This window comes from Burkholderia sp. SIMBA_062, from assembly GCF_046534765.1.
Taxonomy (GTDB): domain Bacteria; phylum Pseudomonadota; class Gammaproteobacteria; order Burkholderiales; family Burkholderiaceae; genus Burkholderia; species Burkholderia ambifaria.
The window spans coordinates 1-57,671 of the sequence record NZ_JAWRYD010000038.1 but is presented as its reverse complement, the minus strand read 5'-3'; the positions used below and the strand labels follow the sequence as shown (position 1 = coordinate 57,671).

Annotated in this window: 46 protein-coding genes and 1 pseudogene (1 of these 47 running past the window's edge); 31 read left to right on the top strand and 16 right to left on the bottom strand. The window is 67.9% G+C overall.

From position 1 onward, the window contains the following. The 5 genes from SB786_RS30260 to SB786_RS30240 form a co-directional block, all read left to right on the top strand. On the top strand, nt 1–641 hold the 3' portion of the coding sequence (locus tag SB786_RS30260; RefSeq protein ID WP_059462786.1) for an enoyl-CoA hydratase/isomerase family protein. Its footprint begins 148 nt before the window's first position; the window shows 641 of its 789 coding nt (coding positions 149–789); its start codon lies off the left edge, out of view; its stop codon occupies nt 639–641. Then, the gene (locus SB786_RS30255) at nt 638–2,545 is read left to right on the top strand and encodes an AMP-dependent synthetase/ligase (RefSeq protein WP_410730664.1); all 1,908 of its coding nucleotides are present in this window, start codon (nt 638–640) and stop codon (nt 2,543–2,545) included. Before SB786_RS30260 ends, SB786_RS30255 begins: the two co-directional genes overlap by 4 nt. A gap of 122 nt (nt 2,546–2,667) precedes the next feature. Next, complete coding sequence (locus SB786_RS30250; RefSeq protein ID WP_410730663.1) at nt 2,668–3,216, top strand: flavin reductase; 549 nt, start codon at nt 2,668–2,670, stop codon at nt 3,214–3,216. Further along, nucleotides 3,209–3,457, top strand: a complete 249-nt coding sequence (locus SB786_RS30245) for a hypothetical protein (protein WP_410730662.1) — start codon at nt 3,209–3,211, stop codon at nt 3,455–3,457. Before SB786_RS30250 ends, SB786_RS30245 begins: the two co-directional genes overlap by 8 nt. Before the next feature lie 50 nt (nt 3,458–3,507). Continuing rightward, nucleotides 3,508–4,755, top strand: coding sequence for an AMP-binding protein (locus SB786_RS30240; protein ID WP_410730660.1), 1,248 nt, complete (start codon nt 3,508–3,510; stop codon nt 4,753–4,755). A 201-nt stretch (nt 4,756–4,956) separates the two neighbouring features. Here the strand turns inward: SB786_RS30240 and SB786_RS30235 are convergent, their stop codons facing one another. Continuing rightward, complete coding sequence (locus SB786_RS30235; protein WP_410730659.1) at nt 4,957–5,970, bottom strand: LacI family DNA-binding transcriptional regulator; 1,014 nt, start codon at nt 5,968–5,970, stop codon at nt 4,957–4,959. Between the two features lie 235 nt (nt 5,971–6,205). On the opposite strand from SB786_RS30235, the gene SB786_RS30230 reads away from it, so the two are divergent. From SB786_RS30230 to SB786_RS30205, 6 genes are all read left to right on the top strand, one after another. Beyond that, nucleotides 6,206–7,360, top strand: a complete 1,155-nt coding sequence (locus tag SB786_RS30230; protein WP_410730658.1) for an ABC transporter ATP-binding protein — start codon at nt 6,206–6,208, stop codon at nt 7,358–7,360. Nucleotides 7,361–7,423: 63 nt separating this feature from the next. After that, a complete protein-coding gene (locus SB786_RS30225; RefSeq protein WP_410730657.1) occupies nt 7,424–8,662 on the top strand; it encodes an ABC transporter substrate-binding protein in 1,239 nt (412 codons plus the stop codon). A 107-nt stretch (nt 8,663–8,769) separates the two neighbouring features. Continuing rightward, nucleotides 8,770–9,687: a carbohydrate ABC transporter permease gene (locus SB786_RS30220; protein ID WP_410730656.1), complete on the top strand. Its 918-nt coding sequence runs from the start codon at nt 8,770–8,772 to the stop codon at nt 9,685–9,687. Nucleotides 9,688–9,695: 8 nt separating this feature from the next. Beyond that, entirely contained in the window at nt 9,696–10,547 is an 852-nt protein-coding gene (locus tag SB786_RS30215) for a carbohydrate ABC transporter permease (RefSeq protein WP_410730655.1), read from the top strand. 38 nt (nt 10,548–10,585) lie between these two features. Continuing rightward, nucleotides 10,586–12,556 carry a beta-galactosidase gene (locus tag SB786_RS30210; protein ID WP_410730670.1) on the top strand — a complete coding sequence of 657 codons (1,971 nt, stop codon included), beginning with the start codon at nt 10,586–10,588 and terminating at the stop codon, nt 12,554–12,556. Nucleotides 12,557–12,560: 4 nt separating this feature from the next. Then, entirely contained in the window at nt 12,561–13,865 is a 1,305-nt protein-coding gene (locus tag SB786_RS30205) for a sugar efflux transporter (protein WP_410730654.1), read from the top strand. Nucleotides 13,866–13,908: 43 nt separating this feature from the next. Here SB786_RS30205 and SB786_RS30200 read toward each other — a convergent pair whose 3' ends face one another. From SB786_RS30200 to SB786_RS30190, 3 genes are all read right to left on the bottom strand, one after another. Further along, entirely contained in the window at nt 13,909–15,069 is a 1,161-nt protein-coding gene (locus SB786_RS30200; RefSeq protein WP_410730653.1) for an arabinogalactan endo-beta-1,4-galactanase, read from the bottom strand. A gap of 158 nt (nt 15,070–15,227) precedes the next feature. Next, entirely contained in the window at nt 15,228–16,316 is a 1,089-nt protein-coding gene (locus SB786_RS30195; RefSeq protein WP_410730652.1) for an aldose epimerase family protein, read from the bottom strand. 27 nt (nt 16,317–16,343) lie between these two features. Next, nucleotides 16,344–17,537: a XylR family transcriptional regulator gene (locus SB786_RS30190; protein ID WP_105832117.1), complete on the bottom strand. Its 1,194-nt coding sequence runs from the start codon at nt 17,535–17,537 to the stop codon at nt 16,344–16,346. Between the two features lie 265 nt (nt 17,538–17,802). Here SB786_RS30190 and xylA point away from each other — a divergent pair, with 265 nt between their 5' ends. From xylA to SB786_RS30165, 5 genes are all read left to right on the top strand, one after another. Continuing rightward, the gene (xylA, locus tag SB786_RS30185; RefSeq protein WP_410730651.1) at nt 17,803–19,125 is read left to right on the top strand and encodes a xylose isomerase; all 1,323 of its coding nucleotides are present in this window, start codon (nt 17,803–17,805) and stop codon (nt 19,123–19,125) included. A gap of 4 nt (nt 19,126–19,129) precedes the next feature. After that, the gene (gene xylB / locus SB786_RS30180) at nt 19,130–20,608 is read left to right on the top strand and encodes a xylulokinase (protein WP_410730650.1); all 1,479 of its coding nucleotides are present in this window, start codon (nt 19,130–19,132) and stop codon (nt 20,606–20,608) included. A 101-nt stretch (nt 20,609–20,709) separates the two neighbouring features. Beyond that, complete coding sequence (xylF, locus tag SB786_RS30175) at nt 20,710–21,738, top strand: D-xylose ABC transporter substrate-binding protein (RefSeq protein ID WP_410730649.1); 1,029 nt, start codon at nt 20,710–20,712, stop codon at nt 21,736–21,738. Between the two features lie 71 nt (nt 21,739–21,809). Continuing rightward, complete coding sequence (gene xylG, locus SB786_RS30170; protein WP_410730648.1) at nt 21,810–23,369, top strand: D-xylose ABC transporter ATP-binding protein; 1,560 nt, start codon at nt 21,810–21,812, stop codon at nt 23,367–23,369. Continuing rightward, on the top strand, nt 23,366–24,565 hold the full coding sequence (locus SB786_RS30165) for a sugar ABC transporter permease (protein ID WP_410730647.1): 1,200 nt from the start codon (nt 23,366–23,368) through the stop codon (nt 24,563–24,565). Before xylG ends, SB786_RS30165 begins: the two co-directional genes overlap by 4 nt. 18 nt (nt 24,566–24,583) lie before the next feature. On the opposite strand, the gene SB786_RS30160 is transcribed toward SB786_RS30165, so the two are convergent. Continuing rightward, the gene (locus SB786_RS30160) at nt 24,584–25,486 is read right to left on the bottom strand and encodes a LysR family transcriptional regulator (RefSeq protein WP_410730646.1); all 903 of its coding nucleotides are present in this window, start codon (nt 25,484–25,486) and stop codon (nt 24,584–24,586) included. Between the two features lie 99 nt (nt 25,487–25,585). On the opposite strand from SB786_RS30160, the gene SB786_RS30155 reads away from it, so the two are divergent. Continuing rightward, entirely contained in the window at nt 25,586–26,461 is an 876-nt protein-coding gene (locus SB786_RS30155; RefSeq protein WP_410730645.1) for an aldo/keto reductase family oxidoreductase, read from the top strand. A 43-nt stretch (nt 26,462–26,504) separates the two neighbouring features. On the opposite strand, the gene SB786_RS30150 is transcribed toward SB786_RS30155, so the two are convergent. Further along, entirely contained in the window at nt 26,505–26,903 is a 399-nt protein-coding gene (locus tag SB786_RS30150; RefSeq protein WP_410730644.1) for a cupin domain-containing protein, read from the bottom strand. Between the two features lie 122 nt (nt 26,904–27,025). On the opposite strand from SB786_RS30150, the pseudogene SB786_RS30145 reads away from it, so the two are divergent. Next, nucleotides 27,026–27,356, top strand: a pseudogene (locus SB786_RS30145) (LysR substrate-binding domain-containing protein); the annotation flags it as partial. A gap of 52 nt (nt 27,357–27,408) precedes the next feature. Here the strand turns inward: SB786_RS30145 and SB786_RS30140 are convergent. From SB786_RS30140 to SB786_RS30100, 9 genes are all read right to left on the bottom strand, one after another. Next, entirely contained in the window at nt 27,409–27,579 is a 171-nt protein-coding gene (locus SB786_RS30140) for a hypothetical protein (RefSeq protein WP_006749684.1), read from the bottom strand. After that, a complete protein-coding gene (locus SB786_RS30135; RefSeq protein ID WP_410730643.1) occupies nt 27,576–28,547 on the bottom strand; it encodes a DUF72 domain-containing protein in 972 nt (323 codons plus the stop codon). The genes SB786_RS30140 and SB786_RS30135 overlap by 4 nt, the downstream gene beginning before the upstream one ends. A gap of 163 nt (nt 28,548–28,710) precedes the next feature. Further along, nucleotides 28,711–30,669 (bottom strand): phosphatase PAP2 family protein, encoded by a 1,959-nt coding sequence (locus SB786_RS30130; protein WP_410730642.1) that lies wholly within the window; start codon nt 30,667–30,669, stop codon nt 28,711–28,713. A gap of 248 nt (nt 30,670–30,917) precedes the next feature. Beyond that, nucleotides 30,918–32,438, bottom strand: a complete 1,521-nt coding sequence (locus tag SB786_RS30125) for a diguanylate cyclase (RefSeq protein ID WP_410730641.1) — start codon at nt 32,436–32,438, stop codon at nt 30,918–30,920. A gap of 213 nt (nt 32,439–32,651) precedes the next feature. Then, complete coding sequence (locus SB786_RS30120; RefSeq protein ID WP_410730640.1) at nt 32,652–34,124, bottom strand: NAD-dependent succinate-semialdehyde dehydrogenase; 1,473 nt, start codon at nt 34,122–34,124, stop codon at nt 32,652–32,654. 110 nt (nt 34,125–34,234) lie between these two features. Beyond that, on the bottom strand, nt 34,235–34,726 hold the full coding sequence (locus SB786_RS30115) for an Lrp/AsnC family transcriptional regulator (RefSeq protein ID WP_006749694.1): 492 nt from the start codon (nt 34,724–34,726) through the stop codon (nt 34,235–34,237). Nucleotides 34,727–34,812: 86 nt separating this feature from the next. Beyond that, the gene (locus SB786_RS30110; protein WP_410730639.1) at nt 34,813–36,213 is read right to left on the bottom strand and encodes an aspartate aminotransferase family protein; all 1,401 of its coding nucleotides are present in this window, start codon (nt 36,211–36,213) and stop codon (nt 34,813–34,815) included. A gap of 161 nt (nt 36,214–36,374) precedes the next feature. After that, complete coding sequence (locus SB786_RS30105; protein WP_410730638.1) at nt 36,375–37,301, bottom strand: 2-hydroxyacid dehydrogenase; 927 nt, start codon at nt 37,299–37,301, stop codon at nt 36,375–36,377. A 12-nt stretch (nt 37,302–37,313) separates the two neighbouring features. Continuing rightward, nucleotides 37,314–38,174, bottom strand: coding sequence for a GNAT family N-acetyltransferase (locus SB786_RS30100; protein WP_410730637.1), 861 nt, complete (start codon nt 38,172–38,174; stop codon nt 37,314–37,316). 478 nt (nt 38,175–38,652) lie between these two features. Here SB786_RS30100 and SB786_RS30095 point away from each other — a divergent pair, with 478 nt between their 5' ends. The 13 genes from SB786_RS30095 to SB786_RS30035 all read left to right on the top strand — a co-directional run bounded on the left by SB786_RS30095 (nt 38,653) and on the right by SB786_RS30035 (nt 55,024). After that, the gene (locus SB786_RS30095; protein ID WP_410730636.1) at nt 38,653–39,321 is read left to right on the top strand and encodes a haloacid dehalogenase type II; all 669 of its coding nucleotides are present in this window, start codon (nt 38,653–38,655) and stop codon (nt 39,319–39,321) included. 803 nt (nt 39,322–40,124) lie between these two features. Further along, complete coding sequence (locus SB786_RS30090) at nt 40,125–41,711, top strand: ABC transporter substrate-binding protein (RefSeq protein WP_410730635.1); 1,587 nt, start codon at nt 40,125–40,127, stop codon at nt 41,709–41,711. 91 nt (nt 41,712–41,802) lie between these two features. Continuing rightward, the gene (locus SB786_RS30085) at nt 41,803–42,756 is read left to right on the top strand and encodes an ABC transporter permease (protein WP_410730634.1); all 954 of its coding nucleotides are present in this window, start codon (nt 41,803–41,805) and stop codon (nt 42,754–42,756) included. Between the two features lie 30 nt (nt 42,757–42,786). Continuing rightward, nucleotides 42,787–43,746, top strand: a complete 960-nt coding sequence (locus tag SB786_RS30080) for an ABC transporter permease (RefSeq protein WP_410730633.1) — start codon at nt 42,787–42,789, stop codon at nt 43,744–43,746. Further along, on the top strand, nt 43,746–45,611 hold the full coding sequence (locus SB786_RS30075; RefSeq protein WP_410730632.1) for an ABC transporter ATP-binding protein: 1,866 nt from the start codon (nt 43,746–43,748) through the stop codon (nt 45,609–45,611). The genes SB786_RS30080 and SB786_RS30075 overlap by 1 nt, the downstream gene beginning before the upstream one ends. 195 nt (nt 45,612–45,806) lie before the next feature. Next, nucleotides 45,807–47,084: an NAD(P)/FAD-dependent oxidoreductase gene (locus SB786_RS30070; RefSeq protein WP_410730631.1), complete on the top strand. Its 1,278-nt coding sequence runs from the start codon at nt 45,807–45,809 to the stop codon at nt 47,082–47,084. Between the two features lie 86 nt (nt 47,085–47,170). Continuing rightward, a complete protein-coding gene (locus tag SB786_RS30065; protein ID WP_410730630.1) occupies nt 47,171–47,671 on the top strand; it encodes a helix-turn-helix domain-containing protein in 501 nt (166 codons plus the stop codon). A 118-nt stretch (nt 47,672–47,789) separates the two neighbouring features. After that, entirely contained in the window at nt 47,790–48,524 is a 735-nt protein-coding gene (locus SB786_RS30060) for a cupin domain-containing protein (RefSeq protein ID WP_410730629.1), read from the top strand. 2 nt (nt 48,525–48,526) lie between these two features. Then, nucleotides 48,527–49,852 (top strand): NAD(P)/FAD-dependent oxidoreductase, encoded by a 1,326-nt coding sequence (locus SB786_RS30055; protein ID WP_410730628.1) that lies wholly within the window; start codon nt 48,527–48,529, stop codon nt 49,850–49,852. Nucleotides 49,853–49,989: 137 nt separating this feature from the next. Then, the gene (locus tag SB786_RS30050; protein ID WP_410730627.1) at nt 49,990–51,267 is read left to right on the top strand and encodes an NAD(P)/FAD-dependent oxidoreductase; all 1,278 of its coding nucleotides are present in this window, start codon (nt 49,990–49,992) and stop codon (nt 51,265–51,267) included. Beyond that, nucleotides 51,264–52,733: an aldehyde dehydrogenase family protein gene (locus SB786_RS30045; protein WP_410730626.1), complete on the top strand. Its 1,470-nt coding sequence runs from the start codon at nt 51,264–51,266 to the stop codon at nt 52,731–52,733. The genes SB786_RS30050 and SB786_RS30045 overlap by 4 nt, the downstream gene beginning before the upstream one ends. 31 nt (nt 52,734–52,764) lie before the next feature. Then, a complete protein-coding gene (locus SB786_RS30040) occupies nt 52,765–53,952 on the top strand; it encodes a M20 aminoacylase family protein (RefSeq protein ID WP_410730625.1) in 1,188 nt (395 codons plus the stop codon). 169 nt (nt 53,953–54,121) lie between these two features. Then, a complete protein-coding gene (locus SB786_RS30035; RefSeq protein WP_410730624.1) occupies nt 54,122–55,024 on the top strand; it encodes a GNAT family N-acetyltransferase in 903 nt (300 codons plus the stop codon). Between the two features lie 25 nt (nt 55,025–55,049). Here SB786_RS30035 and SB786_RS30030 read toward each other — a convergent pair whose 3' ends face one another. Beyond that, complete coding sequence (locus SB786_RS30030) at nt 55,050–57,269, bottom strand: LamG-like jellyroll fold domain-containing protein (protein ID WP_410730623.1); 2,220 nt, start codon at nt 57,267–57,269, stop codon at nt 55,050–55,052. Between the last annotated feature and the right edge of the window lie 402 nt (nt 57,270–57,671).

Genomic DNA, 57,671 nt, shown 5'->3' with positions numbered 1-57,671 from the left:
ACGACAAATCGGTCAAGGCGATCGTGTTGACCGGCGCCGGCCGCGGTTTCTGCTCGGGCGGCGACCAGAAGTCGATCGACAACGGCAATATCCCGTCGGCGACGCGTGGTGGCCGTCACCTCATAAGAAACATGCTGGAGGTCGAGGTGCCGATCGTGGCGGCGGTCAATGGCGTGGCCGTGGGCCTGGGCGCGACACTCGCGCTGTTCTGCGACATGATTTATGCGAGCCCGACCGCACGGTTCGCCGATACGCACGTCAATGCCGGTGTCGTCGCGGGCGACGGCGGTGCGGTGATCTGGCCGCTTCTGCTCGGGCCGGTCCGCGCGCGGCACTACCTGATGACGGGCGACTTCGTCAGCGCGGAGGAAGCGCTGACGATGGGGATGATCAACAAGATCGTCGAAAGCGACAAGCTGCTGGAGGCGGCGATCGATTACGCGGAACTGCTCGCGAGCGGCCCGCGCGACGCGATCGTCTGGACGAAATACTGCGTCAACAAGCTCGTCAAGCAGAACGCCCATCTGCTTCTCGACACGTCGATCGCTCTGGAGACGATCACGTTCAATTCCCCCGAGCGCCGCGAAGCGGTGGCTTCGTTTACCGAAAGGCGCAAGCGCTTTGGAGACAACTGGAAATGAGCGCGGCACCGTGGACTTCCGGCAATCAATTCGCGACCACCACCATTCCGGCCTTGCTGATCGAGCGCGTGAAGAAGGACGCTGACGCAGACGCGTTCTTTCAGAGGCGTGCCGGAGAGTGGGTACCCACCACCTGGAAAGGCTATGCGAACGCAGTCTGTTCCATATCCGCAGCCCTCGGCGCGGCCGGGGTCGCACGAGGCGATCGGATTGCCATCATGGGCGACGTATCCCGCGAGTGGCTGATTGCCGACATGGCGACGATCTGCTCGGGCGCGGTGACGGTAGGCGTCTATTTCACCGCGTCGGTCGAAGAGGTCCGCTACTACCTGGAGGATTCAGGGGCGACACTCGCTTTTGCCGGAAGTGCCGAACAGCTTCGGGTCATGAAAGCGGCCGATACGTCCAGCAGGCTCCTCAAGATCGTGGTGCTCGATCCGGACTGGAAGCGCTCGCCTGGCGAAACCGGCATGAATGTCGTTTCACTCGCCGAGTTCGCGTCGCATTTTTTTGGCGACGAAGTCGCTTATCTGCGTGAGCAGTCCGAGCTTGCGAGGCCGACGGACCTGGTGAGCCTGGGTTATACCTCCGGAACCACGGGGCCGCCCAAAGGCGCGATGCTAACGCATGTGTCGATGCTCGCGGGCGCGTTCACGTGGCCGACCTTCTGTCCGGCGATATTGTCCGAACCGCAGCGCATGGTGGTCCATCTGCCGCTTTCGCACACGGTCGCGCGCATTCAGGCGACGACGCTGCCATTGATCGCGAAGACGGTACCTTACTTCGTCGACGTGTCGGCCGATTTCGCGAAATGCATACAGGAAGTCAGACCGACGTCCTATATGGCGCCGCCGCGCTTCTATCAGAAGTTCGCGACCCAGATCATCAACCATGTAAACGGCAGCAGCGAAGCCGAGCAGAGAAACTACAAGCTCGCGCTTGGCATCGCGCGGGAAGTGCTGGCCGATCGGCTGGACGCAGGCACGGGCGACCCATTCAAGGAACAGCTCTACGCCACCTGCCGTGAGCGCGTTTTCAAGCCGTTGCTGGCCAGAATCGGCTTCGACGATTTGCGCTATCCGTATACGGCCTCCGCTCCGGTGCCGCCCGAGGTCGTCACACTGTTTCAGTTGTGGGGCGTCAACCTGAAAGAGAATTACGGGCAAACGGAGATGGTCGGCGGAAACCTCGCGCAGGTGACCGACTGGTCGAGGCCTGGCAACTCCGGCGTCCCGCTTGACGACCCCGCCTGGGAAACCCGCGTGTTGCCGGACGGCGAAATGATCGTTCGGGGGCCGGGGCTGTTCATCGGCTACTGGAACAAGGAAGCCGAAACGAAGGCCGCGTTGCGGGACGGCTGGCTGTATACCGGCGACATCGTCGACGTCGGCGCGGACGGTTCGTACAAGCTGATCGATCGAAAGAAGGAGCTTATCAATACGGCCGCCGGCAAATCGATCAGCCCGGTGCAGATCGAAAACGAACTTCGCCAGAGCCCGTACATTACCGAGGCACTGGTGATTGGCGAAGGGCGCAAGTATCTGACGGCGTTGATCGAAGTCGACGGCACGCTCACCATGGACTGGGTCAGGACGCGCGACCCTTCGGTCACGCAGTACGCCGATCTGGCCACCTCGCAGACCGTTATCGACCTGATCCGTGAAGAAGTGGAAAAGGCGAATGCGAGGTTGGCGCGGGCAGAGCAGATCAAGGCGTTCAGGATATTCCCCGAGGAACTCACACCGGAAAACGGCGTGATGACCGCCACGCGCAAGAAACGCCGCAAGGCATTGACGGCACGCTACGAGCACATTATTGCCGGCCTTTACGACGATGCCGAAGAACAGTTGATCAAAGAGCAGCTTGCCGGTTCAAGGCCAGCAGCTTCCGTTCACCAGCAATAGGAATCGCCGGCAGCGCAACTGGCCACGAGAACTCGTCGACGGTGCGGCGCGGGCGATGAACGGTGCAACGCCACGGGTGCTTCACCACGCATGCTTCATGCAAGTACCCGTGGCGCTCCGCCATGAAGCCGCACCCCCGTTCCATCCACCGAGAGAGGACCGCCGTGATAGCACTTTCCCCTGACCGCACGACCTTCCGCGAAGCCATGTCCCGTATCGGCGCCGCGGTGAATATCATCACCACCACGACACCTTCCGGCGATGTCGGCATGACGGTGTCCGCGGTGTGCTCCGTCACCGACGACCCTACTACGGTGCTCGTTTGCATAGGCCAGTCCAGTCGTCAATATGGCCACTTCAGCAAGTCGGGCATCATCTGTGTCAACGTTCTTTCCCATGAGCACGAGATGCTTGCACCGATCTTCGCGGGCAAGGGCGATGTCCAGATGACCGAGCGCTTCACGTACGGCGAGTGGATCCGTCTCGTCACGGGTGCGCCGGTGCTGGCCACAGCGGCCGCGAGTCTCGACTGCACGGTGGACCGAAGCATCGACATCGGCACACATACGGTCTTTTTCTGCGCCGTGCAGGCGGTACATCTCGGTTCCGCGTGTTCGGGCCTCGTCTATCACGGGCGCGCTTATCATCGGCTGCCGCAGCAGCATGCGTGACACGGCGCGGCTGTTCCCGATCGACCACAAGGCCGCAGCCCGCCTAGGTAACGAAGTGGGCAGGATTGAAGCTGGCCCGTTCGACGTGATCGTCCTGAACAGTGTCGTGCAACTCTTCTCGTCGCACCAGTACCTGAGATCGGTACTGGCATCGTGTGCCCGCCTGCTGGCGGACGGGGGAACGATTTTCATCGGTGACGTGATGGATGCACGCACCAAGGACAGAGTCCGTCGGGGCTGACGTTCGGCGAACCGAGGGGCGAGCACGGGACGGCGAAGTTCGAACTCACGATGATCCTTGAGCAGGACGAGACGGGTCGGGTGACGGGCGGAGGGATCGAATACAACACGGACCTGTACCGTGCGGAGACGATCGAGCGGCTATATGGGCACTGGAAGCGGATCCTGATGGGGATGGTGTCGTCCTCTGCGAAGCGGGTGGACGGGCTGCCGATGCTGAGCGAAGAGGAGCAGGCACGGTTCGATGCCTGGAACGATACGACGCGAGCGGTGGCGGTGAAATGCGCGCATCGTCGGATCGAGCGTCAGGCGGCGGAGCGGCCGGAGGCGACGGCGCTGGAGTCCGGCGGGCAGAGGCTGAGTTATGGGGAACTGAATGCGCGTGCGAATGCGCTGGCGTTGGAGCTGAAGGGTCGCGGGGTGGGACCTGAAGTGGCGGTCGGGGTGTGCCTGGAGAGGTCGCTGGAGTTGGTGGTGGCGCTGCTGGGGATCTGGAAGGCGGGCGGGGCGTATGTACCGCTGGATCCGCAATATCCGGACGATCGGCTGCACTACATGTTGAAGGACAGCGGGGCGCGACTGTTGCTGTCGGGGGAAGCGCAGCGTGAGCGGCTGTCAGGCATGGGGGTGGAGCAGTACGGGCCGCAAGCGTGGCCGGGGGCGAATGCGGCGCTGGCCGACGTGACGAGCGATGCGACGCCGGACAACCTGGCGTACGTGATCTACACGTCCGGGTCGACCGGCCGGCCGAAGGGCGTAGCGCTTGCGCATCGCGGGCTCGACAACCTCGTTTCCGCGCAAATCGATCACTTCGCGATTGACCGGACCAGCAAGGTCGGCCAGTTTGCGTCGCCTGCGTTCGATGCGGCGGTCTCCGAAATGGCGATCACGCTGTGTGCCGGCGCGACATTGGTATTGCCCCCGGCCGACGGCCGCGCAAATGTCGAACGGTTCGGCGAACTGATAGCCGCTGAACGGATCACCGTCGTGACGGTGACGCCATCGCTGCTGGCCACGCTCGCTGTAGTGCCTGCCAGTTTGAAAACGGTCGTGTCTGTCGGAGAGGTGCTGCCCGACCGGATCGCCGGTCAATATGCGGGCCGATGTCGTTTCCTGAACGCTTACGGTCCGACAGAAGCGACTGTCTGCGCGACCATCAGTGCACCGCTGTCGGCTGGAATGCGCGTGACGATCGGCAAGCCGATCCGGAGCACGCGAACCTATATTCTGGACGAGGCGCCGTCCGGGATTCCTACGGCACGAGTAACGGTCGGTTTCCAGCTCACGACACAGTTCTGACCACGCGTGATCGGCCGACTGCCCAGGTTCGAATGCCAGGCGTGTCGACGCTATTTCGGCCGCACCGTCGACATACCGCCGGGAGAAAGATCCTCAAAAGCTAGATCCGTCCGCATCCCTGCTTTCTCAGCCGATCTCGTCGAGAGAAGTGTTCCGATCGCCTGGCGCCAAGGATTCGCGCCCTGTCTCAGTGTCGACTCGTCAATCCCTCGCCACCCCCGTCGATTCCCGCACCACGAGTTCCGGCGCACCGATCGTATGCACGGCCGCGGCCGGCTCGATCCCGTCGATCATGTCGAGCGTCAGCGCGATCGCCCGCGCGGCGATCTGCGACGTCGGGAACCGCACCGTCGTCAGCGCGGGGCGGAACTGGTGCGCGAGCTGGATATCGGTCATGCCGACCACCGACAGATCGGCCGGCACGCGCAGGCCGAGATCGGCGGCCGCCTGCATCGCGCCGATCGCCATCAGGTCGTTGGTCGCGAACAACGCGGTGACCCGGGGCTGCGTGCGCAGCAGCGCGGCGGCCGCTTCATAGCCGCCTTCGATCGAATCGTGTGCCGACACGGTCGTCAGCGCCTCCGCCGGATGGCCGCGTGCCGCGAGTTCGTCGGCGAAACCGCGCAACCGCACCGACTGCGGGCCGCCCGAGCCCTTGCCGACGAGCGCGCCGAATGCGCGATGCCGCAATCCGGATAGATGCGCGGCCGCCAGCGCGCCCGCCGCAGCGAAATCGACGGTCACGCACGGCAGCGTGCGCGACGCATGCACGTGCTCCCACATGCACAGCACGATCGATGCGCCGTGACGCGCGATGTCGGCGAGTTCGGCTTCGGCGAGATCGGTGTTCATCACGATCGCGCCAGCCGCGAGCGTTCCCGCGATCCGCTCGAGGTAGTTGCGCGTGATCGCCGGATCGTCGTCGGTATTGGACACGAGCAGGTAGTGGCCGCGCTTGCGCGCCTCGCGCTCGGCAGCCAGCACGAACTCCGGATAGAACGGGTTCGTGATGTTCGACAGCATCAGCGCGAGCGTCGACGTGCGGCCTTCGGCGAGCGCCCGCGCGGTGAGATTCGGCCGATAGCCGAGTTCGCGGATCGCGGCCATCACGCGTTCGACGGTCGCAGGCTTCACCTTCTGGGGATTGCGCAACACGTTCGAGACGGTCGCCGCGGTGACGTTCGCGCGCCGCGCGACTTGCGCGAGCGTCACCATGCGCGACCTCCGGCCGGTCGGGCAACGCTACGCGACGGAAGTGAAGCGGGGGGGTGTCTGCTCATATTCTGGGAGTGCGTCCCACAAGTTGCACAGGGACAGGCGATACGCTAATTTCTCGACACAACAGATGAAGGAGACGACATGGTACGGCCAACCGCGCGAACTGCGCCACCGAAATTTAAGCGGTTAAATTTTTCGATCCGCAGCGCCTGACCGAGGAGAGGAGAGCGCGATGACCGCCATTTCATTGAAGGATGTCTCGAAGCGCTACGGCGACCATGCGCCGGTGCTGCGCGACGTGAACCTCGAGATCGCGTCGCACGAGTTCTGCGTGTTTCTCGGTCCGTCGGGCTGCGGCAAATCCACGTTGTTGCGGATGATCGCCGGGCTCGAGGACGTGACCGAAGGCGAGCTGCGGATCGGCGGCGCGCGCATGAACGACACGCCGCCTGCCGAGCGCGGTGTCGCGATGGTGTTCCAGAGCTATGCGCTGTTTCCGCACATGACGGTGTTCGAGAACATCGGTTTCGGGCTGCGCATCGCCGGCACGCCGAAGGACGAAATCCGTCGACGCGTGACCGAGGCCGCGCGCGTGTTGCAACTCGACGCACTGCTCGATCGCAAGCCGAAGGCGCTGTCGGGCGGGCAGCGGCAGCGCGTCGCGATCGGCCGTGCGATCGTGCGCGAGCCGCGCGTGTTCCTGTTCGACGAGCCGCTGTCGAATCTCGATGCGACGCTGCGAGGCCAGACGCGCGTCGAGATTGCCCGCCTGCACGCGCGCTTCACGCAATCGAGCTCTGTCTACGTGACGCACGACCAGATCGAGGCGATGACGCTGGCCGACCGGATCGTGCTGCTGCACGCGGGCGACGACGTCGCGCGCTTCGGCAGCATCGCGCAGGCCGGCGCGCCGCTGGAGCTGTATCACCGGCCGGCCAACCGCTTCGTCGCGGGCTTCATCGGCTCGCCGCGGATGAACTTCCTGCCGGCGGTGGTCGAGGCGGGCGATGCGCACGGCTGCCGGCTGCGCGTGGACGGCACCGGCGAAACACTGATGTTGCGCGATCGCCCGTTGCCGCGCCACGTCGGCAGCGGCGCGCGCGTGACGCTCGGGATTCGTCCCGAGCATCTGACGGTCGCGGGGCCCGGCGACGCCGACCTGCCGGCGATCGTGCGCGACGTCGCGCTCGTCGAGCAACTGGGCGAAGCCGCGTACGTGCATCTCGATCAGCCCGCCGGCGTGCCGCTGCTCGCGAAACTGCCGGGCCAGGCCGCGCTGCGGCGCGGCGAGCGTCATGCGTTCCGCGTGCCGCCATCGTGCTGCCACCTGTTCGACGAAGCCGGCGTCGCATTGCCGGCGATCCACGCCGAAGCGGCGTTCGCATAGCGGCGCGGCGCCGATCCGCCGCGCGCGACGCGGCACCCATCACACCAATACCAGGAGACAACGATGAGACTTCGTGCGAGCCGACTGCTGCTTGCCCTGACGACTGCCGCGGCGTTCGCCGCGGGGACGGCCGACGCGGGCACGCTGAAGGTGAACGTCGCCGCGCGCGGCAACCAGCGCGCGACGTGGCAAGCGGTGTTCGACCAGTTTCACAAGGCGAATCCGGACATCGACCTGAAGGTCAGCTACGTCGGCGAGGAGGCGTACAAGGTGCAGATGTCCGGCTGGCTCGCGACCGATCCGCCCGACGTGCTGAGCTGGAACAACGGCGAGCGGCTCGCGTATTTCGCGAAGCGCGGGCTGATCGAGGACCTGGGCGCGGACTGGCAGAAGAACGGCTGGAACGACACGTATGCGGCCGTGAAGCAGTCGTCGACCTACGGCGGCAAGCTCTACAGTTTGCCGCTCGGCTATGACGCGTATGGCCTCTTCTACCGCAAGGACCTGTTCGAGAAGGCGGGCATTCGCGGCGAACCGGCGGACTGGACGCAGTTTCTGGATGCGTGCCGCAAGCTGAAGGCGGCCGGCATCGCGCCGATCGCGGTGGCCGCGCGCGATGCGTGGACGCTCGCCGCGTGGTTCGATTACCTCGACCTGCGGATCAACGGCTATGCGTTCCACCAGAAGCTGATGGCGGGCGACGTCGCCTATACCGACCCGCGGGTGCGTGCCGTGTACGCGGCCTGGAAGAAACTGATCGACGACAAGTATTTCATCGACAACGCACTGTCCTACGACGTCGATTCGCTGAGCCCGCTGATCGTCAACGGGCAGGCCGCGATGACACTGATGGGCACCTGGTATTCGGCGGGCCTGCTGAGCGCGACGCGCAACCCGATCAGCTTCTTCCGCTTCCCGGTGATCGATGCGTCGGTGCCGCTTGCGGAGGACGGTCCGGTCAACGTGCTGATCGTGCCGGCGAAGGCGCACAACAAGACGGACGCGCGTCGCCTGCTCGCATTCATGGGGCAACCGGCGGTCAGCGGCGAGTTCGCGAAGGGGATGGGGCAACTGCCGTCGAACAACAAGGCGCCCGAGCCGCAGGACCCGATCTCGAAGATCGGCTTCCGCACGCTCGCGACGACGCCCGGCGGCATCGCGCAGTTCTACGACCGCGACATGACGAAGGAAATGGCGGACGAGGGGATGAAGGCGATGCAGCAGTTCCTGTCCGACCCGACGCAGCTCGATGCGATCCTGCAGCGCCTCGAGCAGACCCGCAAGCGCATCTACCGGAAGTAACGGGACACGCGGCCGGGCCGGTCGCGCCTGGCCGGTGCCGCGTCGTCACCGTCGCGTCCGTTTCCTCCGTTTCCTCCGTCACGCCCGTTTTGTCGAAGGTCATCTCAATGTCAACCAGCCTGTCCGAAAGCGCCGCGCGCCGCGAAGCCAGCCTCGAGCGGCATGCGCGCGCGTCGCTCGCGCGCCGGCGCAACCGCGCGGCGCTGCTGTTCGTGCTGCCGGGATTCGCGCTGTTCACCGTGTTCGTCTTGTATCCGATCGTCAGCAGCATCTGGCTGAGCTTCCATCACTGGGACGGGATGACGCCGATGACGTACGCGGGGCTCGACAATTATCGCGAGCTGCTGCAGTCCGATACGTTCTACGTCGCGCTGAAGAACAACGTGCTGTGGCTCGCGCTGTTCCTCGCCGCGCCGCCGCTCGGCCTCGCGCTCGCGCTGTACCTGAACCAGAACGTCTACGGGATCCGGCTCGTGAAGTCGCTGTTCTTCGCGCCGTTCGTGTTGCCGGGCGTCGTCGTCGGCCTGGTGTTCTCGTGGTTCTACGACCCGACGTTCGGGCTGCTGAAGCTGATCGTCGGACACGGAATCCCGGTGCTCGGCGATCCGCGCTATGCGACCTACGGCGTGATCGTCGCCGCGCTGTGGCCGCAGATTCCGTTCTGCATGATCCTGTACCTGACCGGGCTCACCGGCATCAACGGCGAGATCGTGGAAGCGGCGCGAATGGAAGGCGCGCGCGGCTTCACGCTGCTGTGGCACGTGATCCTGCCGCAGTTGCGGCCCGCGACCTTCATGGCGGTGGTGCTGACCGTGATCGGCGCGCTGCGCAGCTTCGACCTGATCTCGGTGATGACGGGCGGCGGCCCGTTCGACAGCTCGACCGTGCTCGCGTACTTCATGGTCGACCAGGCGATCAAGTACTACCGCGAAGGCTATTCGGCCGCGATCGCGGTCGTGCTGTTCGCGATCATGCTCGTCTATATCGTGTGGCAGCTGCGCAAGCTGGTGCGCGTCGAATCATAAGGACCACCATGTATCCGATGCCCATATCCCGCTGGGGACGCCCCGCCCGCTTGCTGTACCGGTTGTCGCTGCCGTGCGCGCTCGCGCTGTGGCTCGTGCCGCTGCTTGCGGTGCTCGTCACGTCGATCCGCTCGACCGACGAGATCATGGCCGGTCATTACTGGGACTGGCCGAAGCAGTTCGCGCTGGTCGAGAACTACGGCACGGCGCTCACGCAGACGCCGATGCTGCATTACTTCGCGAACAGCATCCTGATCACGGTGCCGTCGGTCGCCGCGTCGATCCTGCTCGCGTCGCTCGCCGGGCACGCGCTCGCGAACTACCGGTTCCGCGGCAATCTCGTGCTGCTCGGGCTGTTCGTCGCGGGCAATTTCGTGCCGATCCAGATCCTGATGATCCCGGTGCGGCAGATCATGCTCGCCGTCGGCCTGTACAACACCGTGTGGGCGCTGGTGTTGTTCCATACCGCGTTCCAGACCGGCTTCTGCACGCTGTTCCTGCGCAACTTCATCCGCGAGCTGCCGTTCGAGCTGATCGAGGCCGCGCGCGTCGAAGGCGCGTCGGAGTGGGCGATCTACTGGCGCGTCGTGCTGCCGCTCGTGCGGCCGGCGCTCGCGGCGCTCGCGATCCTCGTGTTCACGTTCGTGTGGAACGACTACTTCTGGGCGCTGTGCCTCACGCAAGGCGACGACGCGGCGCCGATCACCGTCGGCGTCGCCGCGCTCAAGGGGCAGTGGACGACCGCCTGGAACATCGTGTCGGCCGGCTCGGTGCTCGCCGCGCTGCCTTCGGTGCTGATGTTCTTCGCGATGCAGAAGCACTTCGTCGCGGGGCTCACGTTCGGCGCGACGAAAGGCTGATGGCTTCCCTCCTTCCACTCTCCAGCAAGGAATCCACGATGCACCTCGGCGTTTGCTATTACCCCGAACACTGGCCGCGCGAACAATGGGCGCGCGATGCGCGGCGCATGGCCGAACTGGGCCTGACCCGCGTGCGGATCGCCGAATTCGCGTGGAGCCGGATGGAGCCGGAGCCGGGCCGCTACGACTGGGCATGGCTCGACGAAGCGATCGACACGCTTGCCAGCCGGCAGTTGAAGGTCATACTCGGCACACCGACCGCCGCGCCGCCGAAATGGCTCGTCGATCGCCATCCGGAAATCCTGCCGGTCGGCGCGGACGGCGCCGTGTGGCAATTCGGTTCGCGTCGTCATTACGACATCGCGAGCCCCGTGTATCGCGAGCACTGCGTGCGTATCGCGGACGCGATGGCGCGACGCTACGGCGCGCATCCGGCCGTGATCGCCTGGCAGACCGACAACGAGCTCGGCTGTCACAACACGCTGCCGAGCTATACGCGTGCGGCGCTTGAAGGTTTTCGCGCGTGGCTCGCCGTGCGCTACGGCGACATCGGCGCGCTGAACCGCGCGTGGGGCAACGTGTTCTGGAGCATGGAATATCGCGGCTTCGACGAGATCGAGCTGCCGCGCCATACGCCGACCGACGCGAACCCCGCGCATCTGCTCGACTTTCGGCGCTATCAGTCGGACGAGGTCGCGCGGTTCCATGCGGCGCAGGTCGATGCGATCCGGCCGCACGCGCCGGGGCGCGACGTGCTGCACAACTTCATGGGATTTTTCACCGAGTTCGATCACTACGCGTTCGCCCGCGGTGGCCTCGATGTCGCCGCGTGGGACAGCTACCCGGTGCCGCGCACTGAAGTACTGCCGCTCGACGAAGCCGACAAGCGGCGCTGGGCGCGCACCGGCCACCCCGACGTGTCGGCGTTTTCGCACGACCTGTATCGCGGTGTCGGCAGCGGCCGGATGTGGGTGATGGAGCAACAGGCGGGGCCCGTCAACTGGGGGCCGCACAACCCGGTGCCGCACGCCGGCGCGGTGCGGGTGTGGACGTGGGAAGCGTTCGCGCATGGCGCGGAGCTCGTGTCGTATTTCCGCTGGCGGCAGTATCCGCATGCGCAGGAGCAGCTGCACTCGGGGCTCAACGCACCGGACGACCAACTGTCGCCGGGCGGCCGTGAAGTGGCGCGTGTCGCACGCGAGCTGGCCGCGCTGGATCCCGGGCTCGTCGCCGGCGCGCGCGAGCCGGCGCGCGTCGCGCTGCTGTTCGATTACACGGCCGACTGGATGATCCGGATCCAGCCGCACGGCGCCGGTTTCGACTATCAGCAGCACACGTTCGACTGGTATCGCGCGCTGCGCGAACTGGGGCTCGACGTCGATATCGTCGCGGCCGATGCCGACGTGTCGCGCTATGCGCTCGTCGTCGCGCCGACGCTGCCGGTCGTGCCGGATCGCGTCGTCGAGCAGGCCGCGCGCGGGAATGCGCACTGGCTGTTCGGGCCGCGCACGGGGTCCCGCACCGCCGACTTCGCGATCGTGCCGGGCCTCGCGCCAGGCAAGCTGCGCGACGTGCTGCCGGTGCGGATCGCGCAGGTCGAGTCGCTGCGGCCGTCGCTCGCGCCGCGCGTCGCGTTCGACGGTGTCGACGGCCACGCGCTGAAATGGCGCGATCACATCGACCTCGACGGGGACACCCGCATCGACGTGCTCGCGGCCTGCGACGACGGCGTGCCCGCGCTCGTGCGGCACGGCCAGGTGACGATGGCGACCGCCTGCTTCGATCGCGCGCTGTTGCGCGCGATCGTCGGCCGCTGCGCGCGCGACGCCGGACTGCCGGTGCGCGCGCTGCCTGACGGCGTGCGCTTGTGCCGGCGCGGGCGTGTCGTGTTCGGGTTCAACTACGGCGACACCCCTTGCACGCTGCCCGCGCCGGACGGTGCGCGCTTCGTGCTCGGCGGCCCCGAACTGGGCGCGGTCGACGTCGCCGCATGGGTCGAGCCGGACTGACGCGATGCGGTCGTTGCCGTCGCCGCGCTTGCATGTCGCGCGCCTCGCGCGGATCGCGCATTTCGTGCCGCTGTCCGCGGCGGCGCTGATGCTTGGCGTCGCGATGTCGTTTACCGCGCCGTACCTGTCGCTGTTCGGCGTGGAGGCGGCCGGGATGTCGCCGTTGCTGGCGGGCGTCTTCATGACGCTGATCGCGGCGAGCGGAGTGGTCGCGAGCACGTGGGCCGGGCGGTGGTCGGATCGTCGCGACCGCCACCGGCCGCTGCTCGTCGCATCGCTCGCCGCCGCCGCGCTCGGCTTCGCGCTGCTGTGCGTGCTGCGCGCGCACGTGCCGGTGATCGCGGCCGGCACGATCCTGCTTGGCGCGGGCGCCGTGTCGCTGTCGCAGATCTTTTCGTTTGCGCGCGCGGTGCTGCCGGTCGACGACGATGCGCAGCGCGAGCTCGCGTCGGCCGCGCTGCGCACGATGCTGTCGGTCGCATGGGTGTTCGGTCCCGCGCTCGGCGCGCTGATCCTCGCGCGGACGGGCTTTACCGGGCTCTTTCTCGCGGCGGCCGCGGGCTTCGTTGCGTGCGCGGCGATCGTCGCGCGGATTCCGGAGCCCGCGCGGCGGCCGGCAGCCGTTCACGTGCAAGCGGTCGGGAACGACGCAAACACGCCCGCCGATACGACTGCGATCATCGTCGCGCCGCGCGCGCGCGTGCTGCGGACCCTCGTCGCGCTCACGCTGATGGGGCTCGCGGCGAACGCGACGATGATCGTGCTGCCGCTGTACATCGTGCGCTGGCTCGGCGGCACGCCCACGAACGTGTCGGCCGCGCTGGGCCTCGCCGCGTTGCTCGAGATCCCGATGATGCTGTGGCTCGGCACCCGGTCGACGCGGCTCGACAAGGCACGCTGGCTCACCGCGTGCGCGGCCGTGCACGCCGCGTATTTCATCGGGCTCGCGGCGGTGACGCGGGTCGACATGATCCTGCCGCTGCAACTGCTGAGCGCGTGCGTGGTCGCGATCACGTCCTGCCTCGGGATGACGCGCGTGTGCGACCTGATGCCCACGCGCCCCGGCACCGCGACCGCGATGTTCTTCAGCACCGCGCGGGTCGGCTCGATCGCGTCGGGCGTGCTGTCGGGCGCGTGTGTCGACCTGTTCGGCTATCGCGCGACGTTCGCGGGGTGCTGCGGGCTCGCGCTCGTCGCGTTCGCGCTGCTCGCCCGGGATGGGCGGGATGCGCGCGGCGAGCGGGGCCGTGCGCGTGATGCAAGCGGCACGACGGCGCCTGCGCGGCGCCGCTTCGATGCACCGCACTGACGCGCGATGCGCCGGTGCGGTGATGCCGTGACGCCGGGACGGGTCAGCGCCGGCGGACCGCGTCGAGCGACGACAGCGCGTTGCCGTGGAAGTCGAACCACGTATTGTTGTCCCATTGATCGCCCGCGCCGACCTTCCAGCCGACGCCCGGCGTCGGGATCCATTCCGGCTCCCACCAGAACACGCCCTTGCCGCGATTGCCCGGCACGCCCTTCACGATATCGACGACCGCCCCGAGGAATTGCGACTGGCCCGCCGGTGACGGCGGGAACGCGGTCGAGCCCGTGTTCGTCATCGCGTTCGGTTCCGAGTCGCCGTCGCTGGTGGTCCACGGATACGCGGTCTCCACGACGATCAGCTCCTTGTCGTAGCGCACCGCGAGGTCGTTCGCGTTGTTGCGCAGGTCGTCGAGCGAGCCTTGCCACTGCGGGTAATACGACAGGCCGATCACGTCGAACGTCACGCCGCGCTGCGTCGCGCTGTCGAACCACCAGCGGCTTTTGGCGTTGTCGCCGCCGCTGTCGATGTGCAGCATCACCTTGATGCGCGGATCGACGGCCTTCACCGCATCGCGGCCCGTCTTCAGCAGCTGCGCGAGGTTGTCCCACTGGTCGTAGCGGCCGAGCGGCCACAGCATGCCGCCGGTGATCTCGTTGCCGATCTGCACCCACTCGGGCCGCACGCCGGCGCGCTGCAACTCGCGCAGCACGTCGGTCGTATAGGCCGACAGCAGCGCGCACGTATCGGCGAGATTCTTGCCGGCCCAGGCGTGCGGCGGATATTGCTTGCCGGGGTCGGCCCACCAGTCGCTGTAGTGGAAGTCGATCAGGATGCGCATCCCCAGCGCGGCCGCACGCTTCGCGAGCGCCACGACGTGTGCGGCATTGTTGTAGCCGGCCGCATCGCTCTGGTTGGCGGGGAAGAAGTCCGGATTGCCGGGATCGTTCCAGACCTTGATGCGGATCGAATCCACGCCATGCGCGTGCAGGATCTTCAGGCAGTCGCGCGGGTGCCCGCGGTCGAAGTATTGCGCGCCGTGCGCCTCGAGCTCCGGCAGCGTCGACACGTCCGCGCCCATCGCGAACGGGACGCCGCCCGCGGCGCGCGCAACGCCTTGCGCGACGGCCGGCAGCGTGCCGGCCAGGTCGACGCAGGCGAGCGCCGCGGTCGAGACACTCCAGCGCAACATCGATCGTCTGTTCATTGTCATCCTCCAGTGTTTGGCCCGGTCGATCGCTTGGCCGGATCGCGGGCATTGGCGGTTTAAGCGCTTAAATTTCGGCCTCGATACGAGGCCGGAATGAGCGTAGCGCAGCCCCCGATGCCTACGCAAAGAACGCGTGCGTTGCCTACTATCTGGCGCTACGTGCGCACGCCGACCCGATACCGCGTCGTCTGGCGATAGGTCGCACCCGGCTGAAGGATGGTTTCGTCGCGCAACGCGTGCATGTTGACCTGGTTCGGAAAGCACCCGGCTTCGACGCACAGCGCCGCATGCTGCACGCACGACACGCCGCCGCTTGCGCGCACGCCGTCGAGATAGTTGCCCGTATAGAGCTGCAGCCCGCGCTGATCCGTCGACACGGCGAGCTCCCGGCCGCTTTCCGGATCGTAGATCGCCGCGACGGGCCGCACGCCGCGCCCGGGGTCGCGCAGCACGTAGCAGTGGTCGAAGCCGCGCCCGCGGGCGAGCTGCGCATGCGGCCAGTCGAGGCGCGCGCCGATCGGCGCGCTCTGCCGGAAATCGAACGCGCTGCCCGTCACGTCGGCCGTGCCGGTCGGGATCAGCGCGTCGTCCACTTCGACGAACGCATCGGCGTCGATCTGCAGCAGATGCCCGCGCACGTCGCTGCCCGCGCGTCCGCTGAGGTTGAAGTAGCTGTGATTCGTCAGGTTCAACGGCGTGGGCGCATCGGTTACGCCCGTGTAGTCGATCGTCAGCGTGCCGTCGTCGTCGAGCGTGTAGCGCACCTGCACGCTCACGTTGCCGGGGAACCCGGCATCGCCTTCCGGCGAATCGAGCCGCAGCGTCAACCCGCCGTGGTCGTCGATCACGTCCCAGCGCGCGCGATGAAAGCCGCTCGCGCCGCCGTGCAGCAGGTTACCGTTCTCGTTGCGGTCGAGCGTGTAGTCGACGCCGTCGAGCGTGAAGCGCGCATCGGCGATCCGGTTCGCCCAGCGACCGACCGTCGCGCCGAGGTACGCGCCCGAGTCGACGTAGTCGGCCGGCGTGTCATGGGCCAGCACGATATCGGCGAAGCGCCCGGTACGGTCGGGGGCGAGCCACGACACGACGGTCGCGCCGAGATCGCTGACGACGACGCGCATCCCGTGCGCGTTGCGCAGCGTGAAGCGCCGCACCGGATCGCCGCCGGGCGGCGTGCCCCACGGCTCGGACGGAATGCGGCCGAGCTCGGCTGCCGGGCGGGAAGTGGCGGTATCGATAGGCATGAGTGGGTTCGCTCGTGGGCGGTGAATTCAGTGGGCGGGCGCGGTGCGTTCCTGGTATTCGCGCGGCGTGCAGCCGAGTTCGCGGCGGAACACCGCATACATGTATTGCAGCGACGTGAAGCCGCAGCGGATCGCGACTTCCGCGCTCGACGCATTGCGGGCCGCGAGCAGCGCCTGCGCGGCCTCGAGCTTGTGACGCAGGATTTCCTGGTGCACGGTGCGCTGCAGTTCGCGCCGGAAGTGCTCCTCGAGCAGCGAGCGCGACACCCCGACATAGTCGGCGACCTGTTCGGTCTTGATCCCCTGGCACGCGTACTGGCGGATGAAATGCCGTGCGCGCATCACGTGCGGGCTCGCGAGCGGTTGGTGGCGCGTCGATTCGAGCACGTTGATGCCGACCGGCGGCACGAGGATGCGCTGCCCGGGAAAACGCGCGCCGCGCAGCATCCGGTGCAGCAGGTGCGCGGCGGTGCGGCCCATTTCCTCGGTGCCCTGGATCACCGACGACAACGGAATGCGCGTCAGCGTGCGGGTGAGCGGATCGTTGTCGATGCCGATGATCGCGACCTGCTCCGGCACCGCGATGCCGGCGATCAGGCACGCCTGCAGCAGGTGCCGCGCGCGCGCATCGGTGACCGCGATCACGCCCACGGGTTTCGGCAGCGCATGCAGCCAGCCGATCAACTGCTCGATCGCGTGATCCCAGCCCGACGCGCTCGTCGACACGCCGCGGTAGATCGGCGCGTCGAGCCCGTCCGCGCGCGCGAGCCGGTCGAATGCGAGCTCGCGCTGCTGCGCCCAGCGATTCTCCTGGGCGGCCGGCAGGCTGTACATCGCGAAATGCGCGAGCCCCGCGCCGATCAGGTGCGTATAGGCGAGCGACACGAGCTTGGGGTTGTCGGTCGCAATATATGGGACGCCGTCCGGATACTGCGCCGGATCCTCGTATGACGAGCCGACCGCGACGATCGGCAGCGGCGAGCCGGCGAGCGCGTCGGCGACGGCCGGATCGTCGAAGTCCGCGATGATGCCGTCGCCGTCGAAGCGCTCGATGCCGGCGAGGCGGCAGCGGAAGTCGTCTTCGAGGAACAGGTCCCACACGACGCGCGTCGTGTGCAGGTACTGGCCGATGCCGCTGATGATCTCGCGGTCGTAGACCTTGTTCGCGTTGAACAGCAGCGCGATGCGGTGCGGTGTCTGGGCGGAAGGGGCGCGGTTCATCTGGTGTCGGGGCACGCGCGCCGGGCGCGTCGTGCCGTTGTCTCCGTGGCGCGCCCGGGGCGGCGGCGCGCGGTGTTCTGGTGTCCGGCGATTGTAGGACGGAACCCGCGTCGCGCGCAGCAGCTGGCAAGAAACGTTAAGCATGCTGCGCAATTTCGCAATTGCCGGCCGGCAGGCGCGCGGGCACGATCCAGTCAACCGAATTCGGCCGCGTGCGTCGCCGCGACGCGCGTTGCGCTGCAACAAGAGCCTGCACGGAGACACCATGTCGTATTTCGAACACATTCCCGCGATTCGTTACGAAGGTCCGCAGTCGGACAACCCGCTGGCCTACCACCATTACGACGCCGAGAAGCGCGTGCTCGGCAAGACGCTGGCCGAGCATCTGCGGATTGCCGTGTGCTACTGGCACACGTTCGTATGGCCGGGGCACGACATCTTCGGGCAGGCCGCATTCCAGCGGCCGTGGCAGCAGCCGGGCGACGTGCTCGAGCGGGCGCGGCTGAAGGCCGATGCGGCATTCGAATTCTTCACGAAGCTCGGTACGCCTTTCTACACGTTCCATGACACGGACGTCGCGCCGGAGGGCGACAGCCTGCGCGAGTACGCGGCCAATTTCGCGCGGATGGTCGACTATCTCGGCGAGCGCCAGCAGGCGAGCGGCGTGCGGCTGCTGTGGGGTACCGCGAACCTGTTCTCGCACCCGCGCTTCGCGGCGGGCGCGGCGACGAACCCGAACCCCGACGTGTTCGCGTGGGCCGCGGCCCAGGTGTGCCACGCACTCGACGCGACGCACCGGCTCGGCGGCGAGAACTACGTGCTGTGGGGCGGCCGCGAAGGGTACGAGACGCTGCTCAATACCGACCTGAAGCGCGAGCGCGAGCAGTTCGCGCGCTTCCTGTCGATGGTCGTCGAGCACAAGCACCGGATCGGCTTCACGGGCGCGCTGCTGATCGAGCCGAAGCCGCAGGAGCCGACCAAGCACCAGTACGACTACGACGTCGCGACCGTGCACGGCTTCCTCGTGCAGTACGGACTGCAAAACGAGATCCGCGTGAACATCGAGGCCAACCACGCGACGCTCGCCGGTCATTCGTTCCATCACGAGATCGCGAATGCGTTCGCGCTCGGCGTGTTCGGCAGCGTCGACGCGAACCGCGGCGACCCGCAGAACGGCTGGGACACCGACCAGTTTCCGAACAGCGTCGAGGAACTGACGCTCGCGTTCTACGAAATCCTGCGCCACGGCGGCTTCAGCACCGGCGGGATGAACTTCGACGCGAAGGTGCGCCGCCAGAGCGTCGATCCGGAAGACTTGTTCTACGGCCACGTCGGCGCGATCGACGTGCTCGCGCTGGCGCTCGAACGCGCGGCCGTGCTGGTCGAGAACGACCGGCTCGACGCGCTGCGCCGGCAGCGCTACGCGCAGTGGGACGACGCGTTCGGCCGCAAGATCCTGTCGGGCGGCTATACGTTGCAGTCGCTCGCGGACGACGCGCTCGCGCGCGGCGTGGACCCGCGGCATGCGAGCGGCGCGCAGGAGCGGCTCGAGAACATCGTGAACCAGGCGATCTACGGGCTGCGCTGACGCCATGTATATCGGACTCGATCTCGGCACGTCGGGCGTGAAGGCGGTGCTGCTCGACCGCGACGGTGCGGTGCGCGCGAGCGCGAGCCGGCCGCTGACGGTGAGCCGGCCGCGGCCGCGCTGGTCCGAACAGGCGCCGCGAGACTGGTGGGACGCGGCATGCGGCGCGCTCGCCGCGCTCGTCGACGAAGCACGCGCGGCCGGCATCGACCCGCACGACATCGCCGCGCTGGGGCTGACCGGGCAGATGCATGGCGCCACGCTGCTCGACGCGCACGGCGACGTGCTGCGCCCCGCGATTCTCTGGAACGACGGTCGCGCGGATGCGGAGTGCGCGGAACTCGAGCGGCTCGCGCCGGCGCTGCGCACCGTGGCCGGCAACGTCGCGATGCCCGGCTTCACCGCGCCGAAGCTGCTGTGGGTGCGCCGTCACGAGCCCGACGTGTTCGCGCGGATCGCGCACGTGCTCTTGCCGAAGGACTATCTGCGCTACCGGCTGACCGGTGCGTTCGCAACCGATCCGTCGGATGCCGCCGGCACGCTGTGGCTCGACGTCGCGAAGCGCGACTACGACGACGCGCTGCTTGCCGCGTGCGGATTGTCACGCGCGCAGATGCCGACCGTGTTCGAGGGCAACGGCGTGACCGGCACGCTGCTGCCAGCCGTTGCGCGCGCGCTCGGGTTGCGCGAGATCCCGGTGGTGGCCGGCGGCGGCGACAACGCGGCCGGCGCGGTGGGCGTCGGCATCGTGCGGCCCGGCGATGCGCTGCTGTCGCTCGGCACGTCGGGCGTCTATTTCGCGGTGTCGGACGGGTTTCGCGCGAACCCGGAATCGGCGGTGCACAGCTTCTGTCACGCGCTGCCCGATACGTGGCACCTGATGTCGGTGATGCTGAACGCGGCCGGCTGCCTCGACTTCAGCGCGCAGCTGGCCGGTTACGGCGGCGTCGCGGCGCTGCTCGACGATGCCGAGACGAACGCGCGCGCAAGCCGCCCGTGGTTCCTGCCGTACCTGAGCGGCGAGCGCACGCCGCACAACGACGTGAATGCGAAGGGCGTGTTCTACGGGCTCACGCCCGACACGCAGCGTGCGGATCTCGCGAACGCGACGCTCGAAGGTGTCGGCTTCGCGCTGCTCGACGGCATCGACGCGCTGCATGCGGCCGGGCTCGCGCCCGATAGCATCACGGTGATCGGCGGCGGCTCGCGCAGCGCGTACTGGACGCAGATGCTCGCCGACCTGAGCGGTCGCGCGCTGACGCTGCGCGCGGGCGGCGAAGTGGGGCCGGCGCTGGGCGCCGCGCGCCTGGCGCGTCTCGCGCTCGAACCGGATGCGCCGCTCGACGACGTGTGCCCGCAGCCGCCGATCGTCGCGGTGCGCGAGCCCGACCTCGCGCGGCATGCGTGGTATCGCGACGTGCGGCGTCCGACGTTTCGCGCGCTTTACCGCGCGCTCGAACCGGTGTTTGCAACGGGCGCATGACGTGTGCATGACGTGCGCGTTGCAGTGACTCGATGCGGGCGGCGCATTCCGGCGGCCGCCCGGCGTTCGTGAGGTTGTCCAATAACGAGAGGAGTGGAGACATGAAATCCGTGACGCGTCGTACCGTATTGAGCACGCTTGCCGGCGCCGCCGCGCTGGCGGTCCTTGCGCTGGGCGCACCGCCCGCGCACGCGAGCAAGGACAAGCCCGAGATCGGCTTCTGCATCGACGACCTGCGCGTCGAGCGCTGGTCGCGCGATCGCGATTATTTCGTCGCGGCCGCGACGCAGCTCGGCGCGAAGGTGTCGGTGCAGTCGGCCGATGCCAGCGAGGCGCGGCAGATTTCCCAGATCGAGAACCTGATCTCGCGCGGCGTCGACGTAATCGTGATCGTGCCGTTCAATTCGAAGACGCTCGGCAACGTCGTCGCCGAAGCGAGGAAGGCCGGTATCAAGGTCGTGTCGTACGACCGCCTGATCCTCGACGCGGATGTCGACGCGTACATCTCGTTCGACAACGAGAAGGTCGGCGAACTGCAGGCGCAGGGCGTGTTCGACGCGAAGCCGAAGGGCAACTACTTCCTGCTGGGCGGCGCGCCGACCGACAACAACGCGAAGATGCTGCGCGCGGGTCAGTTGAAGGTGCTGAAGCCGGCGATCGACCGCGGCGACATCAAGCTTGTCGGCCAGCAATGGGTGCCCGAGTGGAGCGCGTCGACCGCGCTGCGGATCGTCGAGGACGCGCTGACCGCGAACAACAACAAGATCGATGCGATCGTCGCGTCGAACGACGGCACCGCGGGCGGCGCGATCCAGGCGCTCGCCGCGCAGCATCTGGCCGGCAAGGTGCCGGTGTCCGGGCAGGATGCGGATCTCGCGGCGGTCAAGCGCGTGATCGCCGGCACGCAGACGATGACGGTCTACAAGCCGCTGAAGCTGATCGCGAGCGAAGCCGCGAAGCTCGCGGTCGATCTCGCGAAGGGCGCGAAGCCCGCGTTCAACGCCCAATACGACAACGGGAAGAAGAAGGTCGACACGGTGCTGCTGCAGCCGACGCTGCTGACGAAGCGCAACGTCGACGTCGTCGTCAAGGACGGCTTCTACACCCAGGCCCAGCTGGCGAGCCAGTAACGGCACGACGGCGGCGATGCACGCGGCCGGCCAGGCGGGCGGCCGCGTGCTCACTGCGAGGCGATGAACGTATGACCGAACCCTTGCTGACGATGCGCGGCATCGTCAAGGCATTCGACGGCGTGAAGGCGCTCGACGGAATCGACCTGACCGTGCGTCCGGGCGAGTGCGTCGGCCTGTGCGGCGAGAACGGCGCCGGCAAGTCGACGCTGATGAAGGTGCTGTCGGGCGTCTACCCGCACGGCACGTGGGACGGCGAGATCCGCTGGGAAGGCGCGCCGCTCGTCGCGTCCGGCGTGCGCGACACCGAGCGCGCGGGCATCGTGATCATTCATCAGGAGCTGATGCTCGTGCCCGAGCTGTCGGTTGCCGAGAACATCTTTCTCGGCAATGAGATCACGCTGCCCGGCGGGCGCATGCACTATGCGGAGATGGTGCGGCGTTCGGAAGCGCTGCTGCGCGAGCTGCGGATCGATGCGATCAACGTCGCGCAGCCGGTGATGAACTACGGCGGCGGCCACCAGCAGCTGATCGAAATCGCGAAGGCGCTGAACAAGCGCGCGAAGCTGCTGATCCTCGACGAGCCGTCGTCGTCGCTGAGCGCCGCCGAGACGCGCATCCTGCTCGACATCGTGCGCGACCTGAAGCGTCGCGGTGTCGCGTGCGTGTACATCTCGCACAAGCTCGACGAAGTCGACGCGGTATGCGACACCGTGACCGTGATCCGCGACGGCCGCCATGTCGCGACCGAGCCGATGTGCGGGCTGACCACCGACCGGATCATCGCGATGATGGTCGGCCGCGAGATCCGCAACCTGTATCCGCGCGAGCCGCACGAGATCGGCGACGTCGTGCTGGAGGCACGCAACGTGACCTGTCACGACGTCGCGAACCCGCGCCGCAAGCGCGTCGACGACGTATCGTTCGCCGTGCGGCGCGGCGAGATCCTCGGTGTTGCCGGGCTCGTCGGCGCGGGCCGCACCGAGCTGATGCAGGCGATCTTCGGCGCGTATCCGGGCGCGAGCTCGGCGAGCGTGCGGATGAACGGCCAGCCGCTCGCGATTCGCGCGCCGGCCGATGCGATCCGCGCGGGCATCGCGATGGTGCCGGAGGACCGCAAGCGTCACGGGATCGTGCCGCAGCTCGGCGTGGGCCACAACATCACGCTGTCGGTGCTGCGCCGTTTCGCGACGCGCGGACGGATCGACGCAGCCGCCGAGCTCGATGCGATCCGCACGGAGATGCAGCGGCTGTCGGTGCGCGCCGCGCATCCGTTCCTGCCGATCGCGAGCCTGTCCGGCGGCAACCAGCAGAAGGCGGTGCTCGCCAGGATGCTGCTGGCCGACCCGCAGGTGCTGATCCTCGATGAACCGACCCGGGGCGTCGACGTCGGCGCGAAGGCGGAGATCTACCGGCTGATCTTCGCGCTCGCGAAACGCGGCGTCGCGCTGATCGTCGTGTCGTCGGAGTTGCCGGAAGTGCTCGGGCTCGCCGATCGCGTGCTCGTGATTGGGGAAGGCGAATTGCGCGGCGATTTCGTGAACGACGGCCTCACGCAGGAACAGATCCTCGGCGCCGCGCTGACGCCCGCGCGGCATCCGGCCGAACCCATTGCAGCGAGTGCGCCATGAATACCGAACTGTCTTCCTCTTCCGCCGTGCCGCCGGACGCCGACGCGCGCCGCGCGCACGGCCATCCGTTGCGCCAGATCTTCGTGCGCTACAAGGTGCTCGCGCTGCTGTTCGCGGTCGCGGCGATCTGGGTGTTCTTTTCGGTGCTGACCGATGGTGCGTTCGTCACGCCGCGCAACGTGTCGAACCTGCTGCGGCAGATGTCGATCACCGGGATGCTCGCGTGCGGGATGGTGTTCGTGATCATCGCGGGCGAGATCGACCTGTCGGTCGGTTCGCTGCTCGGGCTGCTCGGCGGCGTCGCGGCGATCCTCGACGTCAATCGTCACTGGCCCGTCGCCGCGACGGTGCCGGCGGTGCTCGCGCTCGGCGTGCTGGTCGGGTTGTTCAACGGCTGGTGGTCGACCTACCGTCGCGTGCCGTCGTTCATCGTCGGGCTGGGCGGGATGCTCGCATTCCGCGGCATCCTGCTCGGCGTGACGGGCGGCTCGACGATCGCGCCGGTGTCCGACGGCTTCGTGTTCATCGGCCAGGGCTACCTGCCGCGCGTGGCGGGCGACGGGCTCGCGCTGCTGCTGTTCGCGCTCGTCGCGCTGCTGGTCGTCCGGCAGCGCGGCACGCGGCGCCGTTATCGGCTGGCGCTCGCGCCACTGTGGCAGGACGTCGCGAAGATCGTCGGCGCCGGGGCCGTGCTGTTCGCGTTCGTCGCGATGCTCGACCGCTACGGCGGCATCCCCGTGCCCGTGCTGCTGCTGCTCGCGCTGCTCGGCGCGTTCTCGTGGATCGCGACGCAGACCGTGTTCGGCCGACGCATCTATGCCGTGGGTTCGAACCTGGAGGCGACGCGATTGTCGGGCGTCGATACGGATCGCGTGAAGCTGGCGATCTTCGCGCTGATGGGGCTGATGTGCGCGTTCGCGGGGATCGTCAACACCGCGCGGCTCGCGGCCGGCTCGCCGTCGGCCGGCACGATGGGCGAACTGGATGCGATCGCCGCGTGCTTCATCGGCGGCACGTCGATGCGCGGCGGCTCGGGCACCGTCTATGGCGCGCTGATCGGTGCGCTCGTGATGGCGAGCCTCGACAACGGGATGTCGATGCTCGACGTCGACGCGTACTGGCAGATGATCGTCAAGGGCGCGGTGCTGGTGCTGGCGGTGTGGATCGACGTGGTGTCGCGCTCGAACCGGCGGTGAGGTGTCGTTCTATCCCTTCTATCCCGCGTCGGCCTTGATGAAGTCGATGAACGCGAGCAGCGGAGCCGGTACGAAACGTCGCCCCGGGTAGTAAAGATACGGCCCCGAGAACGGCCGCCACCACCCGTCGAGCACGGGCTCGAGCGCGCCGCTCGCGAAGTACGGGCGCAGCCAGTCTTCGTACAGATGCACGATGCCGAGCCCTGCACAGGCAGCGTCCACGACGAGATCGACAGCGCCGCCGATCTGCACGACGAGCGGCCCCGACGGCTCCACGCGCACCACTTCGCCGTTGCGCTCGTATTCCCACGCCGGCATCGCGCCGCTCGCGAAGCGGCCGCGCAGGCATGCGTGATCGAGGAGGTCGCGCGGATGGGCGGGGCGGCCGCGCCGCTCGAGATAGGCGGGCGCCGCGGCGGTCGCGAGGCGTTGCGACCGCGGGCCGATCGGCACGGCGATCATGTCCTGTTCGAGGCGCTCGTCGTAGCGAATGCCGGCGTCGCAGCCGGCCGCGAGGATATCGACGAAGCTTTCGTCGGCCACGACCTCGAGCCGTATCTCCGGATACGCGTCGAGAAAGCGCGGGACGATCGACGGCAGCACGAGCCGCGCCGCGCTCATCGGCACGTTGAGCTTCAGCGTGCCGACCGGCTTCTCGCGGAACGCGTTCACCACGTCGAGCGCGGCCTCCACCTCGCTCAGCGCCGGCGTGAGCCGTGCGAGCAGACGCGCGCCGGCTTCGGTCGGCGACACGCTGCGCGTCGTGCGGTGCAGCAGCCGCACACCCAGTTGCGCCTCCAGCCTGCGCACCGCTTCGCTGAGCCCCGACGCACTCGCGTCGGCCAGGCGCGCAGCCTCGCGAAAGCCCTTCGCGCGCGCCACCGCCACGAACGCGTTCAGATCGCCGAGATCGACTTGCATTGTTCGCCTTTTCGTACAGGTTGTGCGCATTATGACCGCTTATCGTGCAGCGCCGCGCGGCGTAACCTACGCTTCACTCGTTCATACAGGAGCACGATCATGTCCGCCATCGTTCAATCCGGCACGTTTTCCGTCGCGGGCCACCGCGTTCACCGCGTCGGCTATGGCGCGATGCAGCTGGCCGGGCCGGGCGTGTTCGGGCCGCCGAAGGATCGCGACGCGGCGCTCGCCGTGCTGCGCGAAGCCGTCGAATCGGGCGTCGACCATATCGACACCAGCGACTTCTACGGCCCGCATGTGACGAACCGGCTGATTCGCGACGCGTTGCATCCGTATCGCGACGATCTGCTGATCGTGACCAAGATCGGCGCGACGCGCGGCGACGACGGTTCATGGCTGCCGGCGTTTTCCGCCGACGCGCTGGCGGCCGCCGTGCACGACAACCTGCGCAACCTGCGTCTCGACGTGCTCGACGTCGTCAATCTGCGGATCATGTTCGACGTGCACGGCCCGGCCGAAGGCTCCATCGAGGCGCCGCTGTCGGCGCTGGCCGAACTGCAGCGGCAGGGCCTCGTGCGACACATCGGCCTGAGCAACGTCACGGCCGCGCAGATCGCCGAAGGCCGACGGATCTGCGACATCGCGTGCGTGCAGAATCATTACAACCTCGCGCATCGCGACGACGACGATCTGATCGATGCGCTCGGCCGCGACGGCATCGCGTACGTACCGTACTTTCCGCTCGGCGGCTTCAATCCGTTGCAGTCGTCGACGCTCGACGCGGTCGCCGCGCGGCTCGGCGCGACGCGGATGCAGACCGCGCTCGCGTGGCTGCTGCGCCGCGCGCCGAACATCCTGCTGATTCCGGGAACGTCGTCGGTCGCGCATCTGCGCGAGAATCTCGCGGCCGGCGCGCTGGTGTTGCCGGACGATGCCGCGCGCGAACTCGACGGGGTCGCGGCCGCTCGCGGTTGATGCCGGCGCGGGCGTCGTACATCGCATCGTCCGGCCGCTGAATTCAGCGAACCTCACCCAGCTGCTCGTCGATCGTGCGCGTCAACGGCGACTCGACATCGCCGGTGTGCTTCGTCTGCACGGGCTCGATCAGCACGATCCAGCATTCGTCGTCGGCGACGGGGTTATGCTGCGTGCCGCGCGGCACCACGTGCATCGAGCCGGCGGGCAGGTCGACGACGCGGCCGCCTTCATACTCGATCCTCAGATGCCCGCGCACGACGAAGAACAGCTCGTCTTCATGCGCATGGTCGTGCCACACGAGCTGACCGCGAACCTTCGCGACCTTCACATACTGATCGTTGACCTGCGCGACGATCTTGGGCGACCAGTATTCGGATACATCGGCGAAGGCAGCCTCGAGGTCGAACGATTCGGCGAACGCAACGGCGGGTAGGGTCATCTCGTCTCCAGATCCAGTGGTGGCATGCAGGATCGAAACCGGCACGTTGCCGATTCATCGATATGGGGGCCAAGCCGATTATATTGACGCCGCCGTTACGCCGCACGACGGCGCCGCGCCGCACCGCATGGGACGTCACGGGGCCCGGCCGCGACGTCACGCATCGCGATCGAGCCGGTGGCCCGGCTGTCGTCGTTGATCATGGTGCGCGATACGGTCCGGCTCGGGCTGGGCGCCGCTTGCCTGCCGGTGTCGCTCGTGAGCCGCGATCTCGCCGCCGGCACACTCGTGAGTTGGGGCGACGTGCCGGGGGCCGACATCGCGGTGTGGGCGCTGTATCCTTCCAGGCGATTATTGAGCGCGCGCGTGTCCGCGTTTCTCGATCACCTGAAGAGCGCGTTTCCGTCGGGCACACCGCACGAACTGGCCGCCTATATCGACGCGCAGCAGTGAAACCGCGCCGCGCGCGGTGTGGGGTTCGAGATACCGCGGCGACGCGCGTGCGCTACGTCCGGTCGCGGGTGCGTGCGCGTACCGCACCCGTGATCACCGCGATGCCGAACAGGATGACGGCGACGATCTCGATGATGTGCTGCGACACGTGCAGTGTCATCAATCCCCATGCCACGCCGCCGATGAAAATGATCCATCCGACCAGGTAGATAAGCAGAGTCATCGTTTTTCTCCTTGCGGTTCGGGTTCATCGCTCGGCTGCCGTCGCGCGGCGGCCGCTTTATCCGGCAGCGGTTCGTGCGCATGCAGGCCGAGGCGTTCCATCAGGCGTCGAGCGTCGAACGGTGCTTTCGTCTTCACGTCGTTGTCGAAATAGCAGTACACGTCGCGCCGCTGGGCGGGCGGCGGCGCCAGCTCCGGGGCCGCGAGGCGCGCATCGGCGGGCTGCGCGCCGCCGCGCCACGACGTGATCCTGCGCGCCCACCGATCGAGCGACGCATCGGAATACGCGCCGGAATACTTCGTTTCCGTGCCGTGCAGCCGCATGTAGACGAAGCGCGCGGTCAGATCCTCGAACTGCGGCCACGCCTCGGTGGAATCCGACACGACGAGCGCGGCCTTGTGGCGGCGCAGCAGCTTCACGAACGCCGGATCCACGAAGCTCGCGTGACGCACTTCGACAGCGTGACGCAATTTGCGCTTGCGGTCGATCTCCAGATACGGCGTCTTGACCCTGCGGTCGTGCTGTCGCGCGAGGGCGAGCGCGGCTTCCGTGTCGGGCGGCAGCAGGCTCAAAAAACGTTCCATATGTTCGGGGTCGAAACGCAGCGACGGCGGAAATTGCCACAGGATCGGCCCGAGCTTGTCATTCAGCGCGAGGAGCCCCTGCGCGAAGAAGTTCGCGCAAGCGGTCGTCGCCGTTTCGTCGCGAAAGCGCAACATGTGGGTCAGATAGCGCGAGCCTTTCACGCTGAACGTAAAACCCGGCGGCGTTTCGTCGTACCAGCGCCGCCAGCTGCCGAGCGCTTGCAGGCTGTAGTGCGTGCCGTTGATCTCGATCGTCTGCATCCGGCCGGCTGCGTATTGCAATTCTGCGGCCTGCTTCAGCCCTTTCGGATAGAAGGTGCCGCGCCATCCGTCGTAGCGCCAGCCTGAAATGCCGATGTGAATCTCGCCGGTGGTGCTGTTCACGTCGATGCCCGGAAGTCCGTGGATATCCGTGGCAAGTAGCAAGGCGCGTGCCGCGGCGCGGCACGCGTGCGCTCCGTCGCTTGCCGCGCCGCGCGGCGAACGCCGCTTTCGAGTCAACCATAAGGAGCACGATGAAAGCGACGTCGCACGCGCCGCGCGGCGATCACGACGCGGACAACCTCACCGACACGCCCGTCGCCGTATAAACCGGCGTCGCCTTGAAGCCGTCGACCGTCACCGTCGAGAACTTCGCCGCGCCCGCCGCGCCGTCGATCAGCGCGATCGTATCGCCGGCCTTCGGCGCATAGCCGTTCACGAACTTCACGTGCAGCGTGCCGCCCGCGACGGTCAATTGCCCGCCCACGCGCAGCCGCCCGCCGCCGTTGCCGTCGATGTCGAGTTCGAGCGTCGCGTTGTCGAGCTGCGTATAGCGCGTCGCGATCGTGACCGGCGCGCTCGCCGCGATCCGGACGCTGCCACCGGCGCCGACGTACACGTCGCCGTTGCCGAACGCCGACGCGGATGCCGCGGCGAGCGTGCCGCCGCCGACCTGCGTGCCGCCCGCATAGCGGTTGTTGCCCGCCAGGGTCAGCGTGCCGGTGCCTTGCAGCGTCAGCTTGCCGGCGCCGCCGATGTCGTTGCGCCACTGGTCGGCCGCGTTGAGTCCGCCCTGCGACGCGTCCATCGACACGATCACGTTGCCGTTGAACGCGCCGTAGCCGTCGGCCGCGGCGAACAGGTTCAGGCGGCCCCAGCCTTCCGCATCGTCCATCACCGGGTAGCCGGACGGCAGTTCGGTCGTCTTCAGCACGACGCGCCGCTGGTCGGCGCTCAGGTACGGGAAGCGCGTCTGCAGCAGGATCTCCGCGCCCTTCGGCACGACGGGCGGTGCGTCGGTCGACTCGATCGCGCCGAAGCCGAACGTCAGGCGGCGCGCGAAGGCCGTCTTGTTCGCCGTGTAATCGGCGAACCGGTCGTTGGCCGTCGTGCCCGAGTGCGCGAAGGCGGCGAACGTCGTGCCGGTCGTCCCCGTGAGCTGCTGCAGCGTCTGGTGGGCCTGCGCATACGCGGCCTGCGCATCGCTCGCATACGCGCTCAGGTTCGCCGCGCTGACGGCCAGCGCGAGCATGCGGCCGCCGATCACGTCGAGCGGCGAGTGCATGCCGGCGAGGATCCGGTTCTCGCCCAGTTCGAGGCCGCGGCTGACCATCTCCTGGAAGCGCTCCGGCACGAGCCAGGCCATCGTCATCGCATCGCGGAACGCTTCGGCCGAGTGGCCGCTGATGAAACCGCCGTCGGTTGCGGGCGTCGTGCTTTCCGCCGGGACGAGCGTCGGCGCGACGACGACGCTCGAACTCCAGCGATACGGCCGCGCGTACTTGTAGAAGCGTTTCGCGGGTTCGGTCGACGCGTTGTTGCCCATTTCGTTGAGCAGGTCGACGACCTTGCCGAAGCTCGCGTTCGTGCTGCTGCCGACGCCGACGTTGTTGCCGGCGTCGTTGTACAGCACCGTCGTCGCGTCGGCGGGCACGCTGGTGATGCTGGTGATCTGCTGCGCGGCCGTGCGCCACGCGCTGGTGAGCGGGCCCATGCCGTCGGTCACGCTGTAACCCTTGCCGCGCCGGTCGTCGAAGTAGGCGGCGTCGGCCTGCTGCTGCGTGCGCGCGGTCGTTGCGTTGACCACATACTGGACATTGGCCGCGAGCACCGTGTCGTTCAGGCTCGTGCCGCATGGCGTGCCGCTGCCGGGCAGGCCCGAGCAGGTCGACGGCGAGATCGCCGGAAACGCGCCGTTGGCCGGCGCGCTCACGCCCGCATCGACCAGCATCGTCGACGGCTGCCACAGGTCGAGGAAGCGGCTCACCACGCGCACGGCGGCGTTGGTCGACAGCGTGGCATAGCGCGCGTCGCCGCGCTGGTTGCTCGCGATGTTGTCGACGAAGGCCGGCACGCTCGGCACAGGGGCGCTGTCGACGAAGCCCGGATCCGCCGGCGGCGCCGGAACGGCCGCGATGGTCGGGTTCGTCGACGCGACGTCGTCACCGCCGCCGCAGGCGACCAGGACGAACGCACTCGACAGCGCTGCGACGTGCAGCGGGAAACGGCTCCGTGATACCAACATGCAAGACTCCATCCTGAGGGTCGAAGATGGCGGATTGTCGGGGGCGATCGTGACGTGGCGGTTAAGGATTTGTTGCGCGGCGCGGTCGATGCGCGCGAATTCTCACTATCTGGTGAATTCGTGCTGCTGAACATGCCGGACGGATCGATCCGGTCGTCGGCGAAGGCCGATATTGGACGGCGACGCGCAAGCCGCGCATGCGTGCGGCCGCGCGTGCAATTCGAAACAGGAGAGCGGAACCGCGGCGCTCACGCCGGTCGGGTGAGCGATTCCACGTCGGCGACGCACACGCGGTTTCTGCCCTGGCGCTTGGCCGCATAGAGGGCGAGGTCGGCCTGATGCGTGAGCGCATGCACGGACGGCGGCCGCGCGCGATGGCCGGTCGCGCAGCCGATGCTGACCGTGAAGGCCGGCATCGTCGCGTCGAACCCGTCGAGCCGGTTGCGCTCCACGGCGCCGCGAATCGCTTCGGCGACCTGCTGCGCACCGTGCTCGTCCGTGTCCGGCAACACCGCGACGAATTCCTCGCCGCCGTAACGCGCGGCGAGATCGCCGCGCCGTCGCGTATGCGCGCGGATGCATTCGGCAAGAAAGCGCAGCGCGGTGTCGCCTTGCGCATGGCCGTAGCGGTCGTTGTACTGCTTGAAGTGATCGGCGTCGATGAACAGCACCGACAGGCTGCCGTCGCTGCCGCGCTGCAGCCGTTCCCACTCGTCGGCGAGCGCGGCATCGAGTGCGCGACGGTTGTGCAGGCCCGTCAGCGGATCGGTGCGCGTGAGGTCCGTGAGCAGCGTCTGCTTGCGCAGGTTGTCGCGCAGCGCGAAGGCGAGCAGCCACACCACCGCGCAGAACAGCGCGCCGATGACGCACGCCGACACGCCCGCCGTCCATGTCAGGCGCGTGATGCCGGCCAGCACGTCGTGCTCGGCCGGCGCGACCACGGCAATCAGCGGCGTGCCGGGTACCCGCTGGTACGTATACAGCCGCACCGTCCCGTCGATGCTCGAGCGCGCGGAATAGAAGCCCGATTCCTGGCTCACCATCCGCTCGAACGACTTCGACCGGCGCACGCGCACCATCTGGTGATCGCTCAACGGCGGATTACGCGCGAGGATCGTGCCGTCCGCGCGCAGGATCGCGCTGACGCCGTGCGGTCCGACGTTCAATCGCGACAGCAGCTGATCGAAGTAGGCGAGATCGACGGCGACCACCGCGATCCCGTTGAACGCATGATCGGGCCGTTCGATGCGTCGCGACAGCGCGATCGATTCGGTGCCGCTGCGCGAACGCGCGCGGTACGCCTTGGACACGTAGAGGCCGACGTTGTCCGAATCGCGATGGACCTTGAAGTAGTCGCGATCGCTGAAGTCCCAGTTGTGGGTCGGGCCGCAACAACCGTCGATCAGCCGCCCGTAGCGGTCCGTCACGCCCATGCCGGTCACGTATTGCGCGGCCGTGCGTTCGAACAGCACGTCGTGACGCAAGCCGGCCTTCAGGCGCACGATGGCCGGGTTGCCGAGATCGGCGGCGAGCGACACGAGCGCGTTGTTGGACGTTTCGACGGTGCGCGCGATCTCGCTGACGAGGACGGCCGCGACATTGCGCGACGTCTCGTGCGCATGTTCGACGACTTCGCGTCGCGCGGCCCACAGCGTCACCGCGCTGATACCGAGCGCCGCGATCGACATCAGCGTGCCCAGCACCCCGACGATCAGGTGGTGGCGGCCGGCCCAGTCGGCAATTTTCTCGATCGAAGGGGATGCAGGCATGGCTCGCGCTCGTACGGGAAGCGGGCTGCGACGGCAGCGGCGCTGGTCAAATCCGGGTTAACGGCACGTGTGCCCGGAAATCGAGGCCGGCATGCGAGGCGATGACGGCGAGGCGATGACTGCGCGGCGGGCGCAAACGTGTGCGAGCGGCGCGCCGCGCAACGACTGCGCGACGATTGCATAACCGCCGCCGATGACGGCGGCGCCGCGGCTTCAGTCGAGCCCGCCCTGGCACAGGTACTTGATCGACAGGTAATCGTCGAGGCCGTAGCGCGAGCCTTCGCGGCCGTAGCCCGATTCCTTCACGCCGCCGAACGGCGCGGCCTCGCTCGCGAGCGCGCCTTCGTTGATGCCGACGATGCCCGTTTCGAGCCGTGCCGACACGCGCGCGATGCGGCGCACGTCCTGCGTATAGAAATACGCGGCGAGCCCGAACGGCGTGTCGTTCGCGGCGTCGACGGCTTCGTCTTCCGTGTCGAACCGAAACAGCGCGGCGATCGGCCCGAAGGTTTCCTCGCAGGTCAGCTGCATGTCGGCGGTGGCGTCGCCGAGCACCGTCGGCGCGTAATAGTTCGGCCCGAGTTCAGGCAGGCGCTTGCCGCCCGTGAGCACGCGCGCGCCGCGCTCGATCGCGTCGCCGACGTGGCGCGCGATCTTGTCGACCGCGCGCGCGTTGATCATCGGGCCGATCTGCGCGGCCGGGTCGGTCGCGGGCGCGACCTTCAGCGCGGCGACACGGGCGGTGAGTTTGGCGGCGAACGCATCGTAGACGCCGGCCTGCACGTACACGCGGTTCGGCGACACGCAGGTTTGCCCGCCGTTGCGGAACTTGGCGGCCATCAGCCCGTCGACCGCCGCGTCGAGCTCGGCATCGTCGAACACGATGAACGGCGCATTGCCGCCCAGCTCCAGCGACAGCTTCTTCAGCGTCGCCGCTGATTCGCGTGCGAGCAGCTTGCCGACGGGCGTCGATCCGGTGAACGTGATCTTGCGCACGCGGCCGTCGGCGAGCCAGTCGGCCACCGCGTCGATGCCGCGTTCACGCGATGCGGCGATCATGTTCAGCACGCCGGGCGGCACGCCGGCTTCCTGCGCGAGGAAGGCGAGCGCGAGCGCGGTGAGCGGCGTGTCTTCGGCCGGCTTCGCGACGACCGTGCAGCCGGCCGCGAGCGCGGGCGCGATCTTGCGCGCGATCATCGCGAGCGGGAAATTCCACGGCGTGATCGCGGCGACGATGCCGATCGGCTCCTTGAGCGCACTCAGCCGCTTGCCGCGCTGCTGCTGCGGAATCAGGTCGCCGTAGGTGCGCGTCGCTTCCTCGGCGAACCACTGCACGTACGATGCGCCGTACGCGACTTCGCCGCGCGCTTCGGCGAGCGGCTTGCCTTGTTCGCACGACATCAGCTTCGCGAGATCGTCGGTATGCGCGACGATCGCCGCGTGCCATGCACGCAGGATCGCGGCGCGGTCGCGAGCGGGCGTCGCACGCCAGGCGGGCAGCGCGCGTGCTGCCGCGTCGGTCGCGGCGCGTGCGTCGGCGGCGTCGCTGTCGGGGGCGTGGGCAACGGTGTCGAGCGTGGCCGGATCGGTGACGTCGAAGCGACGGCCGTCGCGCGCGTCGCGCCACGCGCCGTCGATCAGGTTGGCGGTGCGAACGAGTTCGGGTCGGGAGAGCGTAAGCGGCATGACAGGTCCTTGGATGAAGCGATTCGGCGACGACGGCTGCGGCGCGGGCGCGCGACTATCCGACGCGGACAGCGAACTGCCACGCTCATGGGTGCCGCACGCTGCGGTAGTCAGTGACGTTCGCCGAACAGCGATTCGAGCGGATAGTGCCGTTTGACGAACGGCGACTTGATGATCACGTAGCTGAAATACTTCTCGATGCCGATGTTCTGCTCGAGCAGCCCTTCGACGATCGTCTGGTAATGGCTCACGCTGCGCGTGATGAACTTCAGCAGATAGTCGTAGCCGCCGCTCGCGAGATGGCACTCGACGATCTCGTCGACGTTGCGGATCGCCGCGACGAAGCGGTCGAAGTCCTCGCGGCGGTGGTCGGCCAGCGTGACCTCGGTAAACACGACCTGCACGTCGCCGAGTTTCTCGAGCTGGATGTGCGCGCCGTAGCCGCCGATGTAGCCCGCCTTCTCGAGCCGCTTCACGCGGATCAGGCATGGGCTGGGCGACAGCCCGACCGCATCGGCCAGTTCGACGTTGGTCATGCGGCCGCGCTTCTGCAACTGGGAGAGGATGCGCAGGTCGATGCGATCCAGCTTGCTGTCCGTCATGTTCACGTGAGAGCGGAAAAATGGAATGTCCGGTTACTTTAGAGTCGAACGATGGCCGCCACAAGCCCGGCTTTCCCTCGGCTGGCTCAGGCCGGCTGCGCGTGCGCGGCGTCGAGCGCACGCTGCACGCCCGCGTCGGCCAGCACGTCGTCGAGCGTCTTGCGCACGCGTTCGAACAGCAGGTCGAACTCGCCCGCGGTGAAGCTCAGTGCCGGCGCGAAACCGAGCACGCCGTCGCCGAATGCGCGAAACACCACGCCGTTCGCGTAGGCGGCCGCCGCGATCCGGTCGGGCACGTTCAGCGCCGCGTCGAAGCGCGTCTTGCGCGCCTTGTCGGACACCAGTTCGAGCGCGCCGAGCAGGCCGATCGAGCGCGCGTCGCCGATGAGCGGATGCGCGCGCAGCGCGTCGAGCCCCGCCGCGAAGCGCGGCGCCATCGCCTGGCCGTTCGCGAGCAGCCCGCCTTCGTGATAGAGCTTGAGCACCTCGAGGCCGATCGCCGCGCTCACCGGGTGCGCGGAATACGTATGCCCATGACCGACCACGGCCGACTCCGCACCGCTGCCCGCGATGCCTTCGTAGATTTCGTCGGACATCAGCACCGCGCCCATCGGCGCATAGCCGGCGGTCAAGCCCTTCGCGACGGTCATCAGGTCCGGATCGACCTGCTCGCCCTCGCACGCGAACAGCGGGCCCGTGCGGCCGAAGCCGGTGATCACCTCGTCGGCGACGAACAGGATGCCGAGGCGCCGGCATGCGTCGCGCATCGCCTTCAGCCAGCCGGGCGGCGGCACGATCACGCCGCCCGAGCCCTGCACGGGCTCGCAGAAGAATGCGGCGACGTTGTCCGCGCCGAGCTCCGCGACCTTCGCTTCGAGCGCGGCGACCGACGCGGCGATCAGCGCCTGCGGATCGTCGCCGAGCGGGTGGCGATACGGGTAGGGCGACGGAATATGGTGCTGGTCCGCGCGCGGCACGTCGAAATGGCGGTGGAACACGGGCAGCGCGGTGAGCCCCGCGCCGATCGACGACGAACCGTGATAGCCGCGCTCGAGCGCGATCATCTGCTTCTTCGACGGGCGGCCGGTCGCGTTGAAATAGTGCGTGATGAAGCGCAACGCGGAATCGACCGCATCCGAGCCGCCGAGCGTGAAGTACACGCGGTTCAGCGACGGCGGCGCGAGCGCCGCGAGCCGTTCGGCGAGCTCGATCGCGGGCTGCGAGCCGAAATGGAAATAACCGGTCGCGTAGGGCAGCTTCTTCATCTGCTCGGCGGCGGCCTTCACGATGCTGTCGCGGCCGTAGCCGACGTTCACGCACCACAGGCCCGAGAACGCATCGAGCAGCGTATGGCCGTCGCCGTCGCGCAGGAACACGCCGTCGGCGGATTCGAGCACGGTGACGCCACGCGCCTCGTGCGCGCGATAGTTGACGACGGGGTGGATCAGGTGTTGACGATCGGCTTCGATCAGCGCGGCTTGGTTCATGGCAGGGCGGGACTCTCGTCGGGTGTCAGCGGTGAGTCCATGCTACCGGGCGAGAAATCCGCACGCGTCTTCAATTTGTCGCCCGAAACGTATGGTCGCGGCGTTTGCACGGGGCGCTTCGGCATTTTCTGCTGCGCGCCCCGCCGGGCCGGGCGAACGCGTCAGTAGCCGCGCGCGCGATCGACGATGCCGATCATCGGCTGTCCTGCCCGATGGCGCGCGAGGTTCTCGAGCACCGCGTCGACCGCGGTGTCGGGCCGCGTCGCGCTCGCGATGTGCGGCGTGATGCGAATGCGCGGATGCGTCCAGAACGGGTGGCCGGCAGGCAGCGGTTCCGGCTCCGTCACGTCGAGGATCGCGCTGTCGAGCCGGCCGCTGTCGAGTGCGGCGAGCAGCGCGGCCGCATCGAGCTGCGGGCCGCGCCCGACCTGCACGAGCGATGCGCCGGCCGGCAGCGCATCGAACACGCGTGCGCCGAGCAGCCCGCGCGTGCTGTCGGTGAGCGGCAACAGGCAGATCAGGATGTCGGTGCGGGCCAGGAACGTGTCGAGCGCCGCGTCGCCCGCGTAGCAGTCGATGCCGTCGAGCGTGCGCGGCGTGCGGCTCCAGCCGGCGCACGGGAAACCGAAGCGCCGCAGCGTGTCGAGCACGGCCTGGCCGAGCGTGCCGAGCCCGAGCACGCCGACGCGCCGCGACGCGGCCGCGCGCACCGGCTTCTCGCACCATGCCTGGACGCGCTGTTGCGCCGCATAGTCGAACAGGTCGCGGTGGATCGTCAGCACCGCCTGCGTCACGTATTCGACCATCCCTTCGACGATGCCGGGCTCGATCATCCGCACGACCGGGATGTGTGCCGGCACGCGCGACAGGTCGAACTGATCGATGCCGGCGCCGACCGAGAACACGACCTCGAGGTTGGGCAGCAGCGCGACCGGGTCGTCCGGCGGTTGCCATGCGGCGAGGTAGCGCACGTCGTGCGGATCGCCGAGATCCGGCCAGATCCGGAACGTGAGGTCGGGCGCGCGTTGCGCGAAGCGCTGTGCCCATTGCGCGCCGCGCACCGGGTCGGCCTTGTACAGGAAGCTCATCGTGCGTGCCGCTCAGCCGAGCGCCTGATTGACGATCGCGAACGCGCGCAGCGCCGGATCGCGCGCGGGCGCCGCACCGCGCGCCATCGCGACGACGGTATCGACACGCGGCAGGCCGAGCCCCTGCAGCCAGTCGGACAGCCCGCTGTCGCCCGGCACGTCGAGGCGCACGAACATGCCTTCGTGCAGCGCGAGCCAGTGGCTGATCAGCGCCTGCGCGCGCAGCGCGTCCGGCGCGACCACCGGGCCGATCGCGTGGCCGCGGCCGAAGCGCCGAAACAGCGCGAAGCCGAGCAGTTCGCCGTCGCGATCGAGCGCGATCCCGTTCGCGACGTCGAGCAGCGCATCGATCACCGCGCCGCGCGCGTAGCCGGCCGCGCGCGATGCGAGCGCCGCGAGGCGCGGCCCGTCGTTCGTGCCGAGCGGGCGCAGGCGCTCGCCCGGCGGCAGCGAGATCAGCGGCGGCTGGAACGCAGCGCCCTGGTGCTGGTCGATCGTGGCGATCGCCTCGAAGCCGAACTTCATATAGAGCGGTTCGCCGGACGGCGTCGCATGCAGGAATATCGTGCGCGCGCCGAGACTCTCGACGACGCGCGCGAGCAGTTCGCGGCCGATGCCGCGGCCCTGGCGCTCGGGCGACACGATCACCATGCCGAGCGACGCATGCGCGTCGTCGAAGCGCCAGCCGAGCGCGGTGCCGACGACGCCGGATGCGTCCTCGGCGACGAAGCCGCCGCCGAGCTGGAGCGCGAAGCGCCAGTCGTCGAGGCGGTGCGGCCACTTGACCGCTTCCGACAGGCGGTGCGCGGCGGGCAGGTCGGTGTCGACGAACGGGCGATAGGTAAGCGTGCGGGAAGGATTGAGGTCGGCCACGCCGGACTCCGGAGGGGTAGAAATGACCTATCGACTCTGCCAGCGACCCAGGGGCGCGGATAGGACGATTCGCCTGTTTTCCGGCGGCGGCGGGCGGTCGCGCGAGATCGATGCAAACCGGCTCGATCGGCCCGGGCGAACGCACGCGTCGTGCCGGCCGCGCTCGTCATTCCGACAGCTTGTGCTGCATGAACGCCGGTACGATGGGAGCACGGTGGCGCGGCGGCGGTTGCCGCGCCGCACCGCGTGGCGGCCGTGCCGGGCATGCGCGTGGCGGTGTCGCGAGCCCGTCGGCCGGCCGGCACGCACCGCCCGGGAGCGCACCGCAGATCGTGCCGTGCAGGGCGCGCAACACGCGGCGATCGTGCGTTTCGGACGGCATCGAACGACGTGCGACGGACTTTTTGCCCTGATTCAATTTCATACAACCCAGCCCGTCCCCGGCCCTGCCGGGGCTTCACACCGACAGGACGTCACCATGATCCAATTTGAACCGAAGTTCATCACGTTCGACTGCTATGGCACGCTGACCCGTTTCCGGATGGCCGAGATGGCGCGCGAAGTTTACGGGGACCGGCTCTCGCCGGTCGTGCTCGAGGAATTCGTACGTGCATTCGCCGCCTACCGGCTCGACGAGGTGCTCGGCGCGTGGAAGCCGTATCGCGACGTCGTCGTCAACGCGATCCGGCGCACGTGCGAGCGGACCGGCGTGAAGTTCGACGAAGCCGAGGCCGAGCGCTTCTATCTGGCGGTCCCGACCTGGGGCCCGCACCCGGACGTGCCGGCCGGCCTGTCGCGGCTCGCCAGCAAGTACAAGCTCGTGATCCTGTCGAACGCGATGGACGACCAGATCATGAGCAACGTCGACAAGCTCGGCGCGCCGTTCCACGCCGTGTTCACCGCGCAGCAGGCGCAGTCGTACAAGCCGCGGATGCAGGGCTTCGAATACATGTTCGGCAAGCTCGGCTGCAAGCCCGAGGACGTGCTGCACGTGTCGTCGAGCCTGCGCTACGACCTGATGACGGCCGAGGATCTCGGCATCAAGCACAAGGCGTTCGTGAACCGCGGTCACGAGCCCGGCACGCCGTTCTACAACTACTACGAAGTGTCGGACATCGGCCAGCTCGCGACGCAGCTCGGGCTGTAAGCGACGCCCGTGCCGACGCGGGCCGCGTGCCGCGCGCGCGGCCGTCGGGATGCACGAAGGGGGCGGGCGCGACGTCCGCTGCCCCGTTACGCGTCCGATCGGCGCACGAATCGCGGGTAATTACCGATCCGCGGCCGTTGTGCGACGCGGTGGTCGACGGAACGTACGATCAACGGCCGCATCGACAGCGAGGCATGCCGCGCCGGAATGGCCCGGGCGTATTTCGCGCTTGTCGAACATGCTGTCGCTGTCGCGTCCTCGCTGGCCGAACAGGCGACGGCCAAGCCACGCCATATCCGCGTTCCGGCTGGCTGCCCGTCGGCTGCGGGCCGTGTGCCGGCACCCGCCGGCAGGCACATCACTTCGCCTCCCTGACGCCACGCCGGCATGTGCCCGGCGTGCGCGGCACCACGAACCGCATCTCGGCAGCCAATCACGGCCAGCGCGCTCGCCACGTGTTCGCGCCCCGCGGCGGGTCATCCGGCCGTATCCCGTTCGCTCGTCAAAGCCGCTTCGACGCCGCTGCAATCTTCTGAACTTTCACGCGTCGCGTGTCGGCGCAGCGCGGCATCAAGCAAACCGCTGCACGTTGCACGCACGCAGCAAATCATGCTGCGCGGGCGGCCCAAAACGGTCGAATCGTGTGGTGCAGCCGCCCCGAATCGCGACAACCCGCATTTTGGCGGTGCTTAAATGAACTCAATGCGCATGACGTTGCGCTCGCCACCAGCAGGCGGGCGCGGCGGGTTTATCGAACCAGGCTGGACCCCACGACCCACTTTACACAGTCAGGAGCAGTTCTGATGAGCGACGATTTCGACAACGGCGGCGAGAAGGGCGGCTTCACGCGCCGCGACATGATGCGGGTCATGGCGGCGAGCGGCATGATGGCCGCCGGCGGCGGCGGACTGCTGCTCGGCACGCAGCCGGCGTTCGCCGCACCGGCGCCCAAGCGCGGCGGCAAGATCCGCGTCGCGAACGAATCCAGTTCGACGGCCGACACGCTCGACCCGGCCAAGGGCTCGACGGGCGCCGACTACATCCGGTTCTTCATGTTCTACAGCGGCCTCACGCAGCTCGACGCGAGCCTCACGCCGCAGATGAACCTCGCCGAGTCGCTGCAGACCACCGACGCGAAGACGTGGGTCATCAAGCTGCGCAAGGGCGTCACGTTCCATGACGGCAAACCGGTCGCGCCGGCCGACGTGGTGTATTCGCTGCTGCGCCACAAGAACCCGAGCACCGCATCGAAGGTCAAGACGATCGCCGACCAGTTCACCGATGCGAAGGCGACCGGCCCGGACGAAGTCACGCTCACGCTCGCCAGCGCGAACGCGGACCTGCCGGTGATCCTCGCGACGCCGCAGCTCGTGATCTGCAAGGACGGCACGACCGACTTCGCGACCGCCATCGGCTGCGGCCCGTACAAGCTGAAGTCGTTCAAGCCGGGTGTGTCGACCGTCGGCGTGCGCAACGACAGCTACTTCAAGCCCGGGATGCCGTATCTCGACGAGATCGAGCTGATCGGCATCAGCGACAGCGCGGCGCGCCTGAACGCGCTGCTGTCGGGCGACGTGCACCTGATCAACGCGATCGATCCGCGCTCGACGCAGCGGGTCGCGTCCACGCCGGGCTATGCGCTGAAGGAAACCAAGTCGGGCTTGTATACCGACCTGATCATGCGCAGCGACAACCCGATCACCGCGAACCCCGATTTCGTCGAAGGCATGAAGTACCTGTTCGATCGCGAGCAGATCCGCTCGGCGGTGTTCCGCGGCTACGCGGTCGTCGGCAACGACCAGCCGATCCCGCCGGGACATCGCTACTTCAACGCGTCGCTGCCGCAGCGTCCGCACGATCCGGAGAAGGCGAAGTTCCTGTTCCGCAAGGCGGGTGCGCTGGGCGTCACGCTGCCGCCGGTCTATGCGACGTCGGATGCGAACGGCTCGATCGAGATGGCCGTGCTGATGCAGCAGGCCGGCCAGAAGATCGGGCTGAACCTGCAGGTGAACCGCGTGTCGCCCGACGGCTACTGGTCGAATCACTGGATGAAGCATCCGCTGGGCTTCGGCAACATCAACCCGCGTTCGAGCGCCGACGTGCTGTTCACGCAGTTCTTCAAGTCGGATGCGCCGTGGAACGAGTCGGGCTGGAAGAACCCGAAGTTCGACCAGTTGCTGCTCGCCGCGCGCTCGGAGACCGACGATGCGAAGCGCAAGCAGATGTACGGCGAGATGCAGGCGCTCGTCGCGCAGCAGTGCCGAATCGGCATTCCGGCGTTCATCAGCTTCCTCGACGGCTACGACAAGCGGCTCGCGGGCCTCGGTTCGATCCCGACCGGCCCGATGATGGGCGGCATGTTCGCCGAGCACGTGTGGTGGAACGCCTGACGCGGCCGCTTGCCGCCGCCGCTTGCCGCCGCGTGCGACCGACGCGAATCACCGCGTCGGCCGCCCGCGGCTTTTCCGGGAGTGCGACTCCATGAATCGAATCCTGCTCGGGCTGATCGGCCGGCGCATCGCGGTCACCGCGCTGACGCTGCTGATCGTGTCCGCGATCATCTTCACGATCACGAACCTGCTGCCGGGCGATGCCGCGCAGGCGGCGCTCGGCCAGTCCGCGACGCCGGAGACGGTCGCCGCGCTGCGCCAGCAGTTCGGGCTCGACATGCCGGCCCACGTGCGCTACCTGCACTGGCTCGGCGGATTGGCGCACGGCGATTTCGGCCGTTCGCTGTCGGGTGACATGCCGGTGTCGGCGATGATCGACACACGCCTGCCGAAGTCGCTCGCGCTCGCGGCGATCACGACCGCGGTGTCGGTGCCGATCGCGCTGCTGCTCGGCATCCTCGCGGCCGTCAAGCGCGAGTCGATGGTCGACCGCGTGATCAGCCTCGGCACGCTGTCGCTCGTCGCGACGCCGGAATTCCTGATCGCGACGGTCGCCGTGCTCGTGCTGGCCGTGAAGCTGCACTGGCTGTCCGCGCTGTCGTACAGCGGCCCGATCGAAAGCCTGCACGATTTCCTGCGTGCGTATGCGATGCCGGTTCTGACGCTGTGCGCGGTCGTGATCGCGCAGATGGCGCGGATGACGCGCGCCGCGGTGATCGAGCAACTGAGCGCGTCGTACGTCGAGATGGCGGTGCTCAAGGGCGCGAGCCCCGCGCGCGTCGTGCTGCGCCATGCGCTGCCGAATGCGATCGGGCCGATCGCCAATGCGATCGCGTTGAGCCTGTCGTATCTGCTCGGCGGCGTGATCGTCGTCGAGACGATCTTCAATTATCCGGGCCTCGCGAGCCTGATGGTCGATGCCGTCGGCAACCGCGATTTCCCGCTGGTCCAGGCGTGCACGCTGATCTTCTGCGTCGCCTACCTGACGCTCGTGCTGTTTGCCGACCTCTGCTCGATCGTGTCGAACCCGAGACTGCGGACCTGAGCGTCCCGTCCTCCTTCCGAGATGCCGACCATGCACCCGACCGAACCCGTTCAACGCAGTAGCGCGCTGCCGCCGTCCGACGAACCGCGCCCACCGTGGGGCGGCGCGCCGCCGCCCGCGGCGCCCGCCCCCGAACAGCCGCGCAAGCGTCGCGCCGCGCGCATGCGGCTGACGGCCGGCGGCCGCGTCGGCCTGTCGATGGTCGCGCTGATGCTGTTCATCGCCGCGTTCGCGCCGCTGCTCGCGCCGCACGACCTCGGCGCGATCGTGACGCCCGACGTGTTCGCGCCGTTCAGCGCGAAGCTGCCGTGCGGCTCGGACTTCCTTGGCCGCGACATGCTGAGCCGGATCCTGTACGGCACGCGGCTGACCGTGCTGCTCGCGCTCGCGGCGGTGCTGCTCGCGGCGGTGACCGGCACGACGCTCGGGCTCCTCGCGACCGTGTCGGGCCGCGCGGTCGACGAAACGATGAGCCGGCTGCTCGACGCGCTCACGTCGATCCCGTCGAAGATGTTCGCGCTGATGTTGGTCGCCGCGTTCGGCTCGTCGCTGCCGCTCCTGGTGCTGACCGCCGCGGTGAGTTACATGCCGGGCTCGTACCGGATCGCGCGCGCGCTGGCGGTCAACATCAGCACGCTCGAATTCGTGCAGGTCGCGCGCGCTCGCGGCGAGAGCGCGCTGTACATCGCCTGCTTCGAGATGCTGCCGAACATGATTCACCCGATGCTCGCCGATACCGGGCTGCGCTTCACGTTCGTCGTGCTGCTGCTGAGCGGCCTGAGCTTTCTCGGGCTCGGCGTGCAGCCGCCGTATGCGGACCTCGGCTCGCTCGTGCGCGAGAACATCGCCAGCCTCGGCGACGGCTCGGCCGTCGCGATCATGCCCGCGGTCGCGATCGCGATCCTGACGGTGGGCGTCAACCTGTTGATCGACGGCCTGCCGCATCGCGGCCGCCGCAAGGGCGCGGCCGCGGCCGCGGGAGAACACTGATGCGAGATGAATCGACTCCGCTCGTGGAGGTGCGCGGGCTGCGCGTGGTCGGCGGCCGTCCGGGCGGCGTGGAAACGACGATCGTCCACGACGTCGACTTCGACGTCGGGCGCGGCGAGGTGCTCGCGCTGATCGGCGAGTCGGGTTCCGGCAAGACGACGATCGCGCTGTCGCTGATGGGCCATGCACGCGCCGGCTGCCGGATCGCCGGCGGCTCGGTGAAGCTCGGCGGCACGGACGTATGCACGCTGTCCGCGCAGGCGCTGACCGCATTGCGCGGCCGCAAGGTCGCGTATATCGCGCAGAGCGCGGCCGCCGCGTTCAACCCGTCGCGCACGATTCTCGACCAGGTGATCGAGAGCGCGCTGATCCACAGGACGATGACGAAGCGCGATGCGCAGGCGAAGGCGGTCGAGCTGTTCCGCGCGCTCGCGCTGCCCGAGCCGGAGACGATCGGCAAGCGCTATCCGCACCAGGTGTCGGGCGGGCAGCTGCAGCGGCTGATGGCCGCGATGGCGCTGATCACCGATCCGGAACTGGTGATCCTCGACGAGCCGACGACGGCGCTCGACGTGACCACGCAGATCGACGTGCTGCAGGCGTTCAAGAACGTGATCCGGCGCTACGGGATGAGTGCGGTGTACGTATCGCACGATCTGGCGGTGGTCGCGCAGATGGCCGACCGGATCGTCGTGTTGAGCGACGGCCAGATCCGCGAAGCGGGCGAGACCGAACAGATCCTGCACGCGCCGGCGCACCCGTATACGCAAAGCCTGATCGCGGCCGTCACGCCAGGCGCGGTCGAACGCGATGCGAAATTCGCGCAGGCCGAGCCCGCACCGCTGCTCGACGTGCGCGGCGCGATCGCCGGCTACGGCGGCCGGACCGCGAAAGGCTGGCCCGCGAAGGTGATCCTGCACGAAGTGGACCTGCGCATCGGGCGCGGGCAGACGGTCGGCGTGATCGGCGAATCGGGTTCCGGCAAGACGACGCTCGCGAAGGTGATCGCGGGCCTTGTGCCGGCGACGGCCGGGCAGATCCTGCTCGACGGCGAGCCGCTCGCGCTCGACATCGGCAAGCGCTCCAAGGAGCAGCACCGCCGCGTGCAGATCGTGTTCCAGAACGCCGATACCGCGCTGAACCCGGTGCATACCGTCGAGCGCACGCTGGCGCGGCCGCTCGCGTTTTATCACGGGATCAAGGGCGCGCGGGCGCGGCAGCGCGTCGCGGAACTGCTCGACCTCGTGCGGCTGCCGCAGGCGGTGGCCGCGCGGCGCACCGGAGAGCTGTCCGGCGGGCAGAAGCAGCGCGTGAATCTCGCGCGCGCGCTCGCGGCCGAGCCCGACCTGATCCTGTGCGACGAAGTCACGTCGGCGCTCGACACCGTGGTCGGCGCCGCGATCATGGACCTGCTGCGCGACCTGCAGGCGAAGCTCGGTGTGTCGTACGTGTTCATCACGCACGATATCGCGAAGGTGCGCGCGATCAGCGACGACATCGTCGTGCTGTACGCGGGCCGTCGTGTCGAAACCGGCAGTCGCGATGCGCTGTGCGCGCCGCCTTACCACCCGTATTCGCATCTGCTGGTGTCGTCCGCGCCGGAGCTGCGCGCGGGCTGGCTCGACGATGCGGCGGAGCGTTGCCACCGGCCGCTGGTGCCGATCGGCGAGCGCGAGAACGAGGCCGAGCTGTGTCCGTTCCTGTCGCGCTGCGCGATGCGCGTGGACGGCGTGTGCAACCAGACGGCGCCCACGCTGCGCACGCTCGGGAACGGCGCGAAGGTGTTGTGTCATCGCAGCGAGGAGGATCTCGCGCGCTTCCAGGCGGAGCCGATTCCCGCTGGTGTCACGCCGGTGAAGCTGTAGTGCGTGGCGCGCGAACCGTTCATCGCGCGGTGCGGTGAACGGCCCGCCGCATAGTCTGCCGCGGCGGTCGCGCAAAACGGCAATTTGTACGCGTGCCGCGCGCGAATACGCGGCAACTGCGGTTTTTGACGGTGATTAAATGATTCTCATTGAACGGTCGCCGATCGTCATTGCCGGCATGCAAAGAAGGATCCGATGAAACTGGAATCGTACTGGCTGGATACCCGCCCCGCGTTTCGCGCCGGCAGCGAAGGCCCCGTCGAGGGACGCGCGGACGTCGTCGTGATCGGCGGCGGTTTCACCGGCTTGTCGGCGGCGCTCGCGCTCGCGCAGCGCGGCGTGTCGGTGGTCGTGCTCGAAGCCGCGCAGGTCGCGGGCGAAGCGTCCGGCCGCAACGGCGGCCAGTGCAATACCGGCGTCGCGCAGGACTATGCGTCGCTCGCCGCGCGCATCGGTGTCGAGCCCGCGAAGCGGTTCTATCGCGCGTACGAAAGCGCGGTGAAGAGCGTCGAGACGATCGTCGCCGAACAGGCGATCGACTGCGATTTCCGGCGTGCGGGCAAGCTGAAGCTCGCCGCGAAGCCGCAACATTTCGCAGGGCTCGCCAGGACGTTCGACGCGTTGCGGCACGATGTCGATCCGGACATCGAATTGATCGAGCCGGCGCGGATCCGCGATGAAGTCGGTTCCGACGGTTTTTACGGCGGCCTGTTGCAGCGCAACGGCGCGCAGATGCACATGGGCAAGTTCGGCGTCGGGCTCGCGCATGCAGCGGTGCGAGCCGGCGCGCGCATCTACGAGCACGCGGCCGTCACGCAGCTCGAGCGGCTCGACGGCGAGCGCCACACGATCACCAGCACGCGCGGCACGATCGTTGCCGACCGCGTGCTGGTCGCGACCGGCGCATCGCAGCTCGGGCCGTTCGCATGGTTCCGGCGGCGCATCGCGCCGGTCGGCAGCTTCATCGTCGTCACCGAGCCGTTGCCCGACGCGCAGTTGAACCGGCTGTTCCCGCATCGTCGCGCGTATGTGACGTCGCGCCAGATCGGCAACTACTTCCGCGTGACGCCCGACAACCGGCTGCTGTTCGGCGGCCGCGCGCGCTTCGCGATGTCGAGCCCGCGCTCGGACGCGAAAAGCGGCGACATCCTGCGCGCCGGCATGGCCGGCTATTTCCCCGAACTGGCCCACGTCCGGCTCGATTACTGCTGGGGCGGGCTGGTCGACATCACCGCCGACCGGCTGCCGCGCGCGGGCCAGCACGACGGACTCTATTACTCGATGGGCTACAGCGGCCACGGCGTGCAGATGGCGGTGCACATGGGCCGCGTGATGGCCGACGTGCTGTATGGCGCGGCCGCGTCGAACCCGTGGCGCGAGCTCGACTGGCCGGCGATGCCCGGCCATTTCGGGCACGCGTGGTTCCTGCCGATCGTCGGCGCGTATTACCGGATGCAGGATTTCCTGCACTGAAGCGAGCGCCCAGGAGGATTCGACATGAAAGTGCGTTTCGTTGGTCCGTTCGCCGTCGTGCAGGCGGCGACATGAGGGCGGCGAGCATGGCTGTTCCGTTCCACGATCCGGTCGACGGGGCGACGCCGCGCCCGGCGCGTGTCGCGCGGCCCGTATCGGCGGCGATCGGCGACGTGCTGCGCACGATCGACGCGTCGTTCGCGCAGCCGCTGAACCTCGACACGCTCGCGGCCGTGGCCGGGTTGAGCGTGTCGCGTTTCACCGCGCGTTTTCGCAGCGAAACCGGGCTGTCGCCGCACCGGTATCTGTGCCTCGTGCGTGTGCGGCGTGCGCAGGACTTGCTGCGCACCGGTCTCGCGCCGTCGGTCGTCGCGACCGACGTCGGTTTCTTCGATCAGAGCCATCTGTGCCGGCATTTCCGGCGAGTGCTCGGGATCACGCCGGGTGGTTACGTGATGGCTCGGCCGGGTAGGCCGCCCGCGCGAACTTCGCCGACGCGCACGTCGCAAACGCGCACGTCGCAAACGCGCACGTCGCAAACGCGCACGCGTGCCGAACGCGGCGAAGCGTCGTGTCACGTCGCGTAGGCGCCAAGCGCGGGCCGCGTACCCGTACGCAGATTTCCGGCTCGAAGCCGGCGAACGACGATTTCCGATATCGCGCGACGGCGCTCGACCGGCCGCCGCGCACTGCACAGGAGCAGGAATGACCGCAGCTTTCGTGTTGCACCGTGCCGACGGCACACTTTCTTCAACCGCGTTTCGCAAGCTTGCGTTCGGCGAGAACGATCCTTTCGCGCGACATCGGGAGATCGCGTGGGAAGGGCCCGACGCGATGGCCGCGGGGCGGATCGGCTTCGTCGGCGAACTTGACGTCGCGAGTTTTCCGCACATCGAAACCCTCGTGGTCGTCGAAGGCGAGTTGACGCTGGAAGCGGCCGGGGCCGCGCCGCTGGTGCTCGGCCCGCGCGAGGGCGTGGTGATCGGCGGCGGCACCGCGCTGCGCATCACCGCGCAAGCGCCCGTGCTGTTGACGTTCTGCGCGGCCGCGTGCACGAACCCGACGAAGCGCGGCCTCTTCGCGCTGCGTGCCGACGCCGATTTCAAGCCGTCGTCATCGCTGCCCGCGGAGGTGCTGCTCGGGCCGGCGCCGCAATGCCGCAGCGACAACGTATTCGTCGACGACGGCGCCGGGTACTGCGCGGGCACGTGGGATTCGACGCCCTATCACCGGATCATTCGCCCGCATCGCGTGAACGAATTCATGCTCCTGCTGGACGGCGGCGTCCGTTTCGCCGCGCCCGACGGCAGCGTCCTGTCGCTCGGCGCCGGCGACGCGCTGTTCGTGCCGCGCGGCGCACCGATCGGCTGGGAAAGCAGCGAACGCGTGGCGAAATTCTACGTCGTGCAAAACGTCCAAGCATCAATCGACCGAGACTGAACATGTCCCCTCCGCTGCGCCATATTGAAACTTCGCCCACGCCACCGGCTTCGGCCGACGTCGTCGTGATCGGCGGCGGCATCATCGGCGTCTTCACCGCCTACTACCTCGCCCGGCGCGGGGTGTCGGTCGCGCTGGTCGAGAAGGGCCGCATCGGCGCCGAGCAGTCGAGCCGCAACTGGGGCTGGTGCCGGCAGCAGAACCGCGACGCGCGCGAGTTGCCGATGGCGAGCAAGAGCATCGACCTGTGGGAACGATTCGCCGCCGAATCCGGCGAAGACACGGGCTTTCATCGCTGCGGACTGCTGTATTTGAGCAATGACGACGAGGAGCTGTCCCGCTGGGCCAGCTGGGGTGACTTCGCGAAGACCGCAGGCGTGACGACGTACATGCTCGACAGCAAGCAGGCCGCCGAGCGCGGCCACGCCACCGGGCGGGCGTGGAAAGGCGGCGTGTTCTCGCCGAGCGACGGCACGGCCGACCCGGGCAAGGCCGCGCCGGCCGTGGCCGCCGCGCTGATGAAGCTCGGCGGCAGCGTCCACCAGCACTGCGCCGCGCGCGGCATCGAGCTGGAGGGCGGACGCGTCAGCGGCGTCGTCACGGAAGCGGGCGTCATCAAGACCAGGACGGTCGTGCTCGCCGGCGGCGCATGGGCGTCGTCGTTCTGCCGCCAGCTCGGCATTCGTTTTCCGCAGGCGTCGGTTCGTCAGTCGATCCTGAGCGTGTCGCCCGTCGCGCAGCCGCTGCCGGATGCGCTGTATACGTCCGGCGTGTCCATCACGCGCCGCAGCGACGGACGCTACGCACTCGCGATCAGCGGCCGCGCCCGCGTGGACCTCACGCCGCAGTTCCTGCGCTTCGCGCCGCAATTCGTGCCGATGTTCGCGAAGCGCTGGCGCAATCTTCAGCCGGGCGGCCTCGAAGGCCTGCGCGGCGGCCACGAATCGCTCAAGCGGTGGCGGCTCGATGCGCCGACGCCGATGGAGGCGGTGCGTATCCTGGATCCGAAACCCGATATGCCGACGGTCACCGAAACGTACCGCCGCGCGGTCGAACTGCTGCCCGAGCTGCGCGACGCAACGATCACGCACGCATGGGCCGGGTTCGTCGACAGCACGCCGGACGGCGTCCCCGGTATCGGCGAAGTGCCGGGCGTGCCGGGATTGATCCTGGCGGCAGGCTTTTCCGGGCACGGCTTCGGCATCGGCCCCGGCGCCGGTCACTTGATCGCGGATCTCGCCACGGGCGCGCAACCGCTCGTGGACCCAGTGCCGTATCGGCCGAGCCGGTTCGGCGATTCCGCATGGGGCAAGGTCGCCGATTTCTAGTCCGCGGTCGTCACCGGAACGATGGTGGCGGCCTTGGAACGATGCGTTTCGATCCGGACGGCGCGCGAGCGGCCGGATCGATGTGGTGAATGCTCGCCGCGCTGTGCAGCCTGGTGCTGCCGACATTGGAGTGCGTGATGCGTTTCGGTTCCTACTGGCTCGATACGTCCGAGCCGTTCGTGAGCCGCTCGACCGAGCGGCCTGACGGAAGTTGCGACGTGGTGGTGGTGGGCGGCGGGATCACGGGTTCGGCGGCGGCGCTCGCGCTGGCGAAGAAGGGCGCGCGTGTGGTCGTCTGCGAAGCGGGCACCGTCGGGCAGGCGGCGTCGGGACGCAACGGCGGCATGTGCAACAACGGCTTCGCGCAGGACTACGCGTTCCTGTCGCAGCGCATCGGCACGGAACTGGCGAACCGGTTGTATCTCGCGTTCGACGCGGGCGTCGACACGGTCGAGCGGCTGGTCAGGGAGGAGTCGATCGATTGCGATTTCGCGCGGCGCGGCAAGCTCAAGCTCGCGGCGAAGCCCGAGCACTACGACAAGCTCGTGCGAAGCCACGCGCTGCTCGCCGCAAGCGTGGACCCCGACACGCGCCTCGTGACGAAGGCGGAACTGCGCGACGAGATCGGTTCGAACCGCTATCACGGCGGCCTGATCTTCGAGAAGAGCGCCGGGATGCACGTCGGTCGCTATGTGCGCGGCCTGGCGAACGCCGCGCAGGCGCGCGGCGCGCACATTCTCGAGCATGCGCCGGTGCTCGGCATGACGCGGGAGGCGGGCGGCGCCTACGCGGTGCGAACGCCGCTCGGCGAGATCCGTGCGCGCCAGGTGCTGCTCGCGAGCGGCATCTCGCAGGTCGGCCCGTTCGGCTGGATCCGGCGCAGGATCGTGCCGGTCGGCGCGTTCATCATCGTCACCGAGCCGTTGCCGCGCGAGCTGCTCGACCGGTTGCTGCCGACCCGCCGGATGGTCACCGACACCAAGAACTTCGTCAATTTCTTTCGCGTCACGCCCGACAACCGGATGCTGTTCGGCGGGCGCGCGCGGTTTGCCGCGTCGAATCCGCGCTCCGACGAAAAGAGCGGCGCGATCCTACGGCAGCAGATGGCCGCCGTGTTTCCCGAGCTGGCCGACGTACGCATCGACTACTGCTGGGGCGGGATGGTCGACATGACGGCCAACCGGCTGCCGCGCGCGGGCGAGCGCGACGGCGTTTACTACTCGATGGGCTATAGCGGCCACGGCACGCACATGGCCACGCTGATGGGCACGTTGATGGCCGAGATCATGGACGGACGCGCCGATCTCAATCCGTGGAAAAGCTTCGACTGGCCCGCGATTCCCGGCCACTTCGGCAAGCCGTGGTTTCTGCCGTTCGTCGGCGCATGGTATCGACTCAAGGACAGGCTGCAATGAATTCACTCGTCAATTCACCGGTTCGTCACCTGTTGGAAGCAGGCAGGCTCGATCGCTTCTTCATCGACGGCGACTGGGTGTTACCCGACGGCGGTGACCGGTTCGCGGTCGTTTGCCCGTCCACCGAAGACACGCTGTGCGACATCCCGCTCGGCACCGCACGCGATGCCGACCGCGCGGTGCAGGCCGCGCGCCGCGCGTTCGAACGCTGGGCCGCGACCTCGCCGCAACAACGCGCCGCGCTGCTCGACCGCGTGCATGCATTGATGCTGGAGCGCGCGGAATGGTTCGCCACGGCGCTCGCGCTCGAAATGGGCGCGCCGATCGGTTATGCACGCGGCGCCCATGTGCCGCTCGCGGCCGAACATATCCGCGTCGCCCGCGACAATCTGGCCCGCTACCCGTTCGTCACGCAGCGAGGGACGACCGCGGTCGTACGCGAGCCGATCGGCGTATGCGCACTGATCACGCCGTGGAACTGGCCGATCTATCAGATCACCGCGAAGGTCGGCCCGGCGCTCGCGGCAGGCTGCACGGTGGTGCTGAAACCCAGCGAGCTGTCGCCGCTCAGCGCGCTGCTGTTCGCGGAAGTGATCGCCGATGCGGGCGTGCCCGCGGGCGTGTTCAACCTGGTGAGCGGCAGCGGCGAGGCGGTGGGCGCCGCGCTTTCGTCGCACCCCGAGGTCGACATGGTGTCGATTACCGGGTCGACGCGCGCGGGCGTGCTCGTCGCGCAGGCGGCGGCCCCGACCGTCAAGCGCGTCGCGCAGGAGCTGGGCGGCAAATCGCCGAACATCGTATTGCCGGATGCGGACCTGCAGCAGGCCATTGCGCCAGGCGTGGCCGCCGCGTTCCGCAACATGGGGCAATCGTGCAGCGCGCCGACCCGCATGATCGTGCCGCGCGACGTGCTCGGCGCGGTCGAGGAACTGGCCGTCGCGGCAGCGCAGCGGCTGATCGTCGGCGATCCGTTCGACGACGCGACGACGCACGGGCCGCTCGCCAATCGCGCGCAGTTCGGCCGCGTCGCGCAGATGATCGACACGGGCATCGACGAACGGGCGAAGCTGATCGCCGGCGGCCCGGGACGGCCCGCGGGATTCGACCGCGGCTTCTATGCGCGGCCGACGATCTTTTCCGAGGTTCGCACCGACATGGCGATCGCGCAGCAGGAGATCTTCGGTCCTGTTCTTGCGATCCTTCCTTACGATACGGTCGACGAAGCCGTCGCGATCGCGAACGACACCGTCTATGGGCTCGGCGCGCATGTGCAGGGCGCCGACAAGGAACGCGCACGTGCGGTGGCTGCGCGCATCCGGTCGGGGCAGGTGCATCTGAACTACCCGGCATGGGATCCGCAGGCGCCGTTCGGCGGCTACAAGCAGTCGGGCAACGGTCGCGAGTACGGGATCGAAGGGATGGAGGAGTATATGGAAATCAAGTCGATCGTCGGCTTTTACGACTGACGCAGCCGTCAACTTTCCGAAGGTGCCGAAATTGGAAAACCCCGTCATCCCCGACACGTCGCTGCAAGCGCATCACGCGCACTGGGCGAAGCTGCGCCGCGACCTGCATGCGCATCCCGAGCTGCGATTCGAAGAACACCGGACGGCCGACGTCGTCGCCCGCGAGCTCGACGCGCTCGGCTATGCGGTGTCGCGCGGGCTCGGCGGCACGGGCGTCGTGGCGAGCCTGCCCGGCGCGGATCCGGGCCGCGGTATCATCCTGCGCGCCGATCTGGATGCGTTGCCGATCCATGAAGCCAACGACTTCGCGCATGCGTCGTGCACGCACGGGATCATGCACGCGTGCGGCCATGACGGCCATACCGTGATGTTGCTCGGCGCCGCGCGCGTGCTGAAAGCGTTGCCGCAACTGCCGGGCACCGTCCATTTCGTGTTTCAGCCGGGGGAAGAGGGCGGCGCGGGCGCGCGCAAGATGATCGACGACGGGCTGTTCGAGCAATGTCCGACGGAGGCGGTATTCGGCATGCATAACTGGCCCGGTTTGCCGGCCGGGCATTTCGGGTTGCGCACCGGCCCGATCATGGCCGCCGGCTCGCGGTTCAGGATCACGATCACCGGCAAGGGCGCGCATGCCGCACAGCCGCACCTGGGCATCGATCCCGTTCCGCTCGCGTGTTCAATGGTGCTGCAGTGCCAGACGATCGCCGCGCGGCACAAGGATCCCGTCGACCCGGCGGTGATTTCCGTCTGCATGTTCCATGCGGGCACGACCGACAACGTCATTCCGGACACGGCCGAGCTGCGCGGGACGATCCGCACGCTGTCGTCCGCGTTGCAGCAACAGCTGCAGCGCGACGTGCGGCTCATGTGCGAAGGGCTGGCGGCGGCTTATGGCGCACAGGTTGACGTCGAATTCTTTCAGTACTACCCCGCAACCGTCAACACGCCGGCCGAGACGGCACTGTGCGAGGCGGTGATTCGCGACACGTTCGGCGACGAACGCCTGTACCGCGACGTGCCGCCGAACATGACGTCGGAGGACTTCGGCTTCATGCTGGAGGAGCGCCCGGGCGCCTACGTGCTGATCGGCAACGCGCCGGTCGGATCGGCGTCGCCGGCGTTGCATCACCCGAAATACGATTTCAACGACGACATCATTCCGGCCGGCGTCCGGTACTGGGTGGCATTGGCACGGCAGTATTTCGCGCGATTGCCGTGAAGCTGTGCATGATGCACGCCCGGTCGACAGGTGAGCCGCATTGAATGTGCATGCGCGTACTTGGCATTAATTTTTTATTAATGGCGCATTTATAGATCGTTAGGCCCAGGAAAATCATTCCTTCCTATAGTCGGGTTGTGAAACTGCGCCATTTCGAAGGATGAATTTGATGAACGACGAACACGTGATGAACGCTTCCCGCGCCGCGACGGCGCTGCACTACCGACGGTTTACCGCGGCCGACGTCCCCGCGGCCCACGCACTGTCCATGGCGCTTCGCTGGCCGTTCAGGGCGGAAGACTGGCAGTTTTCCGCGGACACCTCGATCGCGTTCGCGGCCGAGGAAAACGGGGTGGTCATCGGTACGGCGATGTGCTGGAAGTACGGTGCGGACCGTGCTGCGATCGGACACGTGATCGTGTCGTCCGAGCATCAGGGCCGAGGGATCGGCCGCGCGCTGATGGAGATACTCATCGACGAGTTGGGGCAGCGCATCGTGTTTCTGCATGCGACGCCGGCCGGCCAGCCGCTCTACGAAAAGCTCGGTTTCAACGTGTGCGGATCGCTGGATCAATATCAAGGGAACGTGAGTCGGCCCGCGGCGGTTGCGCTGCCCGACGGCGCTCGATTGCGCGCCGGCACGCCTGCCGATCTGAGCCGCTTCGTCGAGCTGGACGCGCGTGCTTCCGGCCTCGAGCGCGACGCGCTGCTGTCGGCGTTGCTGAAGCGGGGAGAAAGCGTCGTGCTCGAGCACGATGGCGAGATCGCCGGATTTTCAGTGCTGCGCCGCTTCGGTCGCGGTTACGTCATCGGCCCGGTCGTCGCACCGCGTTCGAGCGACGACGCGCAGGCGAAGGCGCTGATCAGTCACTGGCTGAGCGCGCGGGAGAATGAATTCGTTCGCATCGACGTTCCGTCGGGGACGAGTTTGCCGGACTGGCTCGACGCGCAGGGATTGAAACGCGTCGACACCTGCTCGAAGATGGTTCGCAACGCGCCGGCCGACGCGCACCGCGGCGCGACCGATCCGGTATGTGGGCAGTACGGTTTGATCAGTCAGGCGATGTTGTAGGCGCCGGCCGCGCGCCCGGCAAGCATCACGCCCCCTGCGCGAGCGCCTTCACCTGTTCGGCCGACATCGCACCGCGATAAATGCGGAATTCGTCGATCAGGCCGTTGAAGAACGGATCGCCCGGATACTGCGAACGTCCGATCCAGTTCTGCGCGGTTTTCCCGATGCGCCAGGGCGCGAAGATCACGTCGTTCGCCGAGCCGATCGCAGCGCCGTTCAGATAGAGCGTCGCGGTGTCGGCCGCCAGCGTGACGGCGACGTGCGCCCATTGTCCCGCCGGCAGTGCCGCGTTGCCGTCGATCGTGCGCTCGCCATGCCCGCCATTGGTGGTGATCGCGAAGCGCATCGTGCCGCCGTGGCTCTTCGGCGTGACGAACAGATAGCGGCCGGTGCCCGAACCGAAATCGAAGATGCGCGCCCACGTCTGGCCGCCTCGCCAGTTGACCCAGGCCGCGATCGTGAAGTCCGACACGTCCGCGACGATGTCGTTCGGCAATGCGACGTAGCCGGTCGAGCCATCGAGCGACACCGCATTGCCCGTTTTCCCGGGCCCGCGCGATGCGCCGCCAACGAGCGTGCCCGCATGACCGTTGCCGCTCGCGTCCGCCGCGCTCGTGCCGCCCGTCTCGTCGAACGTCAGCAGCGTATGCAGTTGCAGGGCCGTCGATGCGGCCACTTCCGCCGAATTAGCGGATTCGCCCGATGCGGTGCGCGCGCTGATCACGTAGTACCAGACGCCCGCGGCCGGGTGGTCGGTATACGTCAACGGATCGACGATGCCGGTCGCGATGGTGGTGTACGGCCCGCCCGCGGTGGCGGCACGCTTCACGTCGTAGCTGGCCGCGTTCGCGATGCCCCACCACGACAGCACGACGTGCCCGGCGGCCGGCCACGCGGTCACGCCGCTCGGTGCGGTTGCGGGTGCAACGGGATCGCGCGTGCAGGTCAGCGTGCCGTAGCCGAGCTGGTCGTAGCCGCCGCTCGTTTCGCCGTAGTTGCCGCCGCCGCCTTCGGGCTGGATCGCGCGGGCGAACTTCGCGGACCACGGTGCGCAGAGTCCCCTGCGGTTCACGTAATGGTTGTAGACGAGCGCCCAGCATGGACGAATCGCGCCTTGGCTGCCGGTCGAGAATTGCGCTTGCGTGACGTCGACGTTGGCGTAGCGCGCGTACGGCACCGCGGGAAACGTCCCGTCTGGCTGCACGAGATTCGCTTTTGCAACGTATTCGGCGCCCGCGAGGAAGCGGTTGTTGTCGTGGCCGTACAGATCGATGCCCTGGTTCCACGCCATTTCGCAGATCGCGCCGGCGAGCGCGATGCCGAGCGTGTTGTGCCCCTGGTCGCGGCCCGATTCCTGCCATTGGCCCAGATGGCCGGGATGCAGGTAATAGACGGCTTGCGCGATCGCGCCGTTGCCCGCGCCGTCGATGAAATAGTTGACGGCTTCGTCGAACTTCGCGTGGTCGTCGCACAGCACGCCGATCGCCATGATCGACGCGATGTTGCACAGGTCCCAGTTCGCCCAGTAGTGCGTGATGTCCGTGTTGTTGTGGCGATTCAGGAAGTCGGCGTTGATCGGGTAGAACTTGTCGGCCATCATCGCGCGGAACGCGGCGAAGTCCGCCGCGGCCCAGCCGGGATAGGTGCGCATGATTTCGCCGGCGTTCGCGAATTCGTACCCGTAGAGGCCGGCGGCCAGGTCGACGTTCGAATCGCCGGCGAGGTTCTGCAGCGTCGACGACCACGCGTTCATGATTTGCACGGCCTTGTCCGCATATGCGGCGTTGCCCGAGACCTTCCAGCGCAGCGCGCACGCATAGGCGGCCGCGATGTCCCTGTACAGCACCGGATAGTTTTGCGCGCCGGTGCCGCCGCGCGTGACGACGGCTTGCGGGCGCGGCGACCACGACAGTTGCGCATGGCTGTTCGCAATCAGCGTGTTCCAGCCGTCGCGCCACGGCGACGCGGCCGCCGCGACCTTCTGCGCGATCCGGTCGAAATCGGCTTGTGTGTGCAGCAGCCCCGGATGGACGAACGCCGCGCGGGTCGTGACGGCGGCCGTGCCCGTCGCCACGCGCGCGAGCGCATGGTTGCCGGCCGCCGCTGCCGCGGTCGTGACGCCGCGGATGTTCTCGCTTGCGCCGGTGCCGTTGCATGCCGACAGCGCGAGCGCTCCGACGCTGTAAAGGAAGGTGCGCCGGGAAACGCGCGCGCCCGATTCAAGCAGGAGAGGAGTGTCGTGCATGTCGCGTTCGTTCCTTGACGAGTCTGACGGGAGGCCAGCGATGTCGCGCGGCGAAATCAGTCATCGCATGACGACGCGGATTGTAACGGAATGGAGTGCGATCAGGACCACGAATGGGTGGCGTCATGCCCAATTTTTCGATAGCTGATTGTCGCGCTCCGGTTGATTAACATGCTAAGAAAACGGAAAAAAAATGGCGATTGATACGTTTGCGAGATATGATCGTCGCCGGCATGCTGGGAGCGGACTTTTCAGGTGTGCAGAGCGATAGATTCCCACTATTTCATACGGTCGTCACACGACGGATGACGAGGCCGGGTTTTATATGGTTCTTCACGGATTACCGGGATAGGCGGCCTTGATCTTGAGGAAGAAGTAAGCGCTGTCGCGGTAGCCGTAGGC

Coding starts and splice junctions, on each gene's coding strand:
- SB786_RS30255 (WP_410730664.1), top strand. CDS start 638: ATGAGCGCGGCACCGTGGACTTCCGGCAATCAATTCGCGACCACCACC.
- SB786_RS30250 (WP_410730663.1), top strand. CDS start 2,668: ATGAAGCCGCACCCCCGTTCCATCCACCGAGAGAGGACCGCCGTGATA.
- SB786_RS30245 (WP_410730662.1), top strand. CDS start 3,209: ATGCGTGACACGGCGCGGCTGTTCCCGATCGACCACAAGGCCGCAGCC.
- SB786_RS30240 (WP_410730660.1), top strand. CDS start 3,508: ATGATCCTTGAGCAGGACGAGACGGGTCGGGTGACGGGCGGAGGGATC.
- SB786_RS30235 (WP_410730659.1), bottom strand. CDS start 5,970: ATGGTGACGCTCGCGCAAGTCGCGCGGCGCGCGAACGTCACCGCGGCG.
- SB786_RS30230 (WP_410730658.1), top strand. CDS start 6,206: ATGACCGCCATTTCATTGAAGGATGTCTCGAAGCGCTACGGCGACCAT.
- SB786_RS30225 (WP_410730657.1), top strand. CDS start 7,424: ATGAGACTTCGTGCGAGCCGACTGCTGCTTGCCCTGACGACTGCCGCG.
- SB786_RS30220 (WP_410730656.1), top strand. CDS start 8,770: ATGTCAACCAGCCTGTCCGAAAGCGCCGCGCGCCGCGAAGCCAGCCTC.
- SB786_RS30215 (WP_410730655.1), top strand. CDS start 9,696: ATGTATCCGATGCCCATATCCCGCTGGGGACGCCCCGCCCGCTTGCTG.
- SB786_RS30210 (WP_410730670.1), top strand. CDS start 10,586: ATGCACCTCGGCGTTTGCTATTACCCCGAACACTGGCCGCGCGAACAA.
- SB786_RS30205 (WP_410730654.1), top strand. CDS start 12,561: ATGCGGTCGTTGCCGTCGCCGCGCTTGCATGTCGCGCGCCTCGCGCGG.
- SB786_RS30200 (WP_410730653.1), bottom strand. CDS start 15,069: ATGAACAGACGATCGATGTTGCGCTGGAGTGTCTCGACCGCGGCGCTC.
- SB786_RS30195 (WP_410730652.1), bottom strand. CDS start 16,316: ATGCCTATCGATACCGCCACTTCCCGCCCGGCAGCCGAGCTCGGCCGC.
- SB786_RS30190 (WP_105832117.1), bottom strand. CDS start 17,537: ATGAACCGCGCCCCTTCCGCCCAGACACCGCACCGCATCGCGCTGCTG.
- xylA (WP_410730651.1), top strand. CDS start 17,803: ATGTCGTATTTCGAACACATTCCCGCGATTCGTTACGAAGGTCCGCAG.
- xylB (WP_410730650.1), top strand. CDS start 19,130: ATGTATATCGGACTCGATCTCGGCACGTCGGGCGTGAAGGCGGTGCTG.
- xylF (WP_410730649.1), top strand. CDS start 20,710: ATGAAATCCGTGACGCGTCGTACCGTATTGAGCACGCTTGCCGGCGCC.
- xylG (WP_410730648.1), top strand. CDS start 21,810: ATGACCGAACCCTTGCTGACGATGCGCGGCATCGTCAAGGCATTCGAC.
- SB786_RS30165 (WP_410730647.1), top strand. CDS start 23,366: ATGAATACCGAACTGTCTTCCTCTTCCGCCGTGCCGCCGGACGCCGAC.
- SB786_RS30160 (WP_410730646.1), bottom strand. CDS start 25,486: ATGCAAGTCGATCTCGGCGATCTGAACGCGTTCGTGGCGGTGGCGCGC.
- SB786_RS30155 (WP_410730645.1), top strand. CDS start 25,586: ATGTCCGCCATCGTTCAATCCGGCACGTTTTCCGTCGCGGGCCACCGC.
- SB786_RS30150 (WP_410730644.1), bottom strand. CDS start 26,903: ATGACCCTACCCGCCGTTGCGTTCGCCGAATCGTTCGACCTCGAGGCT.
- SB786_RS30140 (WP_006749684.1), bottom strand. CDS start 27,579: ATGACTCTGCTTATCTACCTGGTCGGATGGATCATTTTCATCGGCGGC.
- SB786_RS30130 (WP_410730642.1), bottom strand. CDS start 30,669: ATGTTGGTATCACGGAGCCGTTTCCCGCTGCACGTCGCAGCGCTGTCG.
- SB786_RS30125 (WP_410730641.1), bottom strand. CDS start 32,438: ATGCCTGCATCCCCTTCGATCGAGAAAATTGCCGACTGGGCCGGCCGC.
- SB786_RS30120 (WP_410730640.1), bottom strand. CDS start 34,124: ATGCCGCTTACGCTCTCCCGACCCGAACTCGTTCGCACCGCCAACCTG.
- SB786_RS30115 (WP_006749694.1), bottom strand. CDS start 34,726: ATGACGGACAGCAAGCTGGATCGCATCGACCTGCGCATCCTCTCCCAG.
- SB786_RS30110 (WP_410730639.1), bottom strand. CDS start 36,213: ATGAACCAAGCCGCGCTGATCGAAGCCGATCGTCAACACCTGATCCAC.
- SB786_RS30105 (WP_410730638.1), bottom strand. CDS start 37,301: ATGAGCTTCCTGTACAAGGCCGACCCGGTGCGCGGCGCGCAATGGGCA.
- SB786_RS30095 (WP_410730636.1), top strand. CDS start 38,653: ATGATCCAATTTGAACCGAAGTTCATCACGTTCGACTGCTATGGCACG.
- SB786_RS30090 (WP_410730635.1), top strand. CDS start 40,125: ATGAGCGACGATTTCGACAACGGCGGCGAGAAGGGCGGCTTCACGCGC.
- SB786_RS30085 (WP_410730634.1), top strand. CDS start 41,803: ATGAATCGAATCCTGCTCGGGCTGATCGGCCGGCGCATCGCGGTCACC.
- SB786_RS30080 (WP_410730633.1), top strand. CDS start 42,787: ATGCACCCGACCGAACCCGTTCAACGCAGTAGCGCGCTGCCGCCGTCC.
- SB786_RS30075 (WP_410730632.1), top strand. CDS start 43,746: ATGCGAGATGAATCGACTCCGCTCGTGGAGGTGCGCGGGCTGCGCGTG.
- SB786_RS30070 (WP_410730631.1), top strand. CDS start 45,807: ATGAAACTGGAATCGTACTGGCTGGATACCCGCCCCGCGTTTCGCGCC.
- SB786_RS30065 (WP_410730630.1), top strand. CDS start 47,171: ATGGCTGTTCCGTTCCACGATCCGGTCGACGGGGCGACGCCGCGCCCG.
- SB786_RS30060 (WP_410730629.1), top strand. CDS start 47,790: ATGACCGCAGCTTTCGTGTTGCACCGTGCCGACGGCACACTTTCTTCA.
- SB786_RS30055 (WP_410730628.1), top strand. CDS start 48,527: ATGTCCCCTCCGCTGCGCCATATTGAAACTTCGCCCACGCCACCGGCT.
- SB786_RS30050 (WP_410730627.1), top strand. CDS start 49,990: ATGCGTTTCGGTTCCTACTGGCTCGATACGTCCGAGCCGTTCGTGAGC.
- SB786_RS30045 (WP_410730626.1), top strand. CDS start 51,264: ATGAATTCACTCGTCAATTCACCGGTTCGTCACCTGTTGGAAGCAGGC.
- SB786_RS30035 (WP_410730624.1), top strand. CDS start 54,122: ATGAACGACGAACACGTGATGAACGCTTCCCGCGCCGCGACGGCGCTG.
- SB786_RS30030 (WP_410730623.1), bottom strand. CDS start 57,269: ATGCACGACACTCCTCTCCTGCTTGAATCGGGCGCGCGCGTTTCCCGG.